Below are 55,338 nucleotides of genomic sequence, written 5' to 3'. Positions count from 1 at the left end.
ACCAGTGAAAGCGTATGCAGATGGGTTTTCGTCTGATCGGCAGGAACCAGCAGCGCGAAGAGGAGATCAACGGGCTGGTTATCGATGGCATCAAAGGCAATAGGCGTTTCCAGTTGCACAAACACACCGACGGCACGCAGGGTGTCCTCTTCCAGTTTGCCATGCGGGATCGCAATGCCGTTGCCGATACCGGTACTGCCCATTTTTTCACGGGTCAGGATGGCTTCGAATACGACCTGCGGTGGCAGGCCCAGCTGTTTTGCGGCCAGTTCACTGATAATCTCCAGCGCACGTTTTTTGCTCTGGCAGTGAACGCCACTGCGGGTACATTCCTGGTTAAGGACATTGCTCAATTGAAGAGCGGAATCGTTGTTCATCATAATTTCACCTAAGCGCTAACTGTACAAATGGCCTGTTGTGCTCCACAACAGGCCTTCCTGCACCCGTTAACTGCCCGGACAATTAGTGTTGTTTCAGTTTATCTTTATGTTTATTGAGCTGTCTTGCAAGCTTATCAATCAAGCCGTCGATAGCAGCGTACATGTCTTGCCCTTCCGCACTGGCGTGGAGTTCGCCCCCATTGACATGCAGGGTTGCATCCGAGATATGAGTCACTTTCTCCACTTTCAACACAATATAGACCTGATTGATCCTTTCGAAATACTGCTCGAGTTTTGCGAATTTCGTGTTCAGAAAGTCGCGTAAAGCTTCAGTAATTTCGACGTTTTGTCCAGTGATGTTGAGCTGCATAGTGTCTTCCTTATCGGTTGTGTCAGACCAGCTGTTTACGCTGGTTAGACGGCGGAATGGATAAAGACTCTCGATACTTCGCAACAGTACGACGTGCCACCATAATACCCTGGTCGGACAGCATGGTGGTTAACTTACTGTCGCTCAGTGGCTTCGCGGGGTTCTCCGCGGCGATCAACTTCTTCACCAGTGCACGAATCGCCGTTGACGAGGCTTCGCCACCGCCTTCGGTATTCACATGACTGGAGAAGAAATACTTAAGCTCAAATATACCGCGAGGACTGTGCAGATACTTCTGCGTGGTCACGCGGGAAATCGTTGATTCATGCATCTCGACGGCCTGGGCGATATCCGCCAGCACCATCGGTTTCATATACTCTTCGCCCTGCTCAAAGAAAGCCTGCTGTTGTTCGACGATACAGCGGCTCACACGCAACAGCGTATCATTGCGGCTCTCCAGGCTTTTGATTAACCAACGCGCTTCCTGCAGATTGCTACGAATATACTGGTTGTCGGCGTCGTTACGCGCGCTGGTGCACATGGAGGCATATTGCTGATTGATTTGCAGGCGAGGAATGCTGTCTGAATTGAGTTCAACGACCCAGCGGCCGTTGTGTTTTCTGACCAGCACGTCAGGTATGACGTATTCAGGCTCACTGGTCTGGATCGACTGGCCGGGGCGAGGATCGAGCGACTGAATCAGGTTAACCGCCTCTTTCAGCACCTCTTCTTTCAGACGCGTAACGCGCATCAGGGTACGGAAATCATGGTTAGCCAGCAGATCCAGATGATCGCTGATGATTAAGCGGGCTTCATCGATCCAGGGCGTCTCTTTGCTGAACTGCGAAAGCTGGATCAGCAGACAGTCGCGCAGGTCTTTCGCTGCTACGCCCACCGGGTCGAAACGCTGAATGCGCTTCAGAACGGCTTCTATCTCTTCGAGTTCAATCTCGTCATCGCCCATGCTTTCCAGAATATCGTCCAGCGTGACGGTCAGATAGCCGGTATCGTCAACGGCATCGACGATGGAGGTGGCAATCGCGCGATCGGTATCGGAGAAAGGGGTTAGCTCCACCTGCCACATCAGGTAATCCTGTAGTGACTGGGTGGTTTCACCCTGATAGACCGGTAGCTCATCGTCCTGGTAGTCTGCACGCGTGCCGGAAGGGGTTCCGGCGGTGTAGATTTCATCCCAGCTGGCATCCAGCGGAAGCTCATCCGGCATCTCTTTTTGTTCGAGTGCATCGGCGGTATCGAGGGCTTCCGTGTCCTGTGATTGCTGAGTGTCTACCTCGTCATGAAGATCGGCTTGCTCCAGCAGCGGATTGCTGTCCAGCGCTTGCTGGAGCTCCTGCTGGAGTTCTAATGTGGACAGTTGCAACAGGCGAATCGCCTGCTGTAACTGCGGCGTCATCGCCAGTTGTTGGCTGAGCCTTAATTGCAAACCTTGCTTCATGTTCAGAGCATTTTTCTCCGGTTCGGCGTTACGTTACCTCTACCCTATCAGAGTCTGAAGTCTTCCCCAAGATAGACGCGCTTAACATGATCATCTTCGAGGATCTGCTGTGGCGTACCGTGGGCGATCAGGTTGCCCTGGCTCACGATATACGCACGTTCACATACGGCCAGTGTTTCACGGACGTTGTGGTCAGTAATCAACACGCCAAGACCGCTGTCGCGCAGATGCTCAATAATACGTTTAATGTCGATAACGGAGATGGGGTCAACGCCTGCAAATGGTTCATCCAGCAGGATGAACTTCGGGTTTGCTGCCAACGCGCGTGCAATTTCAACACGGCGGCGTTCCCCCCCGGACAGCGCCTGACCGAGGCTATCGCGCAGGTGCTCAATGTGAAACTCTTCCATCAGCTCGTTGGCGCGATCCTGACGCTGTTCGCTGGTCAGGTCATCACGAATTTGTAGAACGGCCATCAGGTTATCGAAGACGCTCAGGCGACGGAAAATGGAGGCTTCCTGCGGCAGGTAGCCAATACCACGGCGTGCGCGCGCATGCAGTGGCAGAAGGCTGATGTCTTCATCATCAATGATGATGTTACCGGCATCGCGTGGGACAATACCCACGACCATGTAGAAGGTCGTGGTTTTACCTGCACCGTTTGGACCAAGCAGGCCTACAATTTCGCCGGAGTTGACGGTCAGACTGACATCTTCCACGACACGGCGGCCCTTATAGGCCTTCGCGAGATTTTTTGCAGTTAATGTTGCCATAACGAATTAGTTACTCTTCTTCTGTGCCGGGGCCTGGCCCTTGCCTTTGTCCTGCAGCTGAGACGGCACTAACACGGTGGTGACGCGTTTGCCTTTCTCGCTGGAGGCCTGCATTTTTTGCTCTTTCACCAGATAGGTGATCTTATCGCCGGTGATATTGCTATCGAGCTGTTCCAGATAGGCGTTACCGGTAAGGATGACCAGATCTTTCGCCAGTTCATAATGCATGTGGCTGGCATGGCCCTTCACTGGCTTGCCGTTGTCCTGCATCTGGTAGAACGTGGCCGGGTTGCCGTAGCCATCAATGATCTCTTTGCCCTGTTCGCCACCTGGACGGGTAACGACCACCTTATCGGCGTTAATCTTGATGGTGCCCTGGGTCATGACCACGTTGCCGGTAAAGGTAACGACATTACCCTGCATATCAAGAGACTGCGTATCGGACTCGATATGGATCGGCTGTTCGGTATCGCCAGTAACAGCAAGCGCGGGAAGACTGGCCGCCAGCATCGCGCTGGCGATAATTACTTTAAGGCTGAGTTTGTTTGTTTTGAATTTCATAGGAGGTTCTAACCTTTTCAATCAGCTCGGCGTTTTTGCTGCGTAAGTTCCCGCGCATTCTTAAACCGCTGGAATTAAATGTTGTGCCGTACAGAGTGACCAGATCCTGCGACGTCACATCCTGAGTAACTAGGTTGATCTGGGCATTATCTGTCGTAATTTTGCGCAGTTGTGAGTCAGCGGTCAGGGCGTTGACTTCAACATGGCCATAAAGATAAAGCATACGGTCATTCGTCAGTTTTGCCCGGTCAGACTTAATCGACCACGTCGGCACTTTGTCCTTATCAAACGTCGTCATGACCGGCTGGGTAAACCACGAAATACCGTCATCTGAAAAATATTCAACGTGCTGGGCAATCAGGCGATAGTTCAGCGCACCTTCCGGGCTATAGACTACGGTATCACTGTGATCGCTTTTATAGGTTGGATCGTTATTGTTGATCACTTCCGTTTGCGTATCGTCACGATCGGCAAGGTTCACGCCAATCAGTATCAGTGCGACAAGCGAAAGCAGAATGATAACCCAACGTCTGGTTTTACTCATATCGATTGCCCTTTGGCCTCATCAAGCTTGCCCTGCGCCAGCAGAAGCAGATCGCAGACTTCACGTACGGCACCACGGCCACCGTTGATGTGGGTAACATAATCAGCACGCGGGATCAGCAGCGGATGCGCATCCGCAACCGCGACACTCAGGCCAATCTCGGCCATTACCGGCCAGTCGATCAGGTCGTCCCCGACATAGGCCACATGTTCTGGCGCGATAGACAGTTTACCCAGTAAATCATTGAAAGCAGCCATCTTATCGGACTGTCCCTGATACAGATGGGTAATGCCCAACGTTTCACAGCGATCTTCTACCAGTTTAGCTTTTCGCCCGGTGATGATGGCAACCTCGATACCCGATGTGAGTGCACAACGAATACCGTAGCCATCGCGAACGTTGAACGCTTTCAGCTCTTCACCATTATTGCCCATGTAAATCAGGCCATCGGACAGTACGCCGTCCACATCCAGAATCAGCAGGCGAATATTTTCTGCCTTTGCCATCACGTGGGCACTGACCGGACCATAACAGGTTGCAAGGGATGCACCCGCATTACTCATTGTCTTATCCTTCATTACACTACGCCTGCGCGCAGCAGATCATGCATATGTACCACACCCAGCAATTGGTCGCCATCGGCAACCATCACTGAGGTGATATGTCGGGACTGCATCAGGTTCAGTACATCCACCGCCAGCGTGCCCGGGCGAACGCGAATCCCGCCGGGCGTCATCACATCGACAATACCCAGCGTGCGAACATCCACGCCCATGTCGAACACGCGACGCAGATCACCGTCGGTGAAAATCCCTTCGATCTTCATCAGATCGTCACACACCACCGTCATGCCCAGGTTTTTACGGGTGATTTCCAGCAGCGCATCACGCAGGGAGGCCTCTTTACTGACGTGAGGGATTTCATCGCCAGTATGCATAATATCGTTAACCCGCAGCAGCAGTTTCCGACCCAGCGCACCGCCAGGATGGGAAAGCGCGAAATCTTCAGGGGTAAAACCGCGGGCTTCAAGGAGCGCAACGGCAAGCGCGTCGCCCATTACCAGCGCCGCGGTGGTGCTGGATGTCGGCGCAAGTCCCAGTGGGCAGGCCTCTTTCGGCACTTTCACGCACAAGTGAATATCCGCCGCACGTGCCATGCTGCTTTCCGGGCGGCTGGTCATGCAAATGAGCGGGACCTGCAGCCGCTTCAGAACCGGTATCAGTGCCAGGATCTCGTTGGACTCCCCGGAGTTTGACAGCGCAATGACGACATCCTGCGGCGTCACCATGCCCAGATCGCCGTGTGCCGCTTCTCCTGGATGTACAAAGAAGGAGGAGGTGCCGGTGCTGGCGAAAGTGGCGGCCATTTTGCGGCCAATGTGGCCGGACTTGCCCATCCCCATTACCACGACTTTACCGGCACAGTAGAACATCTTCTCACAGGCCAGACTAAAATCCTGATTAATGTACTGATCTAACTGCGCCAGACCTTCACGTTCAATCTCCAGAACGTCTTTGCCTGCTTTCTGAAAGTCAAAACCCGGCTGCAATTCTATTTGCGACATAATGCGTTTCCGTTTACCCAGAGAGAAGAGGCGAAAGCCAGTACAGCATCGCCATCCATACGATAAATCCACCCGTCAGCAGCGCGCCTGCGCCTTTGCCGATCTGTCGTTGCCGCCGCCAGCAGAGCAGGGCAAAGATAACGCTTACCAGCAACATCACCCCGTAATCACGTGAGAAGGCCAGCGGGTTAAACGGCCCGGGCGTTATCAGGGCTGGCAGGCCCATGACGATGGCAATATTGAAGATGTTCGAGCCGATAATATTGCCGATGGCGATGTCATCTTCACCTTTACGTGCCCCGGCAATGGCCGTGGCCAGCTCCGGCAGGCTGGTGCCGATGGCGATCACGGTCAGGCCAATGGTCAGTTCGCTCATGGCGAAATAATTCGCCAGTACCGTCGCGTTATCCACGACCATCCGTGTTGCCATGGGCATAATGATCAACGCGACACCCAGCCAGAGCAGTGCAACAGGCAGCGTACCTTCACGCGGTAGCTCGGCGACCTGCTCACGTGTCAGGCTGTCCTGACCCTGTTTTTCCGCCAGGCGGGCAATGTTAACACTATAGAGCAGCCAGATGACCGCCAGCGCCAGCAAGAAAATGCCGTCACTGTAGCTCAGAACGCCATCGTAAAATACGCATCCTGCCAACAGGCTTACGATCAACATTAGCGGCAATTCCCGGCGCAGAACATCAGAATGCACGCGAAATGGATGGAGCAGCGCGGCCAGGCCCAGAATAAGCAGAATATTGACGATGTTAGAGCCAATCGCGGTGCCAACAGCAAGGTCTATCTGACCATGCAGCGATGCCGTCACAGAGACGATGATTTCAGGCAGGGAGGTTCCAACACTGACCACGGTCATCCCGATGACAACAGGTGGGACGCCAGTGAGGCGGCACAGGATCGATGCAGCAAACACCAAACGGTCAGCACTGTAGACCACCAAAAGTAAACCAATTATTAACAGTGCTGTTGCTAAAAGCATCAAAAGTCCTTTCTTCAGGTATACTCGCCGGTCCACCGCGCGGGAATTGTTAGCGCTGCATACAGCCTAAGACGTAACGAATTCCTAATTTTGACTTTATGCGCCGGAAAAGTAAAACAAATGCCAGCTTTCGCTAACCTCTACGGCTAATATTCTGTAAAAATGTGGGGTTTAGGGCTGATTTAAGCTTCACGCTTCGCATGAAGCAGGGTAAGAAAGGAACCGTAAATGAGCCAAACGATGGCGAATTTAGTCGATGTCCGTGGGGTGAGCTTTTCTCGCGGCAACAGATTGATATTTGATGATATTTCGTTGACCGTGCCACGTGGCAAAATCACAGCCATCATGGGACCGTCCGGGATCGGTAAAACGACCCTGCTGCGACTTATCGGTGGGCAGATCCCACCCGATAGCGGTGAAATCCTCTTCGACGGCGAAAACGTACCGGAGATGTCGCGGTCGCGCCTGTATACTGTGCGCAAGCGGATGAGCATGCTCTTTCAGTCGGGGGCCTTGTTCACCGACATGAACGTCTTTGATAATGTCGCCTATCCGCTGCGCGAGCATACGCAGCTTCCGCCAGAGCTGCTGAAAAGCACGGTAATGATGAAGCTGGAGGCGGTAGGGCTGCGTGGCGCCGCAAAGCTGATGCCGTCAGAGCTGTCTGGTGGCATGGCGCGTCGCGCCGCGCTGGCGAGAGCCATTGCGCTGGAACCCGATTTAATCATGTTCGACGAACCGTTTGTCGGACAGGATCCAATTACGATGGGCGTGCTGGTGAAGCTCATCTCTGAATTGAACAGCGCGCTCGGCGTCACCTGCATTGTGGTGTCTCACGATGTGCCGGAAGTGTTGAGTATTGCCGACTATGCCTACATTGTGGCAGACAAAAGGATCGTCGCGCACGGCAGCGCCCAGGCGTTGCAGGAAAACTGCGATCCGCGAGTACGGCAGTTCCTCGACGGTATTGCGGATGGGCCTGTGCCGTTCCGCTACCCTGCGGGCGACTATCGTGACGATTTATTGGGAATAGGGAGTTAAGCCACTCATGCTGTTAAATGCGTTGGCCGCTCTTGGACACCGTGGCATAAAAACCATCAGGACGTTCGGGCGCGCCGGATTGATGTTGTTCAACGCGCTGGTCGGCAAGCCGGAGTTCCGCAAGCACGCGCCTTTACTGGTACGGCAACTCTATAACGTCGGCGTGCTGTCGATGCTGATCATCATTGTGTCCGGTCTGTTTATCGGCATGGTGCTGGGGCTGCAGGGCTACCTTGTTCTGACGACCTACAGCGCGGAAACCAGCCTCGGCATGCTGGTGGCGCTTTCGCTGCTGCGTGAACTGGGGCCGGTGGTGGCGGCACTGCTGTTTGCCGGACGCGCGGGGTCGGCACTCACCGCAGAGATTGGTCTGATGCGTGCCACCGAGCAGCTTTCCAGTATGGAAATGATGGCGGTCGATCCGTTGCGGCGTGTTATCTCACCCCGTTTCTGGGCAGGGGTTATCTCCTTACCGTTGCTGACTATCCTGTTTGTGGCCGTCGGTATCTGGGGCGGTTCGTTGGTGGGCGTTCACTGGAAAGGGATTGATGCCGGTTTCTTCTGGTCTGCCATGCAGGACGCCATCGATCTGCGAATGGATCTGGTTAACTGTTTGATTAAAAGCGTGGTATTTGCCATTACGGTCACCTGGATTGCGTTATTTAATGGTTACGATGCCATCCCGACGTCGGCGGGCATTAGCCGTGCAACTACACGTACTGTCGTACATTCGTCGCTGGCCGTACTGGGTCTGGATTTTGTGCTCACCGCACTGATGTTTGGGAATTGAGTTCATGCAAACGAGAAAAAATGAAATTTGGGTCGGCGTGTTCCTGTTGTTGGCACTGCTTGCCGCACTGTTTATCTGCCTGAGAGCGGCGGATATCACCTCAGTGCGTACCGAACCGACTTATCGCATCTATGCCACTTTCGACAATATCGGAGGGCTGAAGGCGCGCTCTCCTGTGCGTATTGGCGGTGTGGTTATTGGCCGTGTGGCTGACATTACGCTTGATGAAAAAACCTATCTGCCGCGCGTGGCGATGGATATTGAAGAGCGTTACAACCATATCCCGGATACTAGCTCGCTTTCTATCCGCACCTCCGGCCTGCTGGGCGAACAATATCTGGCACTGAACGTGGGCTTTGAAGATCCTGAGCTTGGAACGACTATCCTTAAAGACGGTAGCGTGATCCAGGATACCAAGTCCGCGATGGTGCTGGAGGACATGATTGGTCAGTTCCTTTACAACAGTAAGGGAGATGATAAAAAGTCCGATGCTGCCCCTGCGCAGACTGAAGATCATACCAACGTCGCACCGACACCTGGCACGACGAATTAATATCAGGAGAAGTCATTCATGTTTAAACGACTGTTAATGGTTGCCATGCTGGTTATTGCCCCTCTCACGGCAGCACACGCCGCGGATCAGAGCAACCCGTACAAACTGATGGACGAAGCCGCGAAGAAAACCTTCGATCGTCTTAAAAACGAACAGCCTAAAATTCGTTCTAATCCTGATTATCTGCGTGACGTGGTCGACCAGGAGCTGCTGCCGTATGTGCAGATCAAATATGCCGGTGCGCTGGTGCTGGGGCGTTATTACAAAGACGCTACCCCTGCGCAGCGTGAAGCCTACTTTGCTGCCTTCCGTGAATACCTGAAACAGGCTTACGGCCAGGCGCTGGCGATGTACCACGGCCAGACCTACCAGATTGCACCGGAACAGCCGCTGGGTGATGCCACCATAGTGCCTATTCGCGTCACGATCATCGATCCTAACGGTCGTCCACCGGTTCGCCTGGATTTCCAGTGGCGTAAAAACAGCCAGACCGGTAACTGGCAGGCGTATGACATGATCGCCGAAGGGGTGAGCATGATCACGACTAAACAGAATGAGTGGAGCGACCTGCTGCGTACTAAAGGCATTGATGGCCTGACCGCCCAGCTGCAGTCTATCTCTCGCCAGAAAATCACCCTGGATGAGAAGAAGTAATGTCGCAGCAACTGAGCTGGTCGCGTGAGGGCGAAACATTAAAGCTGTCCGGTGAACTCGATCAGGATCTGCTCAACCCGTTATGGGATAAACGCCATGACGCCATGCAGGGCGTTACGCTGATCGATTTGAGCGGCGTCACGCGGGTAGATACGGCTGGGGTGGCGCTGCTTGCCCACCTCATTGCCGTGGGGAAAAAGCAGGGGGCAACCGTAATGCTTCACGGGGCCAGCGATAATGTCGTCACCCTGGCGCAGCTCTACAATCTTCCTCAGGACGTACTGCCGCATTAATATTTTCAGTGCGTTACTTCTGAAAGCCCTGACAGTTTCATCGTCGGGGCTTTTTGCTTGTTTAAGACGACGCCACTTTGCTCTAAGATGTTGGGCTTGTTTTCACTATCAGATGATTAAGAACCCATGGAAAATCATGAAATCCAGACAGTGCTGATGAATGCACTCTCCCTTCAGGAAGCCCACGTCACAGGCGATGGCAGTCACTTCCAGGTTATTGCTGTGGGTGAGATGTTCGACGGTATGAGCCGTGTGAAGAAACAGCAGGCTGTGTACGCGCCGCTGATGGAATATATTGCGGATAACCGCATCCACGCCCTGTCGATTAAAGCGTTCACCCCGCAAGAGTGGGCACGCGATCGCAAACTAAACGGTTTTTGAGCTGAGGGCGATGCGCCCGCAGCACGGTTGAATTTATAAGAGAGCACACCATGGATAAATTTCGTGTACAGGGGCCGACGCGCCTCCAGGGCGAAGTCACAATTTCTGGCGCGAAAAACGCCGCGCTGCCGATCCTCTTTGCTGCGCTGCTCGCGGAAGAGCCGGTAGAAATTCAGAACGTACCGAAGCTGAAAGATATCGACACCACCATGAAGCTGCTCACCCAGTTGGGGACGAAAGTCGAGCGTAATGGCTCCGTCTGGATCGATGCCAGCAACGTGAACAACTTCTCAGCACCGTACGACCTGGTGAAAACCATGCGTGCATCCATCTGGGCGCTTGGCCCGCTGGTAGCGCGTTTTGGTCAGGGCCAGGTGTCACTGCCTGGTGGTTGCGCCATTGGCGCGCGTCCTGTTGACCTGCATATCTTCGGTCTGGAGAAGCTGGGCGCGGAGATCAAACTGGAAGAAGGTTACGTTAAAGCGTCCGTTAATGGCCGCCTGAAAGGCGCACACATTGTCATGGATAAAGTGAGCGTTGGCGCAACCGTCACCATTATGTCCGCGGCAACGCTGGCAGAAGGTACCACCATTATCGAAAACGCCGCGCGCGAGCCGGAAATTGTGGATACTGCCAACTTCCTCGTGGCGCTGGGTGCAAAAATCTCTGGCCAGGGTACCGATCGCATCACCATTGAAGGCGTTGAGCGTCTGGGTGGCGGTGTGTATCGCGTTCTGCCAGACCGTATTGAAACCGGGACTTTCCTGGTGGCTGCGGCCATTTCTGGCGGCAAGATTGTTTGCCGTAATGCGCAGCCTGACACCCTGGATGCGGTGCTGGCGAAGCTGCGTGAAGCGGGTGCGGATATCGAAACCGGTGAAGACTGGATCAGCCTTGATATGCACGGTAAACGTCCAAAAGCGGTAACCGTTCGCACGGCGCCGCATCCGGCATTCCCGACCGATATGCAGGCTCAGTTCACGCTGCTGAACCTGGTGGCGGAAGGTACCGGTGTGATCACCGAGACTATCTTCGAGAACCGCTTCATGCACGTACCGGAGCTGATCCGTATGGGCGCACATGCAGAGATCGAAAGTAACACGGTGATTTGCCACGGTGTTGAGAAGCTCTCCGGTGCGCAGGTTATGGCAACCGATCTGCGTGCGTCTGCGAGCCTGGTATTAGCGGGTTGTATCGCGGAAGGAACGACGGTTGTGGATCGTATCTACCACATCGATCGTGGTTACGAGCGTATTGAAGACAAACTGCGCGCGCTGGGTGCCAATATCGAGCGTGTGAAGGGCGAGTAATCGTTCCGGCAGCCCCCTGCCAGAGATGGCCGGGGGGTTGCTGTTCCTGTCAAAAAAAGCGTGTCAGACCGGTTGCTCTTTCCTGGTTTTTTTCTGGCGAATCATGCGTGTTCTGTCAATAAACTCATGGGTAATGGGATCGTGGTAACGCGAGGGCCAAATGACCCACGGGTGCGTCTCCAGCGCCGATGCAATAATCAATTCACCCTTTGGCCAGGGGCGAGTCAGGGCATTTGCCAGCGTTGATGAGCTCAATCCATTGCGACGTGATTCAGCGGCGAGCGATGTTCCTTTTTTGCGCAGTGCAGCAATAATATCTGCTGAGTGCCAGTCGATAAATTTCATATCCATAAAGCTGTCCTTGTGTTCGTAATCACCCACGTCATTTCTACCGAAACGACGGGGTTACTATACTCATTTTGAACACGGGCTCTAAAAAGTTCGCGTTACTTGAAGGAATATTCAGAATAAGACATGGCTTTATTCATGCGGTCTGTAAGCCGATGATTTTACGTGAATATGGAATTTATAAGAACTTATTGAAATCTCCCCGCGAAGGCCGCGGGGAGAAGCGAGACGTTAACGATCGCGCTGTACGGCGATGTGGGCAAGGCCGATTAACGCATCGCGCCATGGGCTGTCTGGAATGACCTGCAGTGCCGCGATGGCTTTATCCGCCTCTTCTTCAGCGCGCTGACGCGTCCACTCCAGCGAGCCACAGATGGCCATTGTTTCCAGTACCGGTTCCAGTAGATGGCGACCATTTCCCTGCTCAATCGCTTCACGGATCATTTTCGCCTGGTCAGCGGATCCGTTGTGCATGGCATGGAGCAGCGGCAGGGTCGGTTTACCTTCGTTGAGGTCATCGCCGACGTTTTTGCCGAGCGTTTCGCCATCAGCACTGTAGTCCAGCAAATCGTCAATCAGCTGGAATGCGGTCCCCAGATAACGGCCGTAGTCCTGCAGCCCTTTTTCCTGCGCAGCGGTACAGCCAGCCAGAATGCCGGAACATTGCGCCGCGGCTTCAAACAGGCGCGCGGTTTTGCTGTAGATTACGCGCATGTAATTTTCTTCGGTGATGTCAGGATCGTTGACGTTCATCAGCTGCAGCACTTCGCCTTCCGCGATCACGTTAACGGCTTCAGACATCACTTCCAGCACTTTCAGAGAGCCGAGGCTGGTCATCATCTGGAAGGCACGGGTATAGATAAAATCACCGACCAGAACGCTGGCTGCGTTGCCGAAGGCGGCGTTTGCCGTGGCTTTGCCACGACGCATGTCTGATTCATCCACAACATCATCATGCAGAAGCGTCGCAGTGTGAATAAATTCGATCAGTGCTGCGATAGTGACATGAGCCTTTCCCTGATAACCCACGGCTCTGGCGGCCAGTATGGCAATCATCGGGCGAATACGTTTACCGCCGCCGCTGACGATGTAATAGCCCAACTGATTGATTAGCTGAACATCAGAGTTGAGTTGTTCCAGGATTGCTGCATTCACACCCGCCATATCTTGCGCGGTTAACTCGTTGATTTTTTCTAAATTCATCGCAAAAGCCGGGCTTTTTATCCTGTTTATCCCATCTTTAATGGGGTAACGAAGGGTTTCGGTTTATCAATAGTATTGCTGATTGTACTGAAAAAACGGCTCAGATAAACGCTACCGTACGTGTTGTGTTTTTTTTCTTCATGTATTGATGGTAGCACTTGTCAAAGGCTCGCGTTTTGCGTAATATTCGCGCCCTATTGTGAATATTTATAGCGCACTCTGATTCATACGAGGATGTGCGCGGAAGCGGAGTTTATATGTACGCGGTTTTCCAAAGTGGTGGTAAACAACACCGAGTAAGCGAAGGTCAGACCGTTCGCCTGGAAAAGCTGGACATCGCAACTGGCGAATCTGTTGAGTTCGCAGAAGTTCTGATGATCGCAAACGGTGAAGAAGTCAAAATCGGCGTTCCTTTCGTTGATGGCGGCGTTATCAAAGCTGAAGTTGTTGCTCACGGTCGTGGCGAGAAAGTTAAAATCGTTAAGTTTCGTCGTCGTAAACACTACCGTAAGCAGCAGGGCCACCGTCAGTGGTTCACTGATGTGAAAATTACTGGCATCAGCGCCTAAGACCTGAGGAGAGATTTAAATGGCACATAAAAAGGCTGGCGGCTCCACACGTAACGGTCGCGATTCAGAAGCTAAACGCCTGGGCGTTAAGCGTTTCGGTGGCGAATCCGTTCTGGCGGGTAGCATCATCGTTCGTCAACGTGGTACCAAATTCCACGCTGGCAACAACGTAGGTTGCGGTCGTGACCACACTCTGTTTGCTAAAGCAGACGGTAAAGTGAAATTTGAAGTTAAAGGCCCGAACAACCGTAAATACATCAGCATCGTTGCTGAGTAAGGTTTTCTCGGTCCGGTAACGGATTAAAGCCCCGCAACCTGTTGCGGGGCTTTTTACATTGGAAACCCGGTAATTTTTTCTGTAGGGAAAACGGGCATGAAGCAGCAGGCCGGCATTGGAATTCTTTTGGCGCTCACAACCGCAATGTGCTGGGGTGCGCTGCCAATTGCAATGAAGCAGGTACTGGAAGTGATGGAACCGCCTACGGTGGTGTTTTATCGCTTTCTGATGGCAAGTATCGGCCTGGGGGCCATCCTTGCTGTTAAAGGCAAGCTTCCGCCCCTGCGTCTCTTCCGTAAACCGCGCTGGCTGGTATTACTGGCTATTGCGACGGGGGGACTGTTTGGTAACTTCATTCTGTTCAGTTCTTCCTTGCAATATCTCAGCCCGACGGCGTCGCAAGTGATTGGTCAACTTTCACCGGTCGGCATGATGGTTGCCAGCGTCGTTATCCTCAAGGAGAAGATGCGCGGTACGCAGATCGTTGGGGCGAGCATGCTGCTATGTGGCCTGGTAATGTTCTTCAATACCAGCCTGATAGAGATTTTTACCCGCCTGACCGATTACACCTGGGGTGTAATCTTCGGTGTGGGGGCAGCAACGGTTTGGGTGAGCTATGGCGTCGCGCAAAAGGTGTTATTGCGTCGTCTTGCCTCACAGCAGATCCTCTTTTTGCTGTACACTTTGTGTACAATAGCATTATTGCCGTTAGCGAAGCCGGGGGTGATCACCCAGCTTAGCGACTGGCAGGTGGCGTGCCTCATATTTTGTGGGCTGAATACGCTGGTCGGTTATGGCGCGCTGGCCGAAGCAATGGCGCGCTGGCAGGCAGCACAGGTGAGCGCATTGATTACGCTCACTCCGCTGTTTACGCTGTTATTTTCAGATTTGTTATCAATGGCCTGGCCCGATGTCTTCGTCAGACCGATGCTCAACCTGTTGGGCTATCTCGGTGCGTTTGTCGTGGTTGCGGGCGCGATGTATTCCGCCATTGGTCATCGTCTCTGGGGGCGTTGGCGCAAAAATGAAGCGGTCCCCGCTCAGGCGAATGATTTACGGAGAGTAAAATGAAGTTTGTTGATGAAGCGACGATCCTGGTCGTGGCAGGTGATGGCGGCAACGGTTGCGTAAGCTTCCGCCGTGAAAAATATATTCCTCGTGGTGGCCCTGACGGTGGCGACGGCGGCGACGGCGGTGACGTATGGCTGGAGGCGGATGAGAACCTCAACACGCTGATCGACTACCGTTTCGAAAAATCTTTCCGCGCTGAGCGTGGCCAGAACGGCCAGAGCCGTGACTGTACCGGTAAACGTGGTAAAGACGTCACCATTAAGGTACCGGTGGGTACGCGTGTGATCGATCAGGGTACCGGTGAGACCATGGGCGATATGACCAAACACGGTCAGCGTCTGATGGTTGCAAAAGGGGGGTGGCACGGTCTGGGCAACAGCCGTTTCAAATCTTCCGTCAACCGTACGCCGCGTCAGAAAACAATGGGTACGCCGGGCGATAAGCGTGACCTGCAGCTTGAGCTGATGCTGCTGGCCGATGTGGGGATGCTGGGAATGCCAAACGCTGGTAAATCCACGTTTATTCGCGCCGTCTCTGCCGCTAAGCCAAAAGTGGCGGACTATCCGTTTACCACGCTGGTGCCAAGCCTGGGCGTTGTCCGTATGGATAACGAGAAGAGCTTTGTGGTTGCCGATATCCCGGGTCTGATTGAAGGCGCAGCGGAAGGTGCCGGTCTGGGTATCCGCTTCCTGAAACACCTTGAGCGCTGCCGCGTACTGCTGCACCTCATCGATATCGATCCGATCGACGGGTCCGATCCGGTAGAAAATGCCCGTATCATCGTCGGCGAGCTGGAGAAATACAGCGAGAAACTGGCGAACAAACCGCGCTGGCTGGTCTTTAACAAGATTGACCTGATGGATAAAGCCGAAGCGGAAGCAAAAGCGAAAGCCATTGCTGAAGCGATGGGGTGGGAAGATAAGTACTACCTGATCTCCGCGGCAAGCCAGGTTGGCGTGAAAGATCTCTGCTGGGATGTGATGACCTTTATCATCGAGAACCCGGTTGTTCAGGCTGAAGAAGCGAAGCAGCCTGAAAAAGTCGAATTCATGTGGGATGACTACCACCGTCAACAGCTTGAAGAGCTGGAAGCGGAAGAGGAAGACGACTGGGACGACGACTGGGATGAAGACGACGAAGAAGGCGTCGAGTTCATCTACAAGCACTAATGACCCGATAAGGCCCCTGTTGATACAGGGGCTTTTTTTTATTCTAACGTTGAAGGCAGCCAGCAACTGGCAATGAGACCGCCTTCTGCGGCATTCTCCAGCGTCAGCTTTCCGTGGTGAAGCTGCACAATGCGTTGCACAATGCTCAGACCCAGGCCACTGCCACCGTAGCGCTGATCGAGACGACGGAACGGCTCGGTAATCGACTGCCGGTGTGCTTCATCAATACCGGGACCCTGATCGATTACGCTGACCCGAGTACCACCGTCCTGTGCGGTCAATGTCACTGTGATAGTGGTCCCTGCGGGGCTATAGCGCCCGGCATTCTCCAGCAGGTTACGCAGCATGAGTCGCAGAAGCACCGCGTCCCCCTGCACCGTTAGCGGACTTTTGGCCGGCCATATCACCGTATGTTCTTTGGCTTCATGCTCAAGGCCAAGCGGGGTGATGATATTGTCTGTCCAGTTTACCGTCTCATAGTGGCCGCTCGCCATTGCCTGCCCGGCCCGCGCCAGCATCAGCAGCTGTTCAATGGTATGCATGAGTTGATCGATACGGCTGATTAATGCTGAAGCCTGTGGCGAACCTGACTGTGCCATCAGTTCCAGATGCAACCTGATCCCGGCGAGTGGGGTTCGCAGTTCATGCGCGGCATCAGCGGTAAAGAGCCTTTCTTGTTGTATGGTGTGATCAAGCCTGGCGAGCAATTGGTTCAGAGAGGTTGTGACGGCGCCAATCTCTTCCATATCTGAATACATGGGCAGCGGAGTGAGGTTGTCCGCCGAACGATTCGCCAGACTGGCCCGCAATTGATTCAGCGGACGAGTTATCCAGGTGACTGCCCAGAAGGAGAAGAGCAGGGTAAAACCGACCATCACCAGGGAAGGGACCAGCAGCGAGGCAATCGCTTCGCGTATCTCTTTTTCGACATGGTTGTTACGTGCCTTTGCAGACAGCGTTTCATTGACCAGAAAGCCAATCTGTTCGCGGCTTTCATGCCACAGCCAAATCACGCTTATCAACTGGAAAAATAACAGGATCACCGCCAGCAAAACCATTAATCGCCGACGCATACTGTTCATTTCTGTCTCTCCAGACGATAACCCACGCCACGAACGGTTTTTATCCGGTCTTTGCCAAGTTTGCGTCGCAAATTGTGAATGTGGACTTCAAGGGTATTTGATCCCGGATCGTCCTGCCAGGAGTAGATATCCTGCTGGAGGGTTTCACGGTGTACCGTCTGCCCGCTACGCATGATCAGACGCGTAAGCAGGGCGAACTCTTTCGGTGTGACCTCAACAGGCAGAGACTGGCACAGCACCTGCTGAGTTTGCAGATTCAGGGTAATATCACCATCGGTCAGTAAGTTATCACTGTGCCCCTGATAGCGGCGAATTAACGCACGCACGCGCGCCTGTAGCTCTGCAAGGGCAAACGGCTTCACCAGATAATCATCCGCGCCGGAATCCAGGCCGTTGATACGATCTTCGATGGCATCGCGCGCCGTCAGGATCAACACCGGGTTGTCGACACCGCGACGCCGCCACTGGCTTAACAACGTGGCCCCGTCTTTATCCGGGAGGCCCAGATCGAGGATCACCAGACTGTATTCACCGCTCTGGATCAGGGCATCCGCCTCTGCCGCCGTGGCGGCGCAGTCGAGGGCATAGCCTTCATTGGACAGCGCCAGCGCCAGCCCTTCCTGTAATAACAGATCGTCTTCAACTATAAGTAGTTTCATCGCTAGTTATTCTGGTAGATGTCCTTATAAAGCCTGCTTTCGAAGCGCACCAGCGGGATACGGCGATTGCGCTGGTCGGCCGGTTCGACGGCATAGCCGGAAAGATACTGCACGAATGCCAGACGCTGCCCGCTGGCGGTGGTGATGAAGCCTGCAAGGTTGTAAACACCCTGCAGTGAACCTGTTTTGGCTGATACCTTACCGTCCACACCGGCGGCGTGAAGACCGGCCCGGTACTGAAGTGAACCGTCATGCCCGGCAAGTGGCAGCATCGAAATAAAGTTTAGCTCAGTGTCATGTTGTGCAATGTACTGAAGCACTTGCATCATGGTTGCCGGGGAGATCAAATTGTGTCGCGATAACCCGGAACCATCGACAGCGATAGTATTGCCCAGATCGATCCCCGCCTGCTGACGAAGGATCTGACGCACGGCGTCGGAGCCCGCCCGCCAGGTTCCCGGAACGCCAAAACGCGCGTGACCAATCATGCGGAACACGGTGTCGGCGATCATATTGTCAGACTTCTTCAGCATGATCCTTAGCAAATCGTGCAACGGTGCAGACTGTTTGCTGGCGACAACCGTGCCGGGTTGATTAACCTGCGTCTGGCGGAGCAGGGTACCGGTATAGGTGATCCCAGCCTGTTTCAGTTCGTCCTTGAGAATTGCGCCCGCGTAGCTTGCACCATCCTGGATGGCGAAGGCCAGCGGGAGGGGATCGGCACGTTGCGTCAGGCACCCGGTAAGCGTGAAACGGTTAAGGTCGCCGGGCACCACATCCAGTTCGCAATATTGCGCATCCGGAGAGCCTTTTGCCAGCGTTCGGACCTGGCTAAACATGGTGACCGGGTAGTAAGACGCCACGCGAATAAACGCTAAATCGTCCGGTTTTGGCGCGCTGTAAAGCGAAATCGAGAAGCAGTTACGATCAACAATCGCTGCCGATGGCGGTGCGCTAAAGCACTGCGTCATGTCGTTCCACGGCCAGCCCGGCGCTTTATCGTGGCTGGCAAAGATGGAGGTGTCGATCAACACGTTGCCATCGATCTTCTGCACGCCAGATTTTTTCAGCACCGCCACCATGTTGCGGATATCCTGACGTTTGAAGGTGGGGTCACCGCCAAAACGGGCAATAAGATCGCCTTTCAGCTCACCGTCTTTAACCTCTCCTTTGGTCTCAAGAGTCGTGGTAAAACGGAAGTCAGGACCAAGCTGAAGCAGGGCAGCGAGCGCAGTGATCACCTTCTGAGTACTGGCAGGCAGCGCCATTTGTTGACTGTGATAGTCAATCTCAGGTGCCTGCGCGCCGACCTTCTGCACCATCAGAGCAAGGTTGGCCCCGGCAGGGAGCTGATTAATATATTCATCAACATTCGCGGCCTGAACGCTGAACGTTATACTGGTAGTCAATCCGATGATAAATCTGGAAAATCGCATAATCTCGCGCTAACAACCCGAAAACAAACCGTCATACTACGGTGCATGGCACTGCAAAGTAAACGATGACCCATAGTGAACTTCGCGGTAAAATACGTATCAAATTGAAAATTGCTGCTGACCTGGGGCGTTGCTCCCGGGTCGGTTTTCTTTTTGCTTCTGGCCCGCTCATGAGGGCCGGGGCAGGGAACACTGCTCCCAACAGGAATGTTTAAGAGGTATAACAAATGCAAGCTATTCCGATGACCTTACGTGGTGCCGAAAAACTGCGCGAAGAGCTGGATTTCCTGAAATCTGTTCGTCGCCCTGAAATCATCGCCGCTATCGCGGAAGCGCGTGAGCATGGCGACCTGAAAGAGAACGCTGAATACCACGCGGCCCGTGAGCAGCAGGGTTTCTGTGAAGGGCGTATTAAAGATATCGAAGCTAAGCTGTCCAATGCGCAGGTTATCGATATCACCAAAATGCCAAACAATGGGCGTGTGATCTTTGGTTCAACCGTTAGCGTGCTGAACCTGGACACTGACGAAGAGCAGACTTACCGCATCGTGGGTGACGATGAAGCAGACTTCAAACAGAACCTGATTTCAGTGAACTCACCGATTGCTCGCGGCCTGATTGGCAAAGAGCAGGACGATGTCGTGACCATCCGTACCCCGGGTGGCGAAGTGGAATACGAAATTATTAAGGTTGAGTACCTGTAATTCGCCTCTCCACGAAGATGTTGATACATTGTAAAGAAAGGAAAAAGGCCGCATAGCGGCCTTTTATCAACTCAAGGAGCATGGCATTTTGCTCACCTGCTGACAGAAATCCCTCGTTTTACACAGAAAATGTGTTTAATTCAGGATATCCTTAGCGTGGCAGCGAGATTTTACGCTCTTTAGTTGGGCGATAGAGCACCAGCGTTTTACCGATGACCTGCACGTTACAGGCACCGGTTTCGCGCACGATGGCTTCCACGATCAAGTTCTTCGTGTCTCTGTCTTCAGAGGCAATTTTCACCTTGATCAGCTCGTGGTGTTCCAGCGCTTGTTCAATCTCGGCAAGCACCCCTTCGGTCAAACCATTGTTGCCAAGCATGACTACAGGCTTGAGCGGATGTGCCAGACCTTTAAGGTGCTGTTTTTGTTTAGTACTCAGATTCATCGTATATTTTTGCTTACGTTGGGATTGAAAACGGTTCATTCTACCGCCATCTCCCTTATATCGCCAAATAGCTGCGTAGAAATTTACGTCACAGGCAAGCAACGATGAACCAGGACGGAAATGTTAAATGACAGGTAAAAAGCGTTCTGCCAGCTCCAGCCGCTGGCTTCAGGAACACTTTAGCGATAAATATGTTCAACAGGCACAGAAAAAGGGGTTGCGTTCCCGTGCCTGGTTTAAACTTGATGAAATACAGCAAAGTGACAAACTTTTTAAGCCGGGGATGACGGTGGTTGACCTCGGTGCGGCACCTGGCGGATGGTCGCAGTATGCGGTAACGCAGATTGGCGGCACGGGCCGCATCATCGCATGCGATCTTTTACCAATGGATCCCATCGTTGGTGTCGACTTCCTTCAGGGCGACTTTCGTGATGAATTAGTGCTGAAAGCGTTACTTGATCGTGTTGGTGACAGTAAGGTCCAGGTTGTCATGTCGGATATGGCACCAAATATGTGTGGAACACCGGCGGTGGATATCCCCCGCGCCATGTATCTGGTGGAGCTAGCGTTAGAAATGTGTCGTGATGTACTAGCGCCTGGTGGTAGTTTTGTTGTGAAGGTGTTTCAGGGCGAAGGTTTCGAGGAGTATCTTAAGGAAATTCGCTCCCTGTTTGCGAAGGTTAAAGTTCGTAAGCCGGACTCTTCCCGGGCCCGTTCCCGTGAAGTGTATATTGTAGCGACCGGGCGAAAATGATAACCGGTAGATTTCAGACGAAAGTTTGAATGACACTGGATATAGAGTATCCTGACGCTGTTTTTAACACAGTTGTAATATGAGGTTAATCCCTTGAGTGACATGGCGAAAAACCTAATACTCTGGCTGGTCATTGCCGTTGTGCTGATGTCAGTATTCCAGAGCTTTGGGCCCAGCGAGTCGAATGGCCGCAAGGTGGATTATTCTACCTTCCTGCAGGAGGTCAATCAGGACCAGGTTCGCGAAGCGCGTATCAACGGACGTGAGATCAACGTTACCAAGAAAGATAGTAACCGTTACACGACTTACATCCCGGTGAACGATCCTAAGCTGCTTGATAACCTTCTGACTAAAAACGTCAAGGTGGTAGGTGAGCCGCCAGAAGAACCGAGCCTGCTGGCTTCTATCTTCATCTCCTGGTTCCCGATGCTGCTTCTTATCGGCGTCTGGATCTTCTTTATGCGCCAGATGCAGGGCGGCGGTGGCAAAGGTGCCATGTCGTTCGGTAAGAGCAAGGCGCGTATGTTGACGGAAGATCAGATCAAAACCACGTTTGCAGACGTCGCCGGTTGTGACGAAGCAAAAGAAGAGGTGGGTGAACTGGTTGAATACCTGCGCGAGCCGAGCCGTTTCCAGAAGCTGGGCGGTAAGATCCCGAAAGGCGTCCTGATGGTCGGCCCTCCGGGTACCGGTAAGACCCTGCTGGCGAAAGCCATCGCGGGTGAAGCGAAGGTACCGTTCTTTACTATTTCAGGTTCTGACTTCGTAGAAATGTTCGTGGGTGTCGGTGCATCTCGTGTGCGTGACATGTTCGAGCAGGCTAAAAAGGCAGCACCGTGCATTATCTTCATCGATGAAATCGACGCCGTAGGCCGCCAGCGTGGCGCTGGTCTGGGCGGTGGTCACGATGAACGTGAGCAGACCCTGAACCAGATGCTGGTTGAGATGGACGGCTTCGAAGGTAACGAGGGTATTATCGTTATCGCGGCAACTAACCGTCCGGACGTTCTTGACCCTGCGCTGCTGCGTCCAGGCCGTTTCGACCGTCAGGTTGTGGTCGGTCTGCCGGATGTTCGTGGTCGTGAACAGATTCTGAAAGTGCACATGCGTCGCGTACCGCTGGCGCCAGATATCGACGCGGCAATCATTGCGCGCGGTACTCCGGGCTTCTCCGGTGCGGACCTGGCTAACCTGGTCAACGAAGCTGCACTGTTTGCCGCTCGCGGTAACAAACGTGTAGTGTCGATGGTGGAATTCGAAAAAGCGAAAGACAAAATCATGATGGGTGCGGAACGTCGCTCCATGGTGATGACGGAAGCGCAAAAAGAGTCCACAGCATACCACGAAGCGGGCCACGCGATTATCGGTCGACTGGTGCCGGAACACGATCCGGTGCATAAAGTGACGATCATTCCGCGCGGTCGTGCGCTGGGTGTGACCTTCTTCCTGCCTGAAGGCGACGCGATCAGCGCCAGCCGTCAGAAGCTGGAAAGCCAGATTTCAACCCTGTACGGCGGTCGTCTGGCGGAAGAGATTATCTACGGTCCGGAACATGTTTCTACCGGTGCGTCCAACGATATTAAAGTGGCGACAAACCTGGCGCGTAACATGGTGACTCAGTGGGGCTTCTCCGACAAACTCGGTCCACTGCTCTATGCAGAGGAAGAGGGCGAAGTATTCCTGGGCCGTTCTGTGGCGAAAGCGAAACATATGTCTGATGAAACGGCTCGTATCATCGACCAGGAAGTGAAAGCGCTGATTGAACGTAACTACGGTCGCGCACGTCAGATCCTGAACGACAATATGGACATCCTGCATTCGATGAAAGATGCGCTCATGAAATATGAGACCATAGATGCTCCGCAGATTGACGACCTGATGGCTCGCCGCGAAGTGCGTCCGCCAGCAGGCTGGGAAGACCCAGGCGCTTCCAACAATTCTGACAACAATGGCACCCCGCGTGCGCCGCGTCCGGTTGATGAACCGCGTACGCCGAACCCGGGTAACACCATGTCAGAACAGTTGGGCGACAAGTAAGTCACTGCTGTTGGCGAGTATGTCTGTACCTCAAACCCTGGAGCTTGCTCCGGGGTTTTTCTTTTCTGTTTAACCACATTAATACCAGGGATTTAGCCATGAAACTTTTCGCCCAGGACTCGCATCTCGATCTCTCACATCCGCATGTGATGGGGATCCTGAATGTTACCCCTGACTCCTTCTCAGATGGCGGAACGCATAACACGCTTATTGAGGCGGTTAAGCACGCCAATCTGATGATCAACGCGGGGGCTACCATCATTGACGTTGGCGGTGAGTCGACGCGTCCGGGGGCGGCAGAGGTTTCAGTGGAGGAAGAACTGGCGCGTGTGGTCCCGGTGGTTGAAGCCATCGCACAACGTTTTGAGGTGTGGATATCCGTGGACACGTCTAAGCCAGAGGTGATTCGTGAAGTGGCGCGAGTGGGTGCTCACATCATCAATGATATCCGCTCTCTGACCGAGCCGGGGGCGATTGAAGCGGCCGCGGAAACCGGGCTGCCGGTTTGTCTGATGCATATGCAGGGAAAACCGAAAACGATGCAGGATGCGCCTAAGTATGAGGATGTCTTTGCAGATGTGAATCGCTTCTTTATTGAGCATATTGCACGCTGTGAGCGTGCAGGTATCGCAAAAGAGAAATTGCTGCTCGACCCGGGGTTCGGTTTCGGTAAAAATCTCTCCCACAATTATGCGTTGCTTGCGCGCCTGTCAGAGTTTCATCATTTCGGCCTGCCGTTGCTGGTTGGCATGTCGAGAAAGTCGATGATTGGGCAGTTGCTGAATGTCGGGCCGAGTGAACGCCTGAGCGGCAGTCTGGCCTGCGCGGTGATTGCAGCAATGCAAGGCGCGCATATTATCCGTGTCCATGATGTTAAAGAAACAGTAGAAGCCATGCGTGTGGTGGAAGCCACACTGGCAGCGAAGGAAAAGAAACGCTATGAGTAATCGTAAATATTTTGGTACCGATGGTATCCGTGGGCGCGTAGGCGATGCTCCAATCACCCCTGATTTTGTGCTTAAGCTTGGCTGGGCTGCTGGCAAGGTTCTGGCACGTCATGGCTCGCGTAAGATCATCATTGGCAAAGACACCCGCATTTCCGGCTATATGCTGGAGTCCGCACTGGAAGCCGGTCTCGCCGCTGCCGGGCTTTCAGCATCCTTTACTGGCCCAATGCCAACACCTGCTGTCGCCTATCTGACGCGTACCTTCCGCGCGGAAGCCGGCATCGTGATTTCAGCCTCACATAACCCGTTCTATGATAACGGTATCAAGTTCTTCTCCATCGATGGAACCAAGCTGCCGGATGATGTGGAAGAGGCGATCGAAGCCGAAATGGAAAAAGAGATCACCTGTGTTGATTCCGCTGAGCTGGGCAAAGCAAACCGTATTGTCGATGCGGCTGGCCGTTACATTGAATTCTGCAAAGGCACCTTCCCGAACGAGCTAAGCCTGGCTCACCTCAAAATTGTGGTGGACTGTGCAAACGGCGCGACGTATCACATTGCGCCGAATGTTTTCCGCGAGCTGGGGGCGAAGGTGATCACCATTGGCTGTGAGCCTGATGGTCTGAACATTAACGAACAGGTTGGTGCGACGGACGTTCGTGCCCTGCAGGCACGCGTGCTGGCAGAAAAAGCGGACCTGGGTATTGCCCTGGACGGCGACGGCGACCGTGTGATCATGGTTGACCACGAAGGGAACAAGGTCGATGGCGACCAGATCCTCTACATTATTGCGCGTGAAGGTCTGCGTCAGGGACAGCTGCGTGGCGGTGCGGTTGGCACGCTGATGAGCAACATGGGTCTGGAGCTGGCATTGAAACAGCTGGGGATCCCGTTTGTTCGCGCGAAGGTGGGTGACCGCTACGTGCTGGAAAAACTGCAGGAGAAAGGCTGGCGCATTGGCGCTGAAAACTCCGGCCATGTGATCCTGCTCGACAAAACCACCACCGGTGACGGCATTGTGGCAGCGCTTCAGGTTGTTGCCGCGATGGCACGTAACCATATGAGCCTGCACGATCTTTGCAGCGGCATGAAAATGTTCCCGCAGATCCTTGTGAACGTGCGCTTCACCGCAGGCAAAGGCGATCCGCTGGAAAATGATAACGTCAAAGCGGTGATGGCAGACGTTGAAGCTGCGCTTGGCAACCGTGGGCGTGTCCTGCTGCGTAAGTCAGGTACTGAACCGCTGATCCGCGTGATGGTGGAAGGCGAAGACGAAGCGCAGGTGACTGAATTTGCGCACCGTATTGCAGATGCTGTAAAAGCTGCATAACTTTTCACAGTAAGTGTTTAAAAAGGCGGCGCTTGCCGCCTTAGTTTTAAGCATTTAATGGCTTTTTGCTGTTTTTTTCTGCAGTTGATACAATGCGTCAAAATTGCCCTTGCGAAGGTCATTCGCTTTGGTTAGTATTCACACCCGCTTCAGTGGGAAACAAAAATCCTGCTAATTGGTCGAAGCATTGGTATGCGGCAAATCCGCAAGGAACAGGTTGATTATGTACGAAGCTCTTTTAGTTATTTTCCTTATTGTAGCCATCGCTCTCGTAGCGCTGATTATGCTGCAGCAAGGTAAAGGCGCTGATATGGGAGCCTCCTTCGGAGCAGGCGCTTCCGGTACGCTGTTCGGTTCAAGTGGTTCTGCGAACTTCATGACCCGTACTACAGCGATTCTGGCTACGCTGTTCTTCATCATCAGCCTGGTGCTTGGCAATATCAACAGCAACAAGACCAGCAAAGGAAGCGAGTGGGAAAACCTGAGCGCGCCAGCGAAAACTGAGCAGACTCAGCCAGCTGCACCGGCTAAGCCAACCAGCGATATCCCGCAGTAAGTATTCCGTACCGAGGTGGTGGAATTGGTAGACACGCTACCTTGAGGTGGTAGTGCCCTAACGGGCTTGTGGGTTCGAGTCCCATCCTCGGTACCAATATTCCAGAAAAAAGACGTCGAAAGACGTCTTTTTTTTCGTCTGTATTCTGTGGATCTGATCCTTTGTAGGGCGGGTAAGCGCAGCGCCACCCGCCATTGCCCGGTGGCGCTGCGCTTACCGGGCCTACGAAGGCTACAAAAAAGGCGCCTGTTGGGCGCCTTTTGGATGTCTTCTCTCGATTACTTCTTATCGCTGTGCTCCAGGTTTTCAACCTGCGGCAGGCCGTTGTCGGAACTGGCTGACAGCAGGCCATTCTCAACGTAGTTGAACAGCTTCTCACGGGTATCGGTGATATCCAGATTACGCATGGTCAGCTGGCCGATACGGTCATCAGGTGAGAACACGGATTCACCTTTTTCCATGGTCAGACGTTCTGCTTTGTAGGTCAGGTTGTCAGACACAGTGTTCAGAATGGAGTAGTCATTCCCGCGACGCAGTTCCAGAGTGACTTCGCCAGTGATAGCGCTTGCCACCCAACGCTGCAGGGCATCACGCAGCATCAGTGCCTGTGGATCGAACCAGCGGCCCTGATACAGCAGTTTACCCAACTGACGGCCATGGGAGTGATACTGCTCGATGGTATCTTCGTTGTGAATGCCGGTCAGCAGACGCTCATAGGCAATGTGCAGCAGCGCCATCCCCGGGGCTTCATAGATGCCACGGCTTTTCGCTTCGATGATACGGTTTTCGATCTGATCGCTCATACCCAGGCCGTGACGACCGCCGATGCGGTTCGCTTCCAGCATCAGTTCCACATCATCAGAGAAGGTCTTGCCGTTCAGGGCAACCGGGTGGCCACGCTCGAAACGCACGGTCACTTCTTCTGCCGGGATTTTGACGCTTTCATCCCAGAATTTCACGCCCATGATTGGGTTAACGATTTTCACGCTGGAGTTCAGGAACTCCAGATCTTTTGCTTCGTGCGTTGCGCCCAGCATGTTGGAGTCAGTGGAGTAGGCTTTTTCGACGGACATCTTATAGTCGAAGCCGCAGGCGATCATAAATTCAGACATTTCATGACGGCCGCCCAGCTCATCAATAAAATCGGTATCCAGCCACGGTTTGTAAATCTGCAGCTCGGCGTTGGTCAGCAGGCCATAACGATAGAAACGTTCAATGTCGTTGCCTTTATAGGTACTGCCGTCACCCCAGATGTTCACGCCATCTTCTTTCATGGCGGCAACCAGCATGGTGCCGGTCACGGCACGGCCCAGTGGGGTGGTGTTGAAATAGGTCAGACCGCCAGTGGTATTATGGAACGCGCCACACTGGATAGCGGCAATACCTTCGGCGACCAGCTGCTTACGACAATCAATCAGACGTGCGTTCTCTGCGCCATACTCTTTAGCACGACGAGGAATGGCATCATAGTCGTCCTCATCCGGCTGACCCAGGTTCGCAGTATATGCATACGGAACCGCTCCCTTTTGGCGCATCCACAGCAGTGCAGCGCTGGTATCCAGGCCGCCTGAAAAAGCGATGCCAATACGTTGTCCTACCGGAAGATGCTTGAGAATCGTCGTCATAAAATAAAACCCTGCGTGATTGACTGATTAGAGACCGCTTTCGCTCTCGATGCATGTTTATGCAAAATAAGTGAGTATTCATTTAATCATCTTTTGTCGATGACCGGAAGAGACTCGTGCGTTTTTTGTAAAAATTTCCCTCAGTATGCCCTGGCGGAAACTGAGTTGACAGATGGGGCTCACTATCAATATACTAAACGCCGGTTTTACGTCCCGTCTTCGGTACCAAATCCCAGCATTATTTGCAAATTCTGTCCAAAACGCGTAGAATTTGCCACGTTTCAGGCGCGGGGTGGAGCAGCCTGGTAGCTCGTCGGGCTCATAACCCGAAGGTCGTCGGTTCAAATCCGGCCCCCGCAACCACTTTCCCATAAAGTCATTTTTCAAATATACTGTGAAGACTCAGAGCCTTCGTAGCTGGATTTGAAAAAATTCTTTCGGAGAGTGCTCCAGGCCACAGTTGTGGCTATAGGGTTCAGTTATCTAAAGCCCCGATTTATCGGGGTTTTTTGTTATCTGACTACAGAATAACTGGGCTTTACGCCCTTTTTTTATGTCTTGGGGGTGGGCTTGTCCACATTAGAGCAAAAATTAACAGAGATGATTACTGCACCGGTCGAAGCACTGGGCTACGAACTGGTCGGCATCGAATTCGTTCGCGGCCGCACATCGACGCTGCGCATCTATATTGATAGTGAAGATGGCATCAATGTTGATGATTGTGCTGATGTTAGCCACCAGGTGAGTGCGGTTCTTGATGTTGAAGACCCAATTACCGTTGCGTACAACCTGGAAGTTTCCTCACCTGGCCTCGATCGCCCGATGTTCACGGCCGAGCACTATGTGCGCTTTACCGGTGAAGAAGTGGCTCTCGTTCTGCGTATGGCCGTACAGAACCGCCGTAAATGGCAGGGAATTATCAAAGCCGTTGATGGTGAAATGATCACGGTAACAGTCGAAGGCAAAGATGAAGTGTTCGCGCTGAGTAATATCCAGAAGGCGAACCTGGTTCCCCACTTTTAACAGTCTGGATTGAGGTGAAAAGCCCGCGATGAACAAAGAAATTTTGGCTGTTGTTGAAGCCGTCTCCAACGAGAAATCACTGCCGCGTGAAAAGATTTTTGAAGCGCTGGAAAGTGCACTGGCTACAGCAACCAAGAAAAAATACGAACAAGAGATCGATGTTCGCGTAGAAATCGATCGTAAAAGCGGTGACTTCGATACATTCCGTCGTTGGGTAATCGTTGAAGAAGTGACCCAGCCAACCAAAGAGATCACCCTGGAAGCGGCGCGTTTTGAAGACGAAAGCCTGAACGTTGGTGACTATGTTGAAGATCAGATTGAGTCTGTGACCTTCGACCGTATCACCACCCAGACCGCAAAACAGGTTATCGTGCAGAAAGTTCGCGAAGCCGAGCGTGCGCTGGTTGTCGATCAGTTCCGCGATCAGGAAGGCGAAATCATCACTGGCGTGGTGAAGAAAGTGAACCGCGACAACATCTCTCTGGAGATCAAATCCGAAGGGATGCCGGGCAACGCTGAAGCTGTGATTCTCCGTGAAGACATGCTGCCGCGTGAAAACTTCCGCCCTGGCGACCGTATCCGTGGTGTGCTGTATGCCGTTCGCCCTGAAGCGCGTGGTGCACAGCTGTTCGTGACCCGTTCTAAACCAGAAATGCTGGTTGAACTGTTCCGTATCGAAGTGCCTGAAATCGGCGAAGAAGTTATCGAAATTAAAGCGGCGGCTCGCGATCCGGGCTCCCGTGCGAAAATTGCGGTGAAAACCAACGACAAGCGTATCGACCCGGTCGGTGCTTGCGTCGGTATGCGTGGTGCGCGTGTTCAGGCGGTCTCTACCGAGCTGGGCGGCGAACGTATCGATATCGTTCTGTGGGATGACAACCCGGCGCAGTTCGTGATCAACGCAATGGCTCCGGCGGATGTGGCGTCTATCGTTGTTGACGAAGACAAACACACCATGGATATCGCTGTTGAAGCGGGTAACCTGGCGCAGGCAATCGGCCGTAACGGTCAGAACGTACGCCTGGCGTCACAGCTGAGCGGCTGGGAACTCAACGTGATGACCGTTGATGACCTGCAGGCCAAGCATCAGGCTGAAGCCCATGCGGCGATCGATACCTTCACGAAATACCTGGACATTGACGAAGAGTTCGCCACGGTTCTGGTAGAAGAAGGTTTCTCTACGCTGGAAGAACTGGCCTATGTGCCAATGAAAGAGCTGCTGGAAATTGACGGTCTGGATGAACCAACCGTTGAAGCCCTGCGTGAACGCGCTAAAAACGCACTGACCACCCTGGCACTGGCTCAGGAAGAAAGCCTTGGCGATAAAAAGCCGGCTGATGACCTGCTGAATCTGGAAGGTCTTGATCGTGCGATTGCGTTCAAGCTGGCTGCCCGTGGTGTTTGTACGCTGGAAGATCTCGCTGAGCAAGGCGTTGATGACCTGGCTGATATCGAAGGTTTAACCGACGAGAAAGCCGGCGAACTCATCATGGCCGCACGTAATATTTGCTGGTTCGGCGACGAAGCGTAATAAACTGTAGCAGGAAGGAACAGCATGACTGATGTAACTGTAAAATCGCTGGCTGCTGAGATTCAGACCTCCGTGGACCGCCTGGTACAGCAATTTGCTGATGCAGGGATCCCGAAGACCGCTGATGACTCAGTGACGGCAAACGAAAAACAAACCTTGTTAGCGCACCTCAACCGTGAACACGGCTCTGCGCCTGACAAGCTGACGCTGCAGCGCAAAACGCGCAGCACGTTGAATATTCCAGGTACCGGTGGCAAAAGTAAATCGGTACAAATTGAAGTCCGCAAGACGCGCACCTTTGTAAAACGTGATCCGCAAGAGGCTGAGCGCCTTGCCGCGGAAGAGCAGGCACAGCGTGAAGCGGAAGAACAAGCTCAGCGTGAGGCAGAAGCAACTGCCAAACGTGAGGCAGAATTAAAAGCTGAACGTGAGGCCGCAGAAAAAGCGAAACGCGACGCAAGTGAAAAAGTGAAGCGTGAAGCTGCGGAAAAAGACAAAGTGAGCAATCAACAGACAGACGAAATGACCAAAACCGCCCAGGCTGAAAAAGCCCGTCGTGAAAATGAAGCTGCCGAACTGAAGCGTAAAGCCGAAGAAGAAGCACGCCGCAAGCTTGAAGAAGAAGCGCGTCGTGTGGCTGAAGAAGCGCGCCGTATGGCAGAAGAAAACGAGAAGAACGGTATTGATACCGCTGAGCAGTCTGAAGATACCAGCGACTATCACGTGACCACTTCTCAGCACGCGCGTCAGGCTGAAGATGATAACGACCGTGAAGTAGAAGGCGGCCGTGGTCGTGGTCGCAATGCGAAAGCAGCGCGTCCGGCGAAAAAAGGCAACAAACACGCCGAGTCTAAAGCTGACCGTGAAGAAGCGCGTGCAGCCGTGCGTGGCGGTAAAGGCGGCAAACAGCGTAAAGGTTCTTCCCTGCAGCAGGGCTTCCAGAAGCCAGCTCAGGCCGTTAACCGTGACGTTGTGATCGGCGAAACCATCACCGTTGGCGATCTGGCGAACAAAATGGCGGTTAAAGGCTCTCAGGTCATCAAAGCGATGATGAAACTGGGCGCAATGGCGACCATCAACCAGGTGATCGACCAGGAAACCGCACAGCTGGTTGCCGAAGAGATGGGCCACAAAGTTATCCTGCGTCGTGAAAACGAGCTGGAAGAAGCAGTAATGAGCGACCGTGATACCGGTGCTGCGGCAGAACCGCGTGCGCCAGTTGTGACCATCATGGGTCACGTTGACCACGGTAAAACCTCTCTGCTCGACTACATTCGTTCTACGAAAGTGGCTTCCGGTGAAGCGGGTGGTATTACCCAGCACATCGGTGCATATCACGTAGAAACCGACAACGGTATGATCACCTTCCTGGATACCCCAGGCCACGCCGCGTTTACCTCAATGCGTGCTCGTGGTGCTCAGGCGACAGATATCGTTGTTCTGGTTGTTGCTGCAGACGATGGCGTGATGCCACAGACCATCGAAGCTATCCAGCACGCGAAAGCGGCGGGTGTGCCGGTTGTGGTTGCAGTGAACAAGATCGATAAGCCAGAAGCGGATCCAGATCGTGTTAAAAACGAACTGTCCCAGTACGGCATCCTGCCAGAAGAGTGGGGCGGTGAAAGCCAGTTCGTACACGTGTCTGCGAAAGCAGGTACTGGTATCGACGAGCTGCTGGACGCGATCCTGCTGCAGGCTGAAGTTCTGGAGCTGAAAGCGATCCGTAACGGTATGGCGAGCGGCGCGGTCATCGAATCCTTCCTGGATAAAGGCCGTGGCCCGGTGGCTACCGTTCTGGTTCGCGAAGGTACACTGCATAAAGGCGATATCGTCCTGTGTGGTTTCGAATACGGTCGTGTTCGTGCGATGCGTAACGAACTGGGTCAGGAAGTGCTGGAAGCAGGTCCGTCCATTCCAGTGGAAATCCTCGGTCTGTCCGGTGTGCCGGCTGCCGGTGACGAAGTGACCGTTGTGCGTGACGAGAAGAAAGCGCGTGAAGTTGCACTGTACCGTCAGGGCAAATTCCGTGAAGTTAAACTGGCTCGTCAGCAGAAATCTAAACTCGAGAACATGTTCGCGAACATGGCTGAAGGCGAAGTTCACGAAGTGAACGTCGTACTGAAAGCTGACGTTCAGGGTTCTGTGGAAGCGATTTCCGACTCCTTGCTGAAACTGTCTACTGACGAAGTTAAAGTGAAGATCATCGGTTCTGGCGTAGGTGGTATCACCGAAACCGACGCAACCCTGGCGGCTGCTTCTAACGCCATTCTGGTTGGCTTCAACGTGCGTGCTGATGCGTCTGCTCGCCGCGTGATCGAAGCAGAAAGCCTGGATCTGCGTTACTACTCCGTCATCTATAACCTGATCGACGAAGTGAAAGCAGCGATGAGCGGTATGCTGTCTCCAGAGCTGAAACAGCAGATCATCGGTCTGGCCGAAGTGCGCGATGTGTTCAAATCGCCGAAATTCGGTGCGATCGCGGGCTGTATGGTTACCGAAGGTACCATCAAGCGTCACAACCCAATCCGCGTACTGCGTGACAACGTGGTTATCTACGAAGGCGAGCTGGAATCTCTGCGCCGCTTCAAAGATGACGTTAACGAAGTCCGTAACGGCATGGAATGTGGTATCGGCGTGAAGAACTACAACGACGTTCGCGTTGGCGATATGATCGAAGTGTTCGAAATCATCGAGATCCAACGCAGCATCGACTAATCCTGTTGGGATAGGTCCATATGTCGGCCGGGATCGCCTCGTGCCACCCGGCAATAATTTTAAAAAGGGGCTTTAGCCCCTTTTTTGTCTGGAGAATTTATTATGGCGAAAGAATTTGGTCGCCCGCAGCGCGTAGCGCAGGAAATGCAGAAAGAGATCGCACTCATTCTGCAACGCGAAATTAAAGATCCGCGTGTGGGCATGATGACCACCGTGTCCGGCGTGGAGATGTCCCGTGACCTCGCGTATGCCAAAGTGTTCGTGACGTTCCTGAACGATCAGGACGAAGCGGCAGTGAAAAATGGCATTAAAGCGCTGCAGGAAGCCTCTGGTTTCATCCGCTCTCTGCTCGGCAAAGCGATGCGCCTGCGTATCGTGCCTGAGCTGACCTTCTTCTACGACAACTCCCTGGTCGAAGGTATGCGTATGTCCAACCTGGTGACCAGCGTGGTGAAACATGACGACGAACGTCGTGTTAACCCGGCGGACGACAGCAAGGAGGACTGATGAGTCGTCCTCGTCGTCGTGGCCGCGACGTGCATGGTGTGCTGCTGCTGGATAAACCCCAGGGCGCATCCAGCAACGACGTGCTGCAAAAAGTGAAGCGTATTTATAATGCCAACCGTGCGGGCCATACAGGCGCGCTGGACCCCCTGGCGACGGGCATGCTGCCCATCTGCCTGGGGGAGGCAACAAAGTTTTCTCAGTACCTGCTGGATTCCGATAAGCGTTATCGCGTTATCGCCAGGCTGGGCCAGCGCACGGACACCTCCGATGCCGATGGTCAGGTGGTGGAAGAGCGTCCTGTGACGTTTAGCGCAGAGCAACTGGATGCGGCGCTGGAGAGCTTCCGTGGCGATACGCTGCAGGTGCCGTCGATGTATTCTGCACTGAAATATCAGGGTAAAAAGCTCTACGAATATGCGCGCCAGGGTATTGAAGTGCCGCGTGAAGGCCGCCCGATTACCGTGTATGAACTGCTCTTTATTCGCCACGAGGGTGACGAACTGGAGCTGGAAGTGCACTGTTCGAAAGGCACCTATATTCGCACTATTATCGATGACCTGGGCGAGAAGCTGGGCTGCGGTGCGCATGTTATCTACCTGCATCGCCTGGCCGTCAGTAAATATCCGGTTGAGCGGATGGTGACCCTTGAGCATCTGCACGCGCTGGTTGAACAGGCGCAAGCGCAGGGTGTTGCCGCGGCAGATTTGCTTGACCCGCTGCTGATGCCTATGGACAGCCCGGCGGCCGACTTCCCGGTTGTTAATCTTCCTTTAACATCGTCCGTTTACTTTAAGAACGGAAACCCGGTTCGGACCACGAATGCACCGCTGGAAGGCCTGGTACGCGTGACCGAAGGGGATGACGGTAAGTTTATCGGCATGGGTGAAATGGACGGTGAAGGACGCGTTGCGCCCCGCCGTCTGGTGGTGGAATACCCGGTCGAAGGCTGACGGCGATATCAGCTCACCTTGCGGTAAACCGGTGAGGCGAGTAGAATATCGCGGCTTAACGTCCGGCAAATTGTTTAACAATTTTGCGGGGCGTATACGGGGATCGCTGAATTAGAGATCGGCATCCTTACATTCTTTATACTTTGGAGTTTGAAAATGTCTCTAAGCGTTGAAGCTAAAGCTAAAATCGTTTCTGAGTTTGGTCGTGGTACTAACGACAGCGGTTCTACCGAAGTTCAGGTTGCACTGCTGACTGCACAGATTAACCACCTGCAGGGTCACTTTGCAGAGCACAAAAAAGATCACCACAGCCGTCGTGGTCTGCTGCGTATGGTTTCTCAGCGTCGTAAACTGCTCGACTACCTGAAACGTAAAGATGTTGCACGTTACTCCGCGCTGATCGAGCGTCTGGGTCTGCGTCGCTAAGTCTTGCGAGTTTCAGAAAAGGGGGCCTGATGGCCCCTTTTTTCAACCGGACCGCAGCAATTCACTGGAAACTATTGTATTGTTGCTATAAATGATCTTCCTTGCAGAGGTTCGCGCGGCTAATGAGAGGCTTCACCCATGGGGGTGTTGGTTGTCATTAGTCGCGAGGATGCGAAGAAGGTCGGGTTAAATCGTCAGCACACCGGTGGTGTGCTGTCAAACATTTAAGAAAGGACAGAATTTTGCTGAATCCGATCGTTCGTAAATTCCAGTATGGTCAGCATACCGTCACGCTGGAAACCGGCATGATGGCACGTCAGGCTACTGCTGCCGTTATGGTAAGCATGGATGACACCGCGGTATTCGTGACCGTTGTTGGCCAGAAAAAAGCTAAACCAGGTCAGGACTTCTTCCCACTGACCGTTAACTACCAGGAGCGTACTTACGCTGCCGGTAAAATCCCGGGTGGCTTCTTCCGTCGTGAAGGCCGTCCAAGCGAAGGCGAAACCCTGATCGCGCGTCTGATTGACCGCCCGGTTCGTCCGCTGTTCCCGGAAGGCTTTGTAAACGAAGTGCAGGTTATCGCGACCGTGGTTTCCGTTAACCCACAGGTTAACCCGGATATCGTTGCGATGATCGGTGCCTCCGCTGCGCTGTCTCTGTCCGGTATTCCATTCAATGGTCCTATCGGTGCCGCGCGCGTTGGTTACATCAACGACCAGTACGTGCTGAACCCGACTCAGGAAGAGCTGAAAGAAAGTAAGCTGGACCTGGTTGTTGCCGGTACGGAAGCCGCCGTTCTGATGGTTGAGTCTGAAGCAGAGCTGCTGAGCGAAGACCAGATGCTGGGCGCTGTGGTCTTCGGCCACGACCAACAGCAGGTTGTTATCCAGAACATCAACGAGCTGGTGAAAGAAGCCGGTAAACCACGTTGGGACTGGCAGCCTGAAGCTGCTAACGACGCGCTGAACGCACGCGTTGCTGCACTGGCTGAAGCGCGTCTGAGCGATGCGTACCGTATCACCGACAAGCAGGAGCGTTATGCTCAGGTTGACGTGATCAAAGACGAAACCATCGCCACGCTGGTTGCTGAAGACGAAACGCTGGATGCTAACGAGCTGAGCGAAATTCTGCACGCAATCGAGAAAAACGTTGTTCGTAGCCGCGTACTGGCTGGCGAGCCGCGTATCGATGGCCGTGAAAAAGACATGATCCGTGGTCTGGACGTGCGTACTGGCGTACTGCCACGTACTCACGGTTCTGCGCTGTTCACCCGTGGCGAAACGCAGGCGCTGGTTACCGCGACCCTGGGTACTGCACGTGACGCACAGATCATCGACGAGCTGATGGGCGAGCGCACTGACAGCTTCCTGTTCCACTATAACTTCCCTCCGTACTCCGTAGGGGAAACCGGTATGGTGGGTTCGCCTAAGCGTCGTGAAATTGGTCACGGTCGTCTGGCGAAGCGCGGCGTGCTGGCAGTGATGCCAGACGCAGACAAATTCCCGTACACCGTTCGTGTGGTTTCTGAAATCACCGAATCCAACGGTTCTTCTTCCATGGCTTCCGTGTGTGGTGCCTCTCTGGCGCTGATGGATGCAGGCGTGCCAATCAAAGCCGCCGTTGCGGGTATCGCAATGGGTCTGGTGAAAGAGGGCGACAACTTTGTTGTTCTGTCTGACATTCTGGGCGACGAAGACCACCTGGGCGATATGGACTTCAAAGTAGCGGGTTCCCGCGACGGTATCTCTGCACTGCAGATGGATATCAAAATTGAAGGCATCACCAAAGAGATCATGCAGGTTGCTCTGAACCAGGCAAAAGGTGCGCGTCTGCACATCCTGGGCGTGATGGAACAGGCTATCAACGCGCCACGCGGTGATATCTCCGAATTCGCTCCGCGTATTCACACCATCAAGATCAATCCAGACAAGATCAAAGATGTTATCGGTAAGGGCGGTTCCGTGATCCGTGCGCTGACCGAAGAGACCGGCACCACCATTGAAATCGAAGATGACGGTACTGTGAAGATCGCAGCGACCGACGGCGAAAAAGCGAAATTCGCGATTCGTCGCATCGAAGAAATCACTGCAGAAATCGAAGTGGGCCGTATCTACAATGGTAAAGTGACCCGTATCGTTGACTTTGGCGCGTTCGTTGCCATCGGTGGCGGTAAAGAAGGTCTGGTACACATCTCTCAAATCGCTGACAAGCGCGTTGAGAAAGTGACTGATTACCTGCAGATGGGTCAGGAAGTACCGGTTAAAGTTCTGGAAGTTGACCGCCAGGGCCGTATCCGTCTGAGCATTAAAGAAGCAACCGAGCAGTCTCAGCCAGCTGCTGCGCCAGAAGCACCGGCAGCAGAACAGCAAGGCGAGTAAGGTTGCCATTTGCCCTCCGCATCGCGGAGGGCCATTATCAGGCAGGACGCCTTGTTAAGCCGCCGGGGGACAGGACGTTCATCCAATAGTTGTCTTCGGGAGTGGGAAATGAAGCCTTTTTTGCGCTGGTGTTTCGTTGCGACAGCTTTAACGCTGGCAGGATGCAGCAACTCTGCCTGGCGTAAGAGCGAAGTCCTCGCAGTGCCATTGCAACCGACTTTGCAGCAGGAAGTGATTCTGGCACGCATGGAACAAATTCTTGCCAGTCGGGCTTTAACCGATGACGAACGCGCACAGCTTTTATATGAGCGCGGAGTGTTGTATGATAGTCTCGGTCTGAGGGCATTAGCGCGAAATGATTTCTCACAAGCGCTGGCTATCCGACCTGATATGCCTGAAGTATTCAATTACTTAGGCATTTATTTAACGCAGGCAGGCAATTTTGATGCTGCCTATGAAGCGTTTGATTCTGTACTTGAGCTTGATCCAACTTACAACTACGCGCACTTGAATCGCGGTATCGCATTGTATTACGGCGGTCGTGATAAGTTAGCGCAAGATGATCTGCTGGCGTTTTATCAAGACGATCCTAATGATCCTTTCCGTAGCCTGTGGCTTTACATCGTTGAGCAGAAGCTCGATGAGAAGCAGGCAAAAGAGGCACTGAAACAGCGCTTCGACAAATCGGACAAGGAACAGTGGGGATGGAACATTGTCGAGTTCTACCTGGGCAACATTAGCGAAGCAACGCTGATGGAACGCCTCAAGGCGGACGCAACGGATAACACCTCGCTCGCTGAGCATCTCAGTGAAACCAACTTCTATTTAGGTAAGTACTACCTAAGTCTGGGGGATAAGGACAGCGCTACGGCACTGTTCAAATTAGCGGTTGCTAACAACGTACACAACTTCGTTGAGCACCGTTATGCATTGTTGGAATTATCGCTCTTGGGCCAGGAGCAAGATGACCTGGCAGAATCGGACCAGCAATAGCTGACGACATAAACATCAGCCCGTAATCTTTTTGATTGCCATCACCTTCACTGGTGAGGGCGTTGTTGTTCGTCAATACACCTAATTTGAGCCGGTTCACACTTTTCAATGAAAATTGCAGATCATTTTCACGATGAGCTAAGTAGACTGGCCGCCATTGACATTGAGGCACTCGTACTACATGGCTGAATTCGAAACCACTTTTGCAGATCTGGGCCTGAAGGCTCCTATCCTTGAAGCTCTTAACGATCTCGGTTACGAAAAACCATCTCCGATCCAGGCAGAATGTATCCCACATCTGCTCTCTGGTCGTGACGTGCTGGGCATGGCCCAGACTGGTAGCGGCAAAACCGCAGCATTCTCGCTGCCGCTGCTGAACAACATTGATCCGGACCTGCGTGCACCGCAGATCCTCGTCCTGGCTCCAACCCGTGAACTGGCGGTTCAGGTTGCGGAAGCGATGACGGAATTCTCTAAACACATGCGCGGCGTAAACGTGGTAGCCCTGTACGGCGGCCAGCGTTATGACGTGCAGTTACGCGCCCTGCGCCAGGGCCCACAGATTGTTGTCGGTACGCCGGGCCGTCTGCTGGATCACCTGAAGCGCGGTACACTGGATCTCTCTAAACTGAGCGGTCTGGTACTGGATGAAGCCGACGAAATGCTGCGTATGGGCTTCATCGAAGACGTAGAAACCATCATGGCGCAGATCCCGGAAGGTCACCAGACCGCTCTGTTCTCTGCCACCATGCCAGAAGCAATCCGTCGCATTACCCGCCGCTTCATGAAAGAGCCGCAGGAAGTGCGCATTCAGTCCAGCGTTACCACTCGCCCGGACATCAGCCAGAGCTACTGGTCTGTGTACGGCATGCGCAAAAACGAAGCGCTGGTGCGTTTCCTGGAAGCGGAAGATTTTGATGCGGCGATTATCTTCGTTCGTACCAAAAACGCGACCCTGGAAGTGGCTGAAGCCCTGGAGCGTAACGGCTACAACAGCGCAGCGCTGAATGGCGACATGAACCAGGCTCTGCGTGAGCAGACGCTGGAGCGTCTGAAAGACGGTCGTCTGGATATCCTGATTGCAACCGACGTGGCAGCACGTGGTCTGGACGTTGAGCGTATCAGCCTGGTTGTAAACTACGACATCCCAATGGACTCTGAGTCTTACGTTCACCGTATCGGCCGTACCGGTCGTGCAGGTCGTGCGGGTCGTGCCCTGCTGTTCGTTGAGAACCGCGAGCGTCGTCTGCTGCGTAACATTGAACGCACCATGAAGCTGACCATTCCGGAAGCGGAGCTGCCAAACGCAGAACTGCTGGGCAAACGCCGTCTGGAAAAATTCGCCGCGAAAGTCCAGCAGCAGCTGGAAAGCAGCGATCTGGATCAGTACCGTGCGCTGCTGGCGCAGATTCAGCCAACCGCTGAAGGCGAAGAGCTGGATATCGAAACGCTGGCTGCAGCACTGCTGAAGATGGCACAGGGCGAACGTACCCTGATCGTGCCACCAGATGCACCGATGCGTCCTCGTCGTGAGTTCCGCGATCGTGACGATCGCTTCGAACGCCGTGGTGACCGTAACGATCGTGGCCCACGTGGTGACCGTTCAGAGCGTGGTGGCGAAGACCGTCCACGTCGTGACGCTGGCGAAATGGAACTGTACCGCATTGAAGTGGGCCGTGATGATGGTGTTGAAGTTCGTCATATCGTTGGCGCGATCGCGAACGAAGGCGACATCAGCAGCCGTTACATCGGTAACATCAAGCTGTTCGCATCTCACTCCACCATCGAGCTGCCAAAAGGCATGCCGGGCGAAGTACTGCAGCACTTTACTCGCACCCGCATCCTGAACAAGCCGATGAACATGCAGCTGCTGGGCGATGCACAGCCACGTCCTGACCGTGGCGGTGAACGTCGTGGCGGTGGTCGCGGTTTCGGTGGCGAGCGTCGTGAAGGCGGTCGTAGCGAAGGTCGCGGTGGTGAAGGACGTCGTTTCTCCGGTGAACGCCGTGATAGCCGTGGCCCACGTCGTGAAGAAGGCACCAGCCGTCGTCGTTTTGGTGACGCTTAAGCCTTTCGTTTCTGACGTAAAGTAATATATACAGCCCCGATAAAGACTATCGGGGCTTTTTTTATTCCCTTTGTACTCTTGTACTGGTACAGTGCAGCACATTAAAATGCAAACCACATTTTTGACTGGAGATATGGCTGTATGGCGACACTAACCACCACCCAAACGTCACCTTCGCTGCTTGGCGGCGTGGTGATCATCGGCGGAACCATTATTGGTGCCGGGATGTTCTCCCTGCCAGTGGTCATGTCCGGTGCGTGGTTCTTCTGGTCGCTGGCTGCGCTGGTCTTCACCTGGTTCTGTATGCTCCATTCAGGGCTGATGATCCTTGAAGCCAACCTGAACTACCGCATTGGCTCCAGCTTCGACACCATCACGAAAGATCTGCTGGGTAAAGGCTGGAACCTGGTGAACGGTCTTTCCATCGCGTTTGTGCTCTACATCCTGACCTACGCGTACATCTCAGCAAGCGGCTCGATTCTGCATCACACCTTTTCGGAGATGTCGTTGAACGTTCCGGCGCGTCTCGCCGGGTTGTGCTTTGCGCTGGGTGTCGCGTTTATCGTCTGGATGAGTACCAAAGCGGTAAGCCGGATGACGGCCATCGTTCTGGGCGCAAAGGTCATCACTTTCTTCCTGACCTTCGGTAGCCTGCTGGGGCACGTTACCCCGTCAACACTGTTTAACGTGGCTGAAACCAATACGTCGTATACGCCGTATCTGCTGATGACCCTGCCGTTCTGTCTGGCGTCGTTTGGCTACCACGGCAACGTACCGAGCCTGATGAAGTACTACGGCAAAGACCCGCGGACAATCGTCAAGTGCCTGGTCTACGGTACGCTGCTGGCGCTGGGGCTGTATGTGATTTGGCTGCTGGGGACGATGGGCAACATCCCGCGTCCTGAGTTTATCGGTATTGCGCAGAAGGGCGGGAATATTGATGTGCTGGTGCAGGCGCTGAGCGGCGTGCTGAACAGCCGCAGTCTGGATCTGCTGCTGGTGGTATTCTCCAACTTTGCGGTTGCGAGCTCTTTCCTCGGCGTGACGCTCGGCCTGTTTGACTATCTGGCGGACCTGTTTGGCTTTGATGACTCCGCGATGGGGCGCTTCAAAACCGCACTGCTGACCTTCCTGCCACCGATGGTGGGCGGCCTGCTGTGGCCGAACGGCTTCCTGTTCGCCATTGGTTATGCCGGTCTGGCGGCTACCATCTGGGCGGCAATTGTGCCGGCGCTTCTGGCGCGTAAATCCCGTCAGCGCTTCGGTAGCCCGAAATTCCGCGTCTGGGGCGGTAAACCGATGATTGCACTGATCCTGGTGTTTGGTGTTGGTAACGCGCTGGTCCACGTGCTGTCGAGCTTTAATCTGTTGCCGGTATATCAGTAAGTTTTTGTGCCGGATGGCGGCTACGCCTTATCCGGCCTACGCGTTCCGTAGGCCCGGTAAGCGAAGCGCCACCGGGCAAAAAAACTACCCCACCAACTCCTCTTTCACCTGCATCGCCAGCTCAAACGAATGCAAACGCGCCTGATGATCGAAAATCTGGCCGTTAACCATAATCTCATCAGCCTGCGTTTCGCGCAGCACCGCCTCAAGCCCGTGACGCACCTTCGCTTTATCTCCCACCAGCGACATGCTCAGCGCCTGTTGAACACCATACTGCTCGGAAGCTGACCACAGCTGATGCATATTCTCCACCGGCGGTGGAAGCTGGCCGGTCTCACCGCGACGCAGCTTCACAAACGCCTGCTGCATGGAGGTAAACAGGAATTCCGCATCGCGATTGCTGTCGGCGGCAATGATGTTGATACACACCATCGCGTACGGTTTCTCCAGCCTTTCAGAAGGTTTGAAGTTCGTGCGGTAGAGATGCAGCGCCTGATGCAGCATATCCGGTGCGAAGTGGGAGGCGAACGCGAAGGGCAGCCCCAGCTGTGCAGCAAGCTGCGCGCTATAAAGACTTGAGCCTAACAGCCATACCGGGATCTTCTCGCCATAGCCCGGCACCGGGCGCACGTGCGGGTTCGGGTCACGCGCATCGAACCAGTCCACCAGTTCAGCCACATCACGCGGGAAATTGTCGATGTCACCGCTCATATGGCGACGCAGGGCGCGCATGGTGGGCTGGTCGCTGCCCGGCGCACGGCCAAGGCCTAAATCAATACGGCCCGGGTAGAGGGTATTCAGCGTACCAAACTGTTCGGCGATCACCAGCGGAGCATGGTTTGGCAGCATCACGCCACCGGATCCCAGGTGCAGGGTAGTGGTGTTCGCGGCCAGATAGCCAATCAGCACCGAGGTGGCAGCGCTGGCGATGCCGACCATGTTGTGATGTTCCGCCAGCCAGTAACGGTGATAGCCACGCTTTTCGGCCAGTTGAGCCAGATCGAGAGAGTGCGAAAAGGCTTCTCTTGCCGAGGAGCCTTGTGGGATCGGCGCCAGATCCAGCACCGAAAACGGAAGGGTTTTGTCAGTCATAACAGCTCACTTTGTCGACGGTCAATCTTTAATACTGCATTAAATAATGATAACCGTTGTTAACAAAGTGAGCCTTTTTCAGGCCTGCAACTCCAGTCCGGCCAGCCGCTTCCAGTAGCCGTTACAGTCACTGTTTGCCGTCAGCGGCAGCGGCGATGCGCCGTTTTCATTGGCGCGAAAAGCATCCAGCATGGCAAACACGCTGGTGTCCAGCGGGGACAGACGTACCATGTCCACCAGTCCGTCCATCGACGCCAGCTCGTTACCAAGGTTATACACATAACCACTCATGGTCTGAATGCCGTTAAGGACAAACACCTGCTGATTCTCCTGCGACAGCATGCTGCGTCCGTTCGGGTACTTGATGCAGCAGGTTTCGCACTCGTCTTTCGGGCGATCTTCAGAGCGGGCAGTGAAGCAGCGGGCAGAGTACGCCAGCGGCAGATGGCCATAGCTCAACACTTCCACTTCAAACTGGTTGCGAATACCCAGCTCGTCACACTGGTTCAGGAGGTTTACCAGCCAGTCACGCGACAGCTCTACCGGCATGCACCAGCGCGTCATCCCCTGTTTCAGCAGCAGGCGCAGGGTCACGGCGTTATAGCAGTTCAATGCATGGCCCGCGACAAACGGCAGCTTGCGTTCGGCGCACATATTCACCACGCCCAGATCGCTGGCCTCCAGCAGAAACTCGCCGTTCTCCACGTAGCGCTTCAGCTCACCCAGTTCAGATGAGGCCTGCACCAGCGCCAGCGTAGAGAGCACCACCTGTTTGCCGCTACCGGCCAGGCTTTTCGCCATCTCCAGCCAGTCGCCCACTTTGGTGGCACGGCGCTTGCTGCATACCGCTTCGCCAAGGTAAATCACATCGGCGCTGCTGGTCGCGGCCTGTTGATAAAAATCTTCCAGCGTCTCTTTTGGCCAGTAGTAGAGCACCGGTCCTAATGAATATTTCATGGTTATCTCACTGCCATTTACGGTGATACGCGCCAAGCGTGGTTTGGGTGCCTTCAGACATTGCGCCGAGCGTCTCCATCCAGGCCGATTGCGGGGCGTAGTTCTGCGGATCTGCCATGCAGCGGTCAATGGCCTGACGCCAGACTTTCGCCACCTGACTGACGTAGGCCGGGCTGCGCTGGCGACCTTCAATCTTCACCGAGGCAATATTAGCGGCCAGCAGTTCCGGCAGCAGTTCCAGCGTGTTGAGGCTGGTGGGTTCTTCCAGCGCGTGATAACGCTCGCCGTCAACCAGATAGCGGCCTTTGCACAGCGTCGGGTAGCCAGCGTTTTCACCGTCCTGATAGCGGTCAATCAGTACCTCATTCAGGCGAGATTCCAGCCCCTGCGGGGTTTGCTGCCAGCGAACAAAGCGGGCAGGTGAGCAGGCACCAACGGTATTAGGGGATTCACCGGTTAAATACGAGGAGAGATAGCAGCGGCCTTCAGCCATGATGCACAGGCTACCAAAGGCAAAAACTTCCAGCGGCACTGGCGTGACGCGCGCGAGTTGCTTAACCTGATGAATAGAGAGCACGCGCGGTAAAACCACCCGGGCCACGTCAAAATTTTGATGATAAAAACGTACCGCCTCTTCGTTGGTGGCAGAGGCCTGAACAGAGACATGGCGCTCAATATGAGGATAGCGTTCTGCCGCATACTCTAGCATGGCGAGGTCGGCCAGAATCAGCGCATCGGCACCCAGCTGTGCTGCCATATCCACCGCGCGCTGCCAGCGGGCATAGCCATCAGGATGGGCAAAGGTATTGATGGCAATATGCAATTTGCGGCGGTGCTGATGTACGAAGTTAACGGCTTCCTGAAGCTTTTTCTCCGTAAAGTTGAGGCCAGCAAAATGGCGGGCGTTAGTATCATCTTTCAGCCCGATATAGACCGCATCGGCCCCATTTTCGATGGCCGCCTTAAGCGCCGGAAGGTTTCCGGCAGGGCAGAGCAGCTCCATAATTTATCCTGATGTCGTCGAGAGCAAAAATGTTAACGAGCTGGGATTTTAATTAACCCATACGCGACAATTTTTGATTTAAGGCAGCTAATGGCGTATTGATGGCACCAATAATGAGGTACACCGGACGTCGGTTTGTTGATTTACGCCGCTATGTTCTCCTCCGGATATGGCAAAATACCCGGACTATCGCTATCAGGGAGTAAAGCTCGTGCTGGATAAACTGCGTTCACGTCTCGTACAATTTGGTCCATCAATGCTGAGCGTGCCGGTAAAACTGGCGCCGTTCGCGCTTAAACGTCAGGTGCTGGAGCAGCTCCTGAGCTGGCAGTTCCGCCAGGCGCTGCAGGAAGGCGAACTGGCGTTCCTGGAAGGCCGCTGGTTAAGCATTGAAGTGCGTGATATCGGTCTGCGCTGGTTTACCTCCGTCGAGAATGACCAGCTGATTGTGCGCCAGTCCGCCGACGCGGATGTGAGCTTTAGCGCCGACGCCTGCGATCTGCTGATGATCGCCGCGCGTAAGCAGGATCCGGATACCCTCTTTTTCCAGCGCCGTCTGGTCATTGAAGGCGATACGGAACTGGGTCTGTACGTCAAAAATTTAATGGATGCCATTGAGCTGGAGCAGATGCCAAAAGCGCTGCGCGTGATGTTAATGCAAATGGCAGATTTCGTTGAGGCCGGGCTGAAAACCCCGCCTGACAGTAAACACACTTCAGTAGGTGAGCCATGCTGATTCGAGTCGAAATTGGGATTGATGCACCGGGTATCGATGCGTTGTTACGCCGCTCTTTTGCGAGCGACGCAGAAGCCCAACTGGTCCACGATCTCCGCGAAGACGGCCTGATCACGCTGGGGCTGGTTGCCACCGATGACGAAGGTCAGGTGGTGGGCTATGTTGCCTTCAGCCCGGTAACCGTTCAGGGTGAAGAATTACAGTGGGTAGGAATGGCGCCGCTGGCGGTAGATGAACACTATCGTGGACAAGGGCTGGCACGTCAGCTGGTGTATGAAGGGCTGGACTCACTCAATGAGTTTGGCTATGCCGCGGTGGTGACGCTGGGCGATCCTGCTTTCTATGGTCGCCTGGGCTTCGAGCCGGCGGCGCAGTACGATCTCCGCTGTCGCTGGCCGGGCACCGAAACTGCCTTCCAGGTGCACCGTCTGGCGGATGACGCGCTCAACGGCGTAAATGGCCTCGTGGAGTATCACGACCATTTTAATCGCTTCTAATCAGGCTTTCACACAGCGCCTCAAACGATCCGTCTCCGGTGACGAGGCGCTCTTTCTGGCGCTTCGTTAACTGCTTAATGCGGTATTCCACTCTTAACGCCAGCGATCTGTCACCCACGGGGGCAGAAAAGGCGAGCGTCAATTCTCCTTTCCCCCGCAGCGCTTTTGCCCCTTTTCCCGTTTGATGCTGAAGAAAACGCCGCGCCACATCGGTCGTGATCCCGGTGTAGAGAGCGTTATCGGCGGTACGGACAAGATAGAGAAACCAGCACACGGTAAACAGATTCAGTATGTTAAGGTGAACGCACCATAGCATGAGAGAGAACGAAAATGGAAACTCTGGCTGCCATTAACCGCTGGCTGGCGAAACAGCATGTTGTCACCTGGTGCGTGTATGACGACGGTGAAATGTGGTGCGCGAATGCGTTTTACTATTATGACCCTGAGCGCGTTGCGTTTTATGTGATGAGCGAAGATAAAACGCGCCATGCGCAGATGACCGGTCAGCAGGCGAAGGTGGCAGGGACAGTTAACGGTCAGCCTAAAACGGTGGCACTGATCCGTGGGGTGCAGTTTAAAGGGGAGATCCGTCGTCTGGATGGTGAAGAGAGCGACGCGCGCCGTAAGCACTACACGTGCCGCTTTCCGGTAGCCGCCGCCTTAAAAGCCCCGGTGTGGGAAATCCGCCTTGATGAGCTGAAATTTACCGACAACACGCTGGGCTTTGGCAAAAAGCTGCACTGGCTACGCGCCGAGCAGGCGTAGCGCTTCGCGGTTGAACGCCGGCAGATCGTCCGGGGTTCGGCTGGTGATCAGCTGGTCTTTGTCGTTGACCACCTCCTGATCGTAAAACTCGGCCCCCGCGTTTTTCAGATCGACAACGATCGGTTTCACGGCAGTGAGTTTACGCCCGCGCACCACATCCGCGCTGATAAGCAGTTGCGGACCGTGGCAGATAGCAAAGACCGGTTTTCCGGTGGAGACAAAATCGCGGGTGAACGTTACGAAGCGCTCGTCGCCGCGCAGGGAGTCCGGTGAATGACCGCCGGGTAACAGCAGGGCATCAAAATCAGACGGGCTGACGTTATCGATGGTCTCATCGATGGTCACGCTGGCCTCGCCCTTATGGCCTTTCACCGTTTTTCCCGCCTCTTTCTCAATGGTGATGACCTCATGTCCCGCCTTGCGGAACGCCTCAGCAGGTGAGGTGAATTCTGAATCTTCAAACTCGTCGGTAATCAGGACTGCGATTTTTTTACCCATGCTTCCTCCGTTGTTTTCGCTTCAGACTGTTTTTTTCCCGTTTGTGGTAAATACTTACCGGTAACAGACTTCTAAGTGTGGTTGACCATGCTGAGTTCGCAAACGGACTATTCTGTAAAGGGGATGAAATGAGTCAGGTACTGATTACGGGGGCAACCGGGCTGGTGGGCGATCATCTGCTGCGGCTGCTGATCCAGGATCGCAGGGTGAACTACATTGCGGCCCCGACACGTCGACCGCTGGCGGACATTTCTGGCGTCTTTAATCCTCACGATCCACAGCTGACCGACGCACTGGCGCAGGTGCAGGATCCCATCGATATCGCCTTTTGCTGCCTCGGGACAACGCGGCGTGAGGCGGGCAGTAAAGAGGCGTTTGTTCATGCTGACTATACGCTGGTGGTCGATACGGCGCTAACGGCGAAAAAGCTGGGTGCCACCCATTTTGTGGTGGTCAGCTCGCTGGGCGCCAGCGCCCGTTCGCCGTTCTTTTACAGCAAGGTGAAGGGCGAGATGGAAGAGGCCCTGATTGCCCAGAAGTGGGAGCGGTTGACAATAGTCCGTCCCTCCATGCTGCTGGGGCATCGCGACGAGCGTCGTTTTAACGAGTCGATGTTTGCCCCGTTGTTCCGCATTCTCCCCGGTAACTGGAAATCCATCGAGGCGCGCGATGTGGCGCGTGCGATGTTAAAAGAGGGGCTGTCACCATCGCAGGAGGGAGTGAATATCATCCCTTCGGCGAAACTGCGTGAAATCGCGCAGGGCGAGGCGTAAACTCCCCCGGCTAATTAAATAACACTCTCCGGGGAATGCTATGACTGGTCAGTCTTCATCTCAGGCGGCAACACCTGTCCAATGGTGGAAGCCCGCGCTCTTCTTTCTCGTGGTCATTATCGGCCTCTGGTATGTGAAATGGCAGCCGTACTACGGTAAAGCCTTCACTGCCGCCGAAACGCACAGCATCGGTAAATCTATTCTCGCTCACGCTGATTCCAGCCCGCTTCGCGCGGCGTGGGATTATGCCATAGTCTATTTCCTTGCCGTCTGGAAAGCCGCCGTATTAGGCGTCATTCTGGGCTCGTTGATCCAGGTGCTTATCCCGCGTCACTGGCTGGTGAAAATCCTGGGGCAGCCACGTTTTCAGGGCACCCTGCTGGGGACCATTTTCTCCCTGCCGGGCATGATGTGTTCGTGCTGTGCCGCGCCTGTCGCCGCCGGTATGCGCCGTCAGCGAGTCTCTATGGGCGGTGCGCTGGCGTTCTGGATGGGCAACCCGCTGTTAAACCCGGCAACGCTGGTGTTTATGGGCTTTGTGCTGGGCTGGCATTTCGCCTTTATCCGCCTGGTGGCCGGTCTGCTGACGGTGCTGGTGGTGGCAACGCTGGTGCAGAAATGGGTGAAAGATAACGCCGTTGAACCGGCCGCCATTGAGCTTGATGTCAGCGAGCCACAGGGAAGCTTCTTTGCGCGCTGGGGGAATGCTCTGTGGCAGCTTTTCTGGAGCACCATTCCTGTGTATATCCTGGCGGTGTTGGTGCTCGGGGCCGCACGCGTCTGGCTATTCCCGCATGCCGACGGCGCCATCAACAATACCCTGATGTGGGTCATTGCGATGGCCGTTGCCGGTTGTCTGTTTGTGATCCCAACGGCGGCTGAAATTCCGATTGTGCAGACCATGATGTTGGCTGGCATGGGCACCGCACCGGCACTGGCATTGCTCATTACCTTACCTGCCATCAGCCTGCCGTCGCTTATCATGCTGCGTAAGTCATTCCCGGCGAAAGCGCTGTGGCTCACCGCAGGGCTGGTGGCGTTGAGTGGGGTGATTGTGGGGGGTATTGCGCTTCTGTGAAAAAAGCCCGGTGGCGCGAGTGCTCACCGGGCTTACAGTCAGGTGGGAATTACTTAATGTAAGTAAATGCGGTGGTGACGTGTTTCACGCCGCTCACCCGGCTGGCGATATCGGCCGCCGCTTTCCCTTCACGATCGGTAACCAGGCCCAGCAGGAACACTTCGCCGTTTTCGGTCGTCACTTTCACGTTGGATGATTTCACCTGGTCTGAACCCAGCAGCTGGGAACGGACTTTCGTGGTGATCCACGTGTCATTGGAGGCGGTACCAAGGCTGATTGGCTGCCCCTGACGCACTTCGTTGAAGACTTCCGCAGTGCCCTCTACGCCCATCGCGATCTGTTTCGCGCGGCTGGAGAGTTCGCTATTTGGCGCCTGGCCTGTCAGCAGCACTTTGCCCTGGTAAGCCGTCACGTTGATGCGCGCTTCTTTCTTAATTTGCTCGTCTTTCGACAGCGCACTGTTGACGCGCAGCTCCAGCGTGCCGTCATCTACCTGGGTGCCAACGGTGCGCGGATCGGTCGCTGCTTTGGTGCCGACGGCAGCGGTACCCACAACAGCCGCAGCGATACATCCCTGCAGCAGTAATGCAGACATAAGGACTGCGAGGGTCGATAAAGCCTTCATGAGAACTCCTTAATCATCCTGGTGAGGGAAAAGCGTGTTATCGATCAAATCACATAAGCAGTTCACCGTGAGCATATGCATCTCCTGAATGCGTGCGCTACGGTGAGACGGAATGCGGATTTCCACATCCTGCGGCCCCAGCAGGCCCGCCAGCTCGCCCCCGTCATAGCCGGTTAAGGCAACGATAGTCATATCGCGGGTAACGGCGGCTTCGACGGCTTTGACAATGTCACGGCTATTGCCGCGCGTGGAGATAGCCAGCAGCACATCGCCCGCATGGCCCAGGGCACGCACCTGCTTAGCGTAAATCTCGTCATGCAGACGATCGTTAGCAATCGCTGTTAAGACCACATTATCGGTATTAAGTGCAATGGCAGGTAAACTGGGGCGTTCTGTTTCAAAACGATTGATCATACTGGCAGCAAAATGCTGTGCGTTGGCAGCGGACGTGCCATTGCCACAACAGAGGATTTTGTTGCCATTGAGCAGGGACTGCACCAGCGTCATGGCGGCGCGAGAGATTGCGTCAGGGAGGGCTTCTGCCGCGGCAATCTGAGTCTGAATGCTTTCTGTGAAGCACACTTTAATTCTTTCGAGCACGTTATCCCTTTTAAATCTTAATTATGCGTCTTCGCCAAAAGCGTTTTTCAGCCATTCGATCTCGTTTCCGGTGAAGGCTAACACATCGAACCGGCAATCCACAGTATCAAAACTCCCATTATGGCGGGCAAGCCACAAGTGGGCAGTCTGTAATAATTTATGTTGTTTGGCGGGTGTCACGCTGGCGGCAGCACCGCCAAAACGGGAAGACTGTCGGTAGCGTACTTCCACAAACACAATGACCTGACCCTCTTTCATGATCAGATCGATTTCGCCGCCACGTCCGCGAACGTTAGCGGCGATAAAGCGCAGTCCCTTGCCCTCAAGCCAGCGACGCGCTTTTAATTCCCAGGCGTCGCCGGTCTCTTTACGGCTTAACTGGCCGGGACGATTTGTCCCTGCTGGTATTTGAGCCATGATAACTTCCTGTTAATCACGCAATCCTGAGTGGCCGTCAGATCGCCGGTATTGCCGTTTAGCTCAAAGCCCGGCACCTGACGCATTTGGGTAAAGTGGTTCGCCAGCGTCCAGGCATCGACGCCCATCGCGTACAGACGCGCCAGCGAGTAGTCGTTACGGACTGCGCTCAGCGCCTGCTGCATCAGGGCCGGATTGCTGCCCGCCAGCATCGGAATTTCGCTGTATTGCAGGCCGTCCATCTCCAGGCGGAAATCCGGGCCTGCGGTGCCTTGTGCGCTGCGAGAGCTGGCGTAGAGCGTGGCGCCGCTCTGGCTGCCGTTACGCATGGCGATCATCGGCTTGATGAAGGCAATCTCTTGCGGCGTAGCGACAATATAGGCCGCATCCACTTTACCGCCACCGCTAATCTGCGCGTCGGTAGGTGGGGCAGGGATGGTCAGACCGCCAATCGTCACGCTCTGCTGCTGTGGCAGGCTTGCACTCACCGGGCTGCCGTTAAGCGCAATACCCGCGCCGCCGTTAACGCCCGCGCGCAGTTCAGAGACGGAGCCGAATTTCTGCTGCAGCACGATGCCGCCGCCCAGCTTCAGCCACTCTTCGGCAAAGGCGTTGGCGACGCGATCGCCCAGCGTACTGCGAGGGATCAGCAGCAGCGGAGACTGTTTCCCTTGCTCGTGAATATGACGCGCCGCATCGCGGGCTTCATCTTCCGGAGAGAGGGCGAAATAGCAGATATTGGCGCGGTTCTGAACCTGTTCAGGCTGGTTGAGCGCCAGCACGTTCAGCGCAGTGTTGCTCTTCATCAGCTCTTCGACGTTGTTTTTCAGCAGCGGACCCACAACGATGCTGGCACCGTCCTGTTGCACCTGCGCCAGAACCTGATCGAGCGGTTGAGAACTGGTGTCGTAGATTTTCAGCTCAGCGCCCGGGTTAGCGCTGGTGGTGGCTGCGGCCTGTGGCTGGGCAGCAGGCTGAGCGGCAGGTTGTGCTGCGGGCTCAGTGGTCTGCGGTTGAGGTTGCTCCGCTGTCGCAGGCTTCGTCGCCGGTGCGGATTGTGTCTCTACCGGAGTCGCAGTCGCGGGTGCTGCGGCCGCTGGTGCTGCGGCCGCAGGTGTAGACGGTGCCGTCACCGGGTTCTGCATCGTCCCCTGCGGCGGCGTTTGTGCTGTGGTCAGGTCGCTGGTTTCCGCGGCGGAAGGGCTGACAACGTCGTTCACGTTTGCCGCCTGAGCTGCCTGCGCCGGAACAGCACTGCCGGTCACTGGCGTGGTACCGTTCTTCGCCGCTTCAAAACCTTGTTGAATGGTGCGGCCAAATACCGCCGCCTGGCCGTTCAACGGCAGAAGCAGGGCGATTTTGCTGGTGGAGGCAGGCTTAAAGTTCTGCACGTTCACCAGCTGTGTCGGCAGCATTTTCGCGCCCGGGTTTTGTGGGTAGCGCGTTTGCCAGTCGGTAATACCGGCTTTCAGCATGTTTGGATCGCTGCGGTTGTTAAACCACATCTGTTGCAGATCCAGCCACCCCTGCAACACGTTTTCATCAGCATTGATGACCAGCGCCTGCGCCTGTTCCTGGGTCATTGAGGCGAGCGCCTGCCAGGTGGAATCGATATTTTTCTGCTTGTCCGCACCGCCGAGCAGCGGCTCCTGGGCGATCAGCGCCCGTAGCAGCGTCAGGGAAGGACGTCCCTGCTCAGCGGTGATACCCGCCTGCCAGAAACGGGCCTGCTGATTTTTATCCAGTGCGCTTACGTCGATGTCGCCAAGGATCTTTTTCGCGGCGGCATAATCTTTCAGCGCGACTTTCAGCTCGGCAGAGAGCAGGCTCTGCTCAAGACGCTGGGCATCGTTAAGCTCGTGCGGAAGCTGGTTGAACAGTTCGGCGGCCTGCTGGGTTTTGCCCTCTTTCAGCAGTGCACGAATGGCGAGTAATTGCCAGTTGATCCTGGTATCATTTGAGCTTTGCGACATTTGTTGCAGATAAAAGCCAGAATCAGCCTGAGCGGATCCCTGCAGATGGGCCGTGCTCTGGTCAGGTGCCTGGGTGCCACAGCCTGCAAAGATCAGGGCTGCCAGCAGAAGCGGCACGCTGCGCGTGGCTTTTTTTCGAAGAAACGTTAACGGTACCATACTGTATCCAGTGATTTTTTTTACGCAATGCTCAATATTAAATCGGCAATACGGACGAAACAATGAAACAACACGAAACGGCAGAGAATTCTCAAGGCCAGCTTTATATTGTACCTACTCCTATCGGGAATTTGTCTGATATTACCCAACGTGCGCTGACCGTATTGCAAGCTGTTGATTTAATTGCCGCTGAAGATACCCGGCATACCGGTTTATTGCTGCAACACTTTGCGATTAACGCTCGTCTCTTCGCCCTGCACGATCATAATGAGCAGCAAAAAGCAGAAACGCTGGTGGCGAAGCTCAAAGAGGGGCAGAACATTGCGCTCGTCTCTGACGCCGGTACGCCGCTGATTAACGACCCGGGCTACCATCTGGTGCGTACCTGCCGTGAAGCCGGGATCCGGGTGGTCCCACTGCCGGGACCGTGTGCTGCGATTGCTGCGTTGAGCGCAGCGGGCCTGCCGTCCGATCGTTTCTGCTATGAAGGTTTCCTGCCCGCCAAATCCAAAGGCCGCCGTGACGTGTTAAAAGAGTTGGAAGCTGAACCGCGTACGCTGATTTTCTACGAATCCACGCATCGCCTGCTGGAAAGCCTGGAAGATATGGTGACCGTCTGGGGAGAGAGCCGCTACGTGGTGCTGGCGCGCGAGCTGACCAAAACCTGGGAAACCATTCACGGCGCGCCGGTCGGCGAACTGCTGGCGTGGGTAAAAGAGGACGAAAACCGTCGCAAGGGTGAGATGGTGCTGATTGTCGAAGGGCATAAAGCGGAGGAGGACGCACTGCCTGCCGATGCGCTGCGTACTCTGGCACTGCTACAGGCTGAATTGCCGCTTAAGAAAGCAGCAGCACTGGCGGCAGAAATCCACGGCGTGAAGAAGAATGCGCTCTATAAATATGCGCTGGAGCAGCAGGGGGAGTAAGCCCCTGCGTGCTTATTTTGCCGGGTGACGGCTGCGCCTTACCCGGCCTACGATTAGTGAACAGGCATCGCCTCAAATACCAGCGTTTCCAGCGGTTTGAGGGTAATCACCACCGCGTTTTTATACTCTGCCGGTATCGTGGCGTTACTGCCATAGACCGCTTTCAGGCTAAACGGCGTCGCATCTCCGGTCGGGATTTCGAAATCTTTCGTCAAATCCAGATAATAGCTTTGCGGCTTATCCGACGGGTTTCGTAATCCAAAAATGGCTTTGTCTTTATTCCACGACGCCCAGCCGTAGATCTCAAGCGCCGTTGGGTCTCCGCCAATCCAGTGGGTATCCACCAGCACACTGGCGTTATCCCGGGACCATTTGGCAGCCTGCGCCAGGGTATCCCACTTCGCCTTGTTGAGCATTGAAGGGGTGATATACAGCTCCTGCAACTGGGTGCCGGTGGCGAAGTAGCTCCAGACCTGGTCAGCAAAATCGCTGTCCGTTTGCACCTTCTCCAGACCGTAATACGCATTCTCCGCGCTGACGATCCCGTGATACATCAGGGAGTTCAGCGGGAATAGCGGACCTTTACGCACAATAGAGCGATACGTCTCCGCATCGCGATAGGTCATCCACTGCTGCACCGGTGTGCCGGGGCCGTACAGGTTGATGTCGTCTCCCTGACGCCAGATGGAATCGGCGTAGAACAGCCAGGATGGGCTGGCATTGGTACCGGTCGTCAGGTTAATAAACAGATTCGGATTGGCGCTGCGCATGTTATGCAGCAGTGCAATAGAGGCGTCAAAATCCGAGGCGAACGGGCTGCCCTTAATATGCGAATTGGCATTACCCATCCCGTCGAGCTTGAACGAGGTAATGTGCTCGTTTTTGATAAGCTTAACGATCTGCTCATTAAAATTTTTAAAATAATTCGGGCCTGACAGCGCCAGCTTCCCGTCTACCGTTTCGAAACCGTACTCTTTTGCATGCGAGACGCGCGTATCGCGCGGTTTGTTATATCCGCCCCATGGCGAGAGCCACAGGCCAACAGAGCTGTGCAGGCTGTCTGCTTTCTCCCGTACCTTGCCAAAACCTTTGCTGAAAGCCGGGCCGAACAGCCATCGCCCGGTAAGGTCATCCCAGCCATCGTCAAGCAGGAAAGCATCCAGCGCGACACCCCGCCCGGCAATAAACTCCTTGTTCCATTCGTCCATCCGCCCCAGCACATCCTGCTCGGAGTAAGGTGTAAAGAAGCCGATATCCATCCAGCTGTTGTAGTGTAAGTAAGGTTTATACGGACGCGGACGCACGGCATCGATAAACTGGTTTACGCTACGGCGCAGTTGGCTGGTCTCCGGGAAGGTACCGAAGTAGGTGGTGTAGCTGACCGGT

The 55,338-nt window shown here is 54.4% G+C and carries 60 protein-coding genes and 2 tRNA genes (2 of these 62 running past the window's edge); 36 read left to right on the top strand and 26 right to left on the bottom strand.

The genetic code is table 11. The annotated features are described in order from the left end of the window. From ptsN to VF709_RS12685, 9 genes are all read right to left on the bottom strand, one after another. Positions 1-380, bottom strand: partial view of a PTS IIA-like nitrogen regulatory protein PtsN gene (gene ptsN / locus VF709_RS12725; protein WP_013098944.1) — the 5' portion only. It extends 112 nt beyond the left edge of the window; the window shows 380 of its 492 coding nt (coding positions 1-380); its start codon is at positions 378-380; its stop codon lies beyond the left edge, outside the window. 82 nt (positions 381-462) lie between these two features. Further along, positions 463-750 carry a ribosome hibernation promoting factor gene (hpf, locus tag VF709_RS12720; RefSeq protein WP_006178790.1) on the bottom strand — a complete coding sequence of 96 codons (288 nt, stop codon included), beginning with the start codon at positions 748-750 and terminating at the stop codon, positions 463-465. 22 nt (positions 751-772) lie between these two features. Then, positions 773-2,206 (bottom strand): RNA polymerase factor sigma-54, encoded by a 1,434-nt coding sequence (rpoN, locus tag VF709_RS12715; protein ID WP_013098942.1) that lies wholly within the window; start codon positions 2,204-2,206, stop codon positions 773-775. A gap of 47 nt (positions 2,207-2,253) precedes the next feature. Beyond that, positions 2,254-2,979 (bottom strand): LPS export ABC transporter ATP-binding protein, encoded by a 726-nt coding sequence (lptB, locus tag VF709_RS12710; protein WP_013098941.1) that lies wholly within the window; start codon positions 2,977-2,979, stop codon positions 2,254-2,256. A gap of 6 nt (positions 2,980-2,985) precedes the next feature. After that, the gene (gene lptA, locus VF709_RS12705; protein WP_013098940.1) at positions 2,986-3,540 is read right to left on the bottom strand and encodes a lipopolysaccharide ABC transporter substrate-binding protein LptA; all 555 of its coding nucleotides are present in this window, start codon (positions 3,538-3,540) and stop codon (positions 2,986-2,988) included. Beyond that, a complete protein-coding gene (gene lptC, locus VF709_RS12700) occupies positions 3,509-4,084 on the bottom strand; it encodes an LPS export ABC transporter periplasmic protein LptC (protein ID WP_013098939.1) in 576 nt (191 codons plus the stop codon). Before lptC ends, lptA begins: the two co-directional genes overlap by 32 nt. Then, positions 4,081-4,647 (bottom strand): 3-deoxy-manno-octulosonate-8-phosphatase KdsC, encoded by a 567-nt coding sequence (kdsC, locus tag VF709_RS12695; RefSeq protein WP_029883391.1) that lies wholly within the window; start codon positions 4,645-4,647, stop codon positions 4,081-4,083. Before kdsC ends, lptC begins: the two co-directional genes overlap by 4 nt. 14 nt (positions 4,648-4,661) lie before the next feature. Continuing rightward, positions 4,662-5,648, bottom strand: coding sequence for an arabinose-5-phosphate isomerase KdsD (gene kdsD, locus VF709_RS12690; RefSeq protein ID WP_029883390.1), 987 nt, complete (start codon positions 5,646-5,648; stop codon positions 4,662-4,664). Between the two features lie 13 nt (positions 5,649-5,661). Beyond that, entirely contained in the window at positions 5,662-6,639 is a 978-nt protein-coding gene (locus tag VF709_RS12685) for a calcium/sodium antiporter (RefSeq protein ID WP_013098936.1), read from the bottom strand. A gap of 228 nt (positions 6,640-6,867) precedes the next feature. Here VF709_RS12685 and mlaF point away from each other — a divergent pair, with 228 nt between their 5' ends. From mlaF to murA, 7 genes are all read left to right on the top strand, one after another. Further along, positions 6,868-7,680 (top strand): phospholipid ABC transporter ATP-binding protein MlaF, encoded by an 813-nt coding sequence (gene mlaF, locus VF709_RS12680; RefSeq protein ID WP_020687352.1) that lies wholly within the window; start codon positions 6,868-6,870, stop codon positions 7,678-7,680. A 7-nt stretch (positions 7,681-7,687) separates the two neighbouring features. Further along, positions 7,688-8,470 (top strand): lipid asymmetry maintenance ABC transporter permease subunit MlaE, encoded by a 783-nt coding sequence (gene mlaE / locus VF709_RS12675; RefSeq protein WP_010436044.1) that lies wholly within the window; start codon positions 7,688-7,690, stop codon positions 8,468-8,470. A gap of 4 nt (positions 8,471-8,474) precedes the next feature. Continuing rightward, the gene (gene mlaD / locus VF709_RS12670; RefSeq protein WP_013098934.1) at positions 8,475-9,023 is read left to right on the top strand and encodes an outer membrane lipid asymmetry maintenance protein MlaD; all 549 of its coding nucleotides are present in this window, start codon (positions 8,475-8,477) and stop codon (positions 9,021-9,023) included. Positions 9,024-9,041: 18 nt separating this feature from the next. Next, the gene (gene mlaC, locus VF709_RS12665; RefSeq protein WP_013098933.1) at positions 9,042-9,677 is read left to right on the top strand and encodes a phospholipid-binding protein MlaC; all 636 of its coding nucleotides are present in this window, start codon (positions 9,042-9,044) and stop codon (positions 9,675-9,677) included. Beyond that, the gene (mlaB, locus tag VF709_RS12660; protein ID WP_023622313.1) at positions 9,677-9,970 is read left to right on the top strand and encodes a lipid asymmetry maintenance protein MlaB; all 294 of its coding nucleotides are present in this window, start codon (positions 9,677-9,679) and stop codon (positions 9,968-9,970) included. The genes mlaC and mlaB overlap by 1 nt, the downstream gene beginning before the upstream one ends. Before the next feature lie 126 nt (positions 9,971-10,096). Then, positions 10,097-10,351 carry a BolA family iron metabolism protein IbaG gene (gene ibaG / locus VF709_RS12655; protein ID WP_008501458.1) on the top strand — a complete coding sequence of 85 codons (255 nt, stop codon included), beginning with the start codon at positions 10,097-10,099 and terminating at the stop codon, positions 10,349-10,351. A 50-nt stretch (positions 10,352-10,401) separates the two neighbouring features. After that, positions 10,402-11,661: a UDP-N-acetylglucosamine 1-carboxyvinyltransferase gene (murA, locus tag VF709_RS12650; protein WP_013098931.1), complete on the top strand. Its 1,260-nt coding sequence runs from the start codon at positions 10,402-10,404 to the stop codon at positions 11,659-11,661. Between the two features lie 63 nt (positions 11,662-11,724). Here the strand turns inward: murA and sfsB are convergent, their stop codons facing one another. Together sfsB and ispB are read right to left on the bottom strand one after the other, a co-directional pair. Then, positions 11,725-12,012, bottom strand: a complete 288-nt coding sequence (gene sfsB / locus VF709_RS12645) for a DNA-binding transcriptional regulator SfsB (RefSeq protein ID WP_038983629.1) — start codon at positions 12,010-12,012, stop codon at positions 11,725-11,727. A gap of 228 nt (positions 12,013-12,240) precedes the next feature. Continuing rightward, a complete protein-coding gene (gene ispB / locus VF709_RS12640; RefSeq protein WP_013098929.1) occupies positions 12,241-13,212 on the bottom strand; it encodes an octaprenyl diphosphate synthase in 972 nt (323 codons plus the stop codon). Positions 13,213-13,469: 257 nt separating this feature from the next. On the opposite strand from ispB, the gene rplU reads away from it, so the two are divergent. The 4 genes from rplU (at position 13,470) to cgtA (ending at position 16,298) form a co-directional block, all read left to right on the top strand. Then, positions 13,470-13,781 carry a 50S ribosomal protein L21 gene (rplU, locus tag VF709_RS12635; RefSeq protein ID WP_003025032.1) on the top strand — a complete coding sequence of 104 codons (312 nt, stop codon included), beginning with the start codon at positions 13,470-13,472 and terminating at the stop codon, positions 13,779-13,781. Between the two features lie 19 nt (positions 13,782-13,800). Continuing rightward, positions 13,801-14,058, top strand: a complete 258-nt coding sequence (gene rpmA, locus VF709_RS12630) for a 50S ribosomal protein L27 (RefSeq protein WP_004385076.1) — start codon at positions 13,801-13,803, stop codon at positions 14,056-14,058. Between the two features lie 96 nt (positions 14,059-14,154). Beyond that, a complete protein-coding gene (locus VF709_RS12625; RefSeq protein WP_149896923.1) occupies positions 14,155-15,129 on the top strand; it encodes a DMT family transporter in 975 nt (324 codons plus the stop codon). Next, positions 15,126-16,298, top strand: a complete 1,173-nt coding sequence (gene cgtA, locus VF709_RS12620) for an Obg family GTPase CgtA (RefSeq protein ID WP_013098927.1) — start codon at positions 15,126-15,128, stop codon at positions 16,296-16,298. The genes VF709_RS12625 and cgtA overlap by 4 nt, the downstream gene beginning before the upstream one ends. 38 nt (positions 16,299-16,336) lie before the next feature. Here cgtA and pmrB read toward each other — a convergent pair whose 3' ends face one another. Genes pmrB through dacB form a run of 3 tightly spaced genes read right to left on the bottom strand, consistent with a single transcriptional unit; the run spans position 16,337 to position 19,475 of the window. Then, the gene (gene pmrB, locus VF709_RS12615; RefSeq protein ID WP_029883388.1) at positions 16,337-17,380 is read right to left on the bottom strand and encodes a two-component system sensor histidine kinase PmrB; all 1,044 of its coding nucleotides are present in this window, start codon (positions 17,378-17,380) and stop codon (positions 16,337-16,339) included. Continuing rightward, positions 17,377-18,039 (bottom strand): two-component system response regulator PmrA, encoded by a 663-nt coding sequence (pmrA, locus tag VF709_RS12610; RefSeq protein ID WP_013098925.1) that lies wholly within the window; start codon positions 18,037-18,039, stop codon positions 17,377-17,379. Before pmrA ends, pmrB begins: the two co-directional genes overlap by 4 nt. Before the next feature lie 2 nt (positions 18,040-18,041). Continuing rightward, positions 18,042-19,475, bottom strand: coding sequence for a serine-type D-Ala-D-Ala carboxypeptidase (gene dacB / locus VF709_RS12605; protein ID WP_045293570.1), 1,434 nt, complete (start codon positions 19,473-19,475; stop codon positions 18,042-18,044). 227 nt (positions 19,476-19,702) lie between these two features. Between dacB and greA the strand changes: the two genes are divergently transcribed. Continuing rightward, complete coding sequence (gene greA / locus VF709_RS12600; protein WP_013098923.1) at positions 19,703-20,179, top strand: transcription elongation factor GreA; 477 nt, start codon at positions 19,703-19,705, stop codon at positions 20,177-20,179. Between the two features lie 151 nt (positions 20,180-20,330). Here greA and yhbY read toward each other — a convergent pair whose 3' ends face one another. Beyond that, positions 20,331-20,624 carry a ribosome assembly RNA-binding protein YhbY gene (yhbY, locus tag VF709_RS12595; RefSeq protein ID WP_014833438.1) on the bottom strand — a complete coding sequence of 98 codons (294 nt, stop codon included), beginning with the start codon at positions 20,622-20,624 and terminating at the stop codon, positions 20,331-20,333. Positions 20,625-20,751: 127 nt separating this feature from the next. Between yhbY and rlmE the strand changes: the two genes are divergently transcribed. From rlmE to VF709_RS12565, 6 genes are all read left to right on the top strand, one after another. Next, positions 20,752-21,378: a 23S rRNA (uridine(2552)-2'-O)-methyltransferase RlmE gene (gene rlmE / locus VF709_RS12590; protein ID WP_003861812.1), complete on the top strand. Its 627-nt coding sequence runs from the start codon at positions 20,752-20,754 to the stop codon at positions 21,376-21,378. A gap of 102 nt (positions 21,379-21,480) precedes the next feature. Further along, positions 21,481-23,415 (top strand): ATP-dependent zinc metalloprotease FtsH, encoded by a 1,935-nt coding sequence (gene ftsH, locus VF709_RS12585; protein WP_013098921.1) that lies wholly within the window; start codon positions 21,481-21,483, stop codon positions 23,413-23,415. A gap of 98 nt (positions 23,416-23,513) precedes the next feature. Beyond that, positions 23,514-24,362, top strand: coding sequence for a dihydropteroate synthase (gene folP / locus VF709_RS12580; protein ID WP_020687345.1), 849 nt, complete (start codon positions 23,514-23,516; stop codon positions 24,360-24,362). Then, entirely contained in the window at positions 24,355-25,692 is a 1,338-nt protein-coding gene (glmM, locus tag VF709_RS12575; protein ID WP_013098919.1) for a phosphoglucosamine mutase, read from the top strand. The genes folP and glmM overlap by 8 nt, the downstream gene beginning before the upstream one ends. Positions 25,693-25,915: 223 nt before the next feature. After that, entirely contained in the window at positions 25,916-26,248 is a 333-nt protein-coding gene (secG, locus tag VF709_RS12570; RefSeq protein WP_003861803.1) for a preprotein translocase subunit SecG, read from the top strand. 9 nt (positions 26,249-26,257) lie between these two features. Further along, positions 26,258-26,344 (top strand) — tRNA-Leu (locus VF709_RS12565). 182 nt (positions 26,345-26,526) lie between these two features. Here the strand turns inward: VF709_RS12565 and argG are convergent. Further along, positions 26,527-27,873 (bottom strand): argininosuccinate synthase, encoded by a 1,347-nt coding sequence (argG, locus tag VF709_RS12560; RefSeq protein ID WP_114519279.1) that lies wholly within the window; start codon positions 27,871-27,873, stop codon positions 26,527-26,529. A 286-nt stretch (positions 27,874-28,159) separates the two neighbouring features. On the opposite strand from argG, the gene VF709_RS12555 reads away from it, so the two are divergent. The 12 genes from VF709_RS12555 to mtr all read left to right on the top strand — a co-directional run bounded on the left by VF709_RS12555 (position 28,160) and on the right by mtr (position 41,853). Further along, a tRNA-Met gene (locus VF709_RS12555) sits at positions 28,160-28,236 on the top strand. A gap of 207 nt (positions 28,237-28,443) precedes the next feature. Then, complete coding sequence (gene rimP / locus VF709_RS12550; RefSeq protein ID WP_014833432.1) at positions 28,444-28,896, top strand: ribosome maturation factor RimP; 453 nt, start codon at positions 28,444-28,446, stop codon at positions 28,894-28,896. Between the two features lie 28 nt (positions 28,897-28,924). Next, on the top strand, positions 28,925-30,427 hold the full coding sequence (gene nusA, locus VF709_RS12545) for a transcription termination factor NusA (protein WP_013098917.1): 1,503 nt from the start codon (positions 28,925-28,927) through the stop codon (positions 30,425-30,427). 24 nt (positions 30,428-30,451) lie between these two features. After that, positions 30,452-33,142, top strand: coding sequence for a translation initiation factor IF-2 (infB, locus tag VF709_RS12540; RefSeq protein WP_013098916.1), 2,691 nt, complete (start codon positions 30,452-30,454; stop codon positions 33,140-33,142). 102 nt (positions 33,143-33,244) lie between these two features. Next, a complete protein-coding gene (rbfA, locus tag VF709_RS12535; protein ID WP_003024988.1) occupies positions 33,245-33,649 on the top strand; it encodes a 30S ribosome-binding factor RbfA in 405 nt (134 codons plus the stop codon). Further along, complete coding sequence (truB, locus tag VF709_RS12530; protein WP_149896667.1) at positions 33,649-34,599, top strand: tRNA pseudouridine(55) synthase TruB; 951 nt, start codon at positions 33,649-33,651, stop codon at positions 34,597-34,599. The genes rbfA and truB overlap by 1 nt, the downstream gene beginning before the upstream one ends. 156 nt (positions 34,600-34,755) lie before the next feature. Next, the gene (rpsO, locus tag VF709_RS12525) at positions 34,756-35,025 is read left to right on the top strand and encodes a 30S ribosomal protein S15 (RefSeq protein WP_013098914.1); all 270 of its coding nucleotides are present in this window, start codon (positions 34,756-34,758) and stop codon (positions 35,023-35,025) included. Between the two features lie 242 nt (positions 35,026-35,267). Continuing rightward, positions 35,268-37,406 (top strand): polyribonucleotide nucleotidyltransferase, encoded by a 2,139-nt coding sequence (pnp, locus tag VF709_RS12520; protein ID WP_013098913.1) that lies wholly within the window; start codon positions 35,268-35,270, stop codon positions 37,404-37,406. A 108-nt stretch (positions 37,407-37,514) separates the two neighbouring features. Next, positions 37,515-38,399 carry a lipoprotein NlpI gene (gene nlpI / locus VF709_RS12515; RefSeq protein WP_013098912.1) on the top strand — a complete coding sequence of 295 codons (885 nt, stop codon included), beginning with the start codon at positions 37,515-37,517 and terminating at the stop codon, positions 38,397-38,399. A 108-nt stretch (positions 38,400-38,507) separates the two neighbouring features. Further along, positions 38,508-38,588 carry a protein YrbN gene (yrbN, locus tag VF709_RS12510; protein ID WP_097533792.1) on the top strand — a complete coding sequence of 27 codons (81 nt, stop codon included), beginning with the start codon at positions 38,508-38,510 and terminating at the stop codon, positions 38,586-38,588. Then, positions 38,581-40,467, top strand: coding sequence for a DEAD/DEAH family ATP-dependent RNA helicase (locus tag VF709_RS12505; RefSeq protein WP_440231675.1), 1,887 nt, complete (start codon positions 38,581-38,583; stop codon positions 40,465-40,467). Before yrbN ends, VF709_RS12505 begins: the two co-directional genes overlap by 8 nt. Before the next feature lie 141 nt (positions 40,468-40,608). Then, positions 40,609-41,853, top strand: coding sequence for a tryptophan permease (gene mtr, locus VF709_RS12500; protein ID WP_440231674.1), 1,245 nt, complete (start codon positions 40,609-40,611; stop codon positions 41,851-41,853). Positions 41,854-41,937: 84 nt separating this feature from the next. Here mtr and VF709_RS12495 read toward each other — a convergent pair whose 3' ends face one another. The 3 genes from VF709_RS12495 to ubiU all read right to left on the bottom strand — a co-directional run bounded on the left by VF709_RS12495 (position 41,938) and on the right by ubiU (position 44,905). Beyond that, the gene (locus VF709_RS12495; RefSeq protein ID WP_023621081.1) at positions 41,938-42,945 is read right to left on the bottom strand and encodes a luciferase-like monooxygenase; all 1,008 of its coding nucleotides are present in this window, start codon (positions 42,943-42,945) and stop codon (positions 41,938-41,940) included. Between the two features lie 78 nt (positions 42,946-43,023). Continuing rightward, positions 43,024-43,902, bottom strand: a complete 879-nt coding sequence (locus VF709_RS12490; RefSeq protein ID WP_038420694.1) for a U32 family peptidase — start codon at positions 43,900-43,902, stop codon at positions 43,024-43,026. Between the two features lie 7 nt (positions 43,903-43,909). Next, complete coding sequence (gene ubiU / locus VF709_RS12485) at positions 43,910-44,905, bottom strand: ubiquinone anaerobic biosynthesis protein UbiU (protein ID WP_062857462.1); 996 nt, start codon at positions 44,903-44,905, stop codon at positions 43,910-43,912. Positions 44,906-45,116: 211 nt separating this feature from the next. Between ubiU and ubiT the strand changes: the two genes are divergently transcribed. After that, on the top strand, positions 45,117-45,641 hold the full coding sequence (gene ubiT / locus VF709_RS12480; RefSeq protein WP_038420959.1) for a ubiquinone anaerobic biosynthesis accessory factor UbiT: 525 nt from the start codon (positions 45,117-45,119) through the stop codon (positions 45,639-45,641). After that, positions 45,635-46,138, top strand: a complete 504-nt coding sequence (locus VF709_RS12475; protein WP_020687336.1) for a GNAT family N-acetyltransferase — start codon at positions 45,635-45,637, stop codon at positions 46,136-46,138. The genes ubiT and VF709_RS12475 overlap by 7 nt, the downstream gene beginning before the upstream one ends. On the opposite strand, the gene VF709_RS12470 is transcribed toward VF709_RS12475, so the two are convergent. Next, positions 46,125-46,454, bottom strand: a complete 330-nt coding sequence (locus tag VF709_RS12470; protein WP_020687335.1) for a GIY-YIG nuclease family protein — start codon at positions 46,452-46,454, stop codon at positions 46,125-46,127. The two genes, VF709_RS12475 and VF709_RS12470, sit on opposite strands and share 14 nt — an antisense overlap. Before the next feature lie 14 nt (positions 46,455-46,468). Between VF709_RS12470 and VF709_RS12465 the strand changes: the two genes are divergently transcribed. Continuing rightward, positions 46,469-46,903 carry a YhbP family protein gene (locus VF709_RS12465; RefSeq protein WP_440231672.1) on the top strand — a complete coding sequence of 145 codons (435 nt, stop codon included), beginning with the start codon at positions 46,469-46,471 and terminating at the stop codon, positions 46,901-46,903. On the opposite strand, the gene VF709_RS12460 is transcribed toward VF709_RS12465, so the two are convergent. Beyond that, the gene (locus VF709_RS12460) at positions 46,883-47,401 is read right to left on the bottom strand and encodes a type 1 glutamine amidotransferase domain-containing protein (RefSeq protein WP_013098902.1); all 519 of its coding nucleotides are present in this window, start codon (positions 47,399-47,401) and stop codon (positions 46,883-46,885) included. The genes VF709_RS12465 and VF709_RS12460 overlap by 21 nt on opposite strands. Before the next feature lie 128 nt (positions 47,402-47,529). Between VF709_RS12460 and VF709_RS12455 the strand changes: the two genes are divergently transcribed. Together VF709_RS12455 and VF709_RS12450 are read left to right on the top strand one after the other, a co-directional pair. Continuing rightward, complete coding sequence (locus tag VF709_RS12455) at positions 47,530-48,174, top strand: NAD(P)H-binding protein (RefSeq protein WP_013098901.1); 645 nt, start codon at positions 47,530-47,532, stop codon at positions 48,172-48,174. Positions 48,175-48,214: 40 nt separating this feature from the next. Then, positions 48,215-49,252 carry a permease gene (locus tag VF709_RS12450; RefSeq protein ID WP_149896666.1) on the top strand — a complete coding sequence of 346 codons (1,038 nt, stop codon included), beginning with the start codon at positions 48,215-48,217 and terminating at the stop codon, positions 49,250-49,252. Positions 49,253-49,301: 49 nt separating this feature from the next. On the opposite strand, the gene dolP is transcribed toward VF709_RS12450, so the two are convergent. The 4 genes from dolP to VF709_RS12430 are packed head-to-tail and all read right to left on the bottom strand — an operon-like array spanning position 49,302 to position 53,026. Further along, entirely contained in the window at positions 49,302-49,877 is a 576-nt protein-coding gene (dolP, locus tag VF709_RS12445; RefSeq protein WP_013098899.1) for a division/outer membrane stress-associated lipid-binding lipoprotein, read from the bottom strand. A 9-nt stretch (positions 49,878-49,886) separates the two neighbouring features. Further along, positions 49,887-50,477 carry a DnaA initiator-associating protein DiaA gene (diaA, locus tag VF709_RS12440; protein WP_003861754.1) on the bottom strand — a complete coding sequence of 197 codons (591 nt, stop codon included), beginning with the start codon at positions 50,475-50,477 and terminating at the stop codon, positions 49,887-49,889. Positions 50,478-50,498: 21 nt separating this feature from the next. Beyond that, entirely contained in the window at positions 50,499-50,894 is a 396-nt protein-coding gene (locus VF709_RS12435; protein WP_013098898.1) for a YraN family protein, read from the bottom strand. Then, on the bottom strand, positions 50,852-53,026 hold the full coding sequence (locus VF709_RS12430; RefSeq protein ID WP_187171000.1) for a penicillin-binding protein activator: 2,175 nt from the start codon (positions 53,024-53,026) through the stop codon (positions 50,852-50,854). Before VF709_RS12430 ends, VF709_RS12435 begins: the two co-directional genes overlap by 43 nt. 62 nt (positions 53,027-53,088) lie before the next feature. Here VF709_RS12430 and rsmI point away from each other — a divergent pair, with 62 nt between their 5' ends. Further along, a complete protein-coding gene (rsmI, locus tag VF709_RS12425; RefSeq protein WP_013098896.1) occupies positions 53,089-53,952 on the top strand; it encodes a 16S rRNA (cytidine(1402)-2'-O)-methyltransferase in 864 nt (287 codons plus the stop codon). A gap of 53 nt (positions 53,953-54,005) precedes the next feature. Here rsmI and VF709_RS12420 read toward each other — a convergent pair whose 3' ends face one another. Further along, positions 54,006-55,338, bottom strand: the 3' portion of a protein-coding gene (locus VF709_RS12420; RefSeq protein WP_044159238.1) for an enterotoxin. Its footprint extends 557 nt past the window's final position; only the last 1,333 of its 1,890 coding nucleotides appear in the window; the start codon falls outside the window, past its right edge — the gene reads right to left on this strand; its stop codon occupies positions 54,006-54,008.

It is taken from the genome of Enterobacter sp. Lyrl_3 (assembly GCF_051948675.1).
GTDB classification, from domain to species: domain Bacteria; phylum Pseudomonadota; class Gammaproteobacteria; order Enterobacterales; family Enterobacteriaceae; genus Enterobacter; species Enterobacter cloacae.
This window is presented reverse-complemented; position numbering and strand designations above follow the sequence as displayed.

Excerpts from the sequence above, each read along its gene's own strand:
- hpf (WP_006178790.1), bottom strand. The coding sequence starts at position 750 with ATGCAGCTCAACATCACTGGACAAAACGTCGAAATTACTGAAGCTTTA.
- rpoN (WP_013098942.1), bottom strand. The coding sequence starts at position 2,206 with ATGAAGCAAGGTTTGCAATTAAGGCTCAGCCAACAACTGGCGATGACG.
- lptB (WP_013098941.1), bottom strand. The coding sequence starts at position 2,979 with ATGGCAACATTAACTGCAAAAAATCTCGCGAAGGCCTATAAGGGCCGC.
- lptA (WP_013098940.1), bottom strand. The coding sequence starts at position 3,540 with ATGAAATTCAAAACAAACAAACTCAGCCTTAAAGTAATTATCGCCAGC.
- lptC (WP_013098939.1), bottom strand. The coding sequence starts at position 4,084 with ATGAGTAAAACCAGACGTTGGGTTATCATTCTGCTTTCGCTTGTCGCA.
- kdsC (WP_029883391.1), bottom strand. The coding sequence starts at position 4,647 with ATGAGTAATGCGGGTGCATCCCTTGCAACCTGTTATGGTCCGGTCAGT.
- kdsD (WP_029883390.1), bottom strand. The coding sequence starts at position 5,648 with ATGTCGCAAATAGAATTGCAGCCGGGTTTTGACTTTCAGAAAGCAGGC.
- VF709_RS12685 (WP_013098936.1), bottom strand. The coding sequence starts at position 6,639 with ATGCTTTTAGCAACAGCACTGTTAATAATTGGTTTACTTTTGGTGGTC.
- mlaF (WP_020687352.1), top strand. The coding sequence starts at position 6,868 with ATGAGCCAAACGATGGCGAATTTAGTCGATGTCCGTGGGGTGAGCTTT.
- mlaE (WP_010436044.1), top strand. The coding sequence starts at position 7,688 with ATGCTGTTAAATGCGTTGGCCGCTCTTGGACACCGTGGCATAAAAACC.
- mlaD (WP_013098934.1), top strand. The coding sequence starts at position 8,475 with ATGCAAACGAGAAAAAATGAAATTTGGGTCGGCGTGTTCCTGTTGTTG.
- mlaC (WP_013098933.1), top strand. The coding sequence starts at position 9,042 with ATGTTTAAACGACTGTTAATGGTTGCCATGCTGGTTATTGCCCCTCTC.
- mlaB (WP_023622313.1), top strand. The coding sequence starts at position 9,677 with ATGTCGCAGCAACTGAGCTGGTCGCGTGAGGGCGAAACATTAAAGCTG.
- ibaG (WP_008501458.1), top strand. The coding sequence starts at position 10,097 with ATGGAAAATCATGAAATCCAGACAGTGCTGATGAATGCACTCTCCCTT.
- murA (WP_013098931.1), top strand. The coding sequence starts at position 10,402 with ATGGATAAATTTCGTGTACAGGGGCCGACGCGCCTCCAGGGCGAAGTC.
- sfsB (WP_038983629.1), bottom strand. The coding sequence starts at position 12,012 with ATGGATATGAAATTTATCGACTGGCACTCAGCAGATATTATTGCTGCA.
- ispB (WP_013098929.1), bottom strand. The coding sequence starts at position 13,212 with ATGAATTTAGAAAAAATCAACGAGTTAACCGCGCAAGATATGGCGGGT.
- rplU (WP_003025032.1), top strand. The coding sequence starts at position 13,470 with ATGTACGCGGTTTTCCAAAGTGGTGGTAAACAACACCGAGTAAGCGAA.
- rpmA (WP_004385076.1), top strand. The coding sequence starts at position 13,801 with ATGGCACATAAAAAGGCTGGCGGCTCCACACGTAACGGTCGCGATTCA.
- VF709_RS12625 (WP_149896923.1), top strand. The coding sequence starts at position 14,155 with ATGAAGCAGCAGGCCGGCATTGGAATTCTTTTGGCGCTCACAACCGCA.
- cgtA (WP_013098927.1), top strand. The coding sequence starts at position 15,126 with ATGAAGTTTGTTGATGAAGCGACGATCCTGGTCGTGGCAGGTGATGGC.
- pmrB (WP_029883388.1), bottom strand. The coding sequence starts at position 17,380 with ATGAACAGTATGCGTCGGCGATTAATGGTTTTGCTGGCGGTGATCCTG.
- pmrA (WP_013098925.1), bottom strand. The coding sequence starts at position 18,039 with ATGAAACTACTTATAGTTGAAGACGATCTGTTATTACAGGAAGGGCTG.
- dacB (WP_045293570.1), bottom strand. The coding sequence starts at position 19,475 with ATGCGATTTTCCAGATTTATCATCGGATTGACTACCAGTATAACGTTC.
- greA (WP_013098923.1), top strand. The coding sequence starts at position 19,703 with ATGCAAGCTATTCCGATGACCTTACGTGGTGCCGAAAAACTGCGCGAA.
- yhbY (WP_014833438.1), bottom strand. The coding sequence starts at position 20,624 with ATGAATCTGAGTACTAAACAAAAACAGCACCTTAAAGGTCTGGCACAT.
- rlmE (WP_003861812.1), top strand. The coding sequence starts at position 20,752 with ATGACAGGTAAAAAGCGTTCTGCCAGCTCCAGCCGCTGGCTTCAGGAA.
- ftsH (WP_013098921.1), top strand. The coding sequence starts at position 21,481 with ATGGCGAAAAACCTAATACTCTGGCTGGTCATTGCCGTTGTGCTGATG.
- folP (WP_020687345.1), top strand. The coding sequence starts at position 23,514 with ATGAAACTTTTCGCCCAGGACTCGCATCTCGATCTCTCACATCCGCAT.
- glmM (WP_013098919.1), top strand. The coding sequence starts at position 24,355 with ATGAGTAATCGTAAATATTTTGGTACCGATGGTATCCGTGGGCGCGTA.
- secG (WP_003861803.1), top strand. The coding sequence starts at position 25,916 with ATGTACGAAGCTCTTTTAGTTATTTTCCTTATTGTAGCCATCGCTCTC.
- argG (WP_114519279.1), bottom strand. The coding sequence starts at position 27,873 with ATGACGACGATTCTCAAGCATCTTCCGGTAGGACAACGTATTGGCATC.
- nusA (WP_013098917.1), top strand. The coding sequence starts at position 28,925 with ATGAACAAAGAAATTTTGGCTGTTGTTGAAGCCGTCTCCAACGAGAAA.
- infB (WP_013098916.1), top strand. The coding sequence starts at position 30,452 with ATGACTGATGTAACTGTAAAATCGCTGGCTGCTGAGATTCAGACCTCC.
- rbfA (WP_003024988.1), top strand. The coding sequence starts at position 33,245 with ATGGCGAAAGAATTTGGTCGCCCGCAGCGCGTAGCGCAGGAAATGCAG.
- truB (WP_149896667.1), top strand. The coding sequence starts at position 33,649 with ATGAGTCGTCCTCGTCGTCGTGGCCGCGACGTGCATGGTGTGCTGCTG.
- rpsO (WP_013098914.1), top strand. The coding sequence starts at position 34,756 with ATGTCTCTAAGCGTTGAAGCTAAAGCTAAAATCGTTTCTGAGTTTGGT.
- nlpI (WP_013098912.1), top strand. The coding sequence starts at position 37,515 with ATGAAGCCTTTTTTGCGCTGGTGTTTCGTTGCGACAGCTTTAACGCTG.
- yrbN (WP_097533792.1), top strand. The coding sequence starts at position 38,508 with ATGAAAATTGCAGATCATTTTCACGATGAGCTAAGTAGACTGGCCGCC.
- VF709_RS12505 (WP_440231675.1), top strand. The coding sequence starts at position 38,581 with ATGGCTGAATTCGAAACCACTTTTGCAGATCTGGGCCTGAAGGCTCCT.
- mtr (WP_440231674.1), top strand. The coding sequence starts at position 40,609 with ATGGCGACACTAACCACCACCCAAACGTCACCTTCGCTGCTTGGCGGC.
- VF709_RS12495 (WP_023621081.1), bottom strand. The coding sequence starts at position 42,945 with ATGACTGACAAAACCCTTCCGTTTTCGGTGCTGGATCTGGCGCCGATC.
- VF709_RS12490 (WP_038420694.1), bottom strand. The coding sequence starts at position 43,902 with ATGAAATATTCATTAGGACCGGTGCTCTACTACTGGCCAAAAGAGACG.
- ubiU (WP_062857462.1), bottom strand. The coding sequence starts at position 44,905 with ATGGAGCTGCTCTGCCCTGCCGGAAACCTTCCGGCGCTTAAGGCGGCC.
- VF709_RS12475 (WP_020687336.1), top strand. The coding sequence starts at position 45,635 with ATGCTGATTCGAGTCGAAATTGGGATTGATGCACCGGGTATCGATGCG.
- VF709_RS12470 (WP_020687335.1), bottom strand. The coding sequence starts at position 46,454 with ATGCTATGGTGCGTTCACCTTAACATACTGAATCTGTTTACCGTGTGC.
- VF709_RS12465 (WP_440231672.1), top strand. The coding sequence starts at position 46,469 with ATGGAAACTCTGGCTGCCATTAACCGCTGGCTGGCGAAACAGCATGTT.
- VF709_RS12460 (WP_013098902.1), bottom strand. The coding sequence starts at position 47,401 with ATGGGTAAAAAAATCGCAGTCCTGATTACCGACGAGTTTGAAGATTCA.
- VF709_RS12455 (WP_013098901.1), top strand. The coding sequence starts at position 47,530 with ATGAGTCAGGTACTGATTACGGGGGCAACCGGGCTGGTGGGCGATCAT.
- VF709_RS12450 (WP_149896666.1), top strand. The coding sequence starts at position 48,215 with ATGACTGGTCAGTCTTCATCTCAGGCGGCAACACCTGTCCAATGGTGG.
- dolP (WP_013098899.1), bottom strand. The coding sequence starts at position 49,877 with ATGAAGGCTTTATCGACCCTCGCAGTCCTTATGTCTGCATTACTGCTG.
- VF709_RS12435 (WP_013098898.1), bottom strand. The coding sequence starts at position 50,894 with ATGGCTCAAATACCAGCAGGGACAAATCGTCCCGGCCAGTTAAGCCGT.
- VF709_RS12430 (WP_187171000.1), bottom strand. The coding sequence starts at position 53,026 with ATGGTACCGTTAACGTTTCTTCGAAAAAAAGCCACGCGCAGCGTGCCG.
- rsmI (WP_013098896.1), top strand. The coding sequence starts at position 53,089 with ATGAAACAACACGAAACGGCAGAGAATTCTCAAGGCCAGCTTTATATT.